This window comes from Geothermobacter hydrogeniphilus (assembly GCF_002898515.1).
Classification (GTDB): Bacteria; Desulfobacterota; Desulfuromonadia; order Desulfuromonadales; family Geothermobacteraceae; genus Geothermobacter_A.
The window spans coordinates 1-56787 of record NZ_PPFX01000002.1 but is presented as its reverse complement, the minus strand read 5'-3'; the positions used below and the strand labels follow the sequence as shown (position 1 = coordinate 56787).

Below are 56787 nucleotides of genomic sequence, written 5' to 3'. Positions count from 1 at the left end.
CCGCTGCGCCAGGAGCTGATAGATCGGCGCTGTACAACAGCCGATGAAGTGGCACACTGGGTTGTCGAGGTGACGAAAAGATGTGGACCTGTTGGACTGTCTGGACAGAGTGGACAGGTGAATTCAGCCGAGTCCAGCATGTCCACCCGGTCCACGCTGTCCGCTCACATCTACCCCGAACTTTCCGCCAACGCGGCTCTGGTGCTGTTGGCGGTGGCCTGTGCCCTGCTCGACCGACAGGTGGTGCGGCTGGCGGAAGATTTTGAAAAAGAAGGCGGCTTTACCGAACGCCTTTATCGGGTGCGCAAAGGGAGACGGGGCTACTGAGCGATATACAAGCCGACAGAAGCTGACAGCAGGACAGGGTCAGGGTTGCAAGTTGGCACGTCTGTCATAAGCGCCTGTAACCGTCGAATCGTCATCCCCTTCCGGCAACAATAATTTCGTACCCCTGTTCAATATGCCGGCGAAATTCCGGTGAGATTCGATGCCAGTCGAGCACGTCAACCCTGAACGGCAGCGACGATTCCTCAAAAGCATCCAGCAACTGGTAGTAGAAAGATCATCCAGCGCTCGACATCGTCGATCAGGCGCGACTCGACGGCCAGACGAAAGAGTTGCCTGCGGGTAATGCCTTCGGCACTTTCACTGGAAATGTTGTTTTCCATCCAGCGCTTGAGAAATTTCCAGCAGAGTTCATAGGTGAATTTAAAATTTAGAATCACGCCGGCGATCATGGCGTTTTTCTGCACCGGCGTCAGGCTGTTCATGAATGTCAGGTTGCGGGTTTCGGCCAGAACGGCATCCAGGGAAGCTTCAGGCTGCTCAGGTCCAGGTCCATTGTCCTCTCCTGTCGGGAAATCGTCTCCTGTGTTGAAACATCCTAATATCCACTGTTTTTACTTTGAAGAGGAATCCCAAACCTGGTTGGGGACGTTAGAGGCGCAGACAAAAACAGAAGAATCCCTGTGGGGCTTGTGGTTGAGCCTCAGCAAGCGGCCCTCAGGCCGCCCACACAAAATGGAACAGAACCGTTAATATTAATGTAAGATATGTGATAGGCGTTTGTCGGGACGTTGTATCAGCAAGTCCCCTCCCGGGTGCCTGGTTATGCGCCGGGGCAGGGCGCCCTGGCGGTCGGGTTTTTTCAACCGGACCGGAAAAATCGGGCAGCTTTAGCCGCGTGGGGACACTCAATCTGCCAACCGGAACACCGCGTATTCTATGAGCTTACTCTTTTTCTACCTGTCACTGGCCCTGTTCGTGTCTTTTCTGTGCTCGGTGCTCGAGGCGGTTCTGCTTACCATAACACCATCCTATATTGCATCAATGGATGACAACTCCCGGGTGAAGAAACTCCTCGAGGAGTTGAAAAACGATATCGACACCTCCATATCGTCCATCCTGATTCTGAACACGATTGCCCATACCATGGGGGCTGCGGGGGTCGGTGCCGAAGCGGTGCGGATTTTCGGTGTGCAGTGGCAAAGCCTGATCGCGATCATCCTGACTTTACTGATCCTGTATTTCTCGGAAATCATCCCCAAAACCATAGGTGTGACCTATTGGCGGCAGCTGGCCAAGCCTACGGCTTATATCATCAAGTTTCTAACCCGCATTTTGTTGCCGCTGTTGTGGGTTTCTCATCTCATCACCCAGCACATCCAAAAACCCGCCGACAATGCCCCGACCCGGGAAGAAATTGCCGCCATGGCGGAAATGAGCGAAGAACACGGGATTCTCGCCGAAGAGGAAAGTCAGCTGATTGAAAACCTGTTGCAGCTGAAACAGGTCAAGGTCGAGGACATTCTCACGCCCCGCAGCGTGGTTTTTGCCCTGGATGGCGCTGAAACCATCAAGAACGCGTTGACGTACGATGACCTTTACATTTTTTCGCGCATACCCGTTTTTGAACAGACGCCTGACAATATTACCGGACTGGTATTTGCCAGAACGATTCTCAAGGCCGCGTCTCAGAACAGGAAGATAAACCAGCCCCTGAAAGAGATCATGACACCCATTCACCGGGTTCCGAAAGATATGCCGGTGTACCAACTCATGGATCAGTTTATCAGGCGCAAGGAACACCTCTTTCTGGTGCATGATTCCTATCTTCAGTATTCCGGCATAGTGACCCTGGAAGATGCGCTGGAAACGTTGCTGGGACGGGAAATTGTCGATGAAGCCGACAAGGTGGCAGACATGCAGCAGTATGCGCTGGAAAAAGCCGCAATCTGGAAGCAGCAGCTGAAGAAACGGCAGGCGGAAACCGGTGGGCAGAGACCGGCTGACCGGGATGATGGGCAGCCTCTCCGCTCGGACGAAATCCGAAAAAAACTATAGGGTCAGACATGGACATGCAAGATGGCAAGTCTGTCATGCTGCTGTAATTTCCACCCCTTCCGGATAAAGTCGGGGGAAATAATAGTGGGCGACCTTGGCGGGGAAAGAGAGCCTTACCGGACCTTTTTCAGAGTCGGCGATAAGAAGTTTTTCTTCCAGGAGCTTTTTGAGAACGCGGCGTGCTGTTTCCCGTCCAGGAACGGGTGAATCCAGGCGAGTCGATGGCTCTGGTAAAGATGACGCAGGCTCGCGCCGGCGAAGGGTTAATACAGAAACAGGGGACCACGCATTCGCATGGTCCCCTGTTTTTCTTATGGTACCGAAGGCCGGAATCGAACCGGCACGGGCAAAGCCCATCGGTTTTTGAGACCGACGTGTCTACCAATTCCACCACTTCGGCAAAAGCGTCGAAATTATAATCACCCGAACCCGAGTGGTCAAGTCGAATCGAAAGGGAAGCCGAGCTGTTTGCGCAGGGTCGCTGCGATGGGGCCGCGAGGGAGGTTGTGCCCGGCGATGCTGCGGACCGGAATCAGGCCGAACAGGCTGTTGCTGAGCATGACCTCGGCGGCGCTGTCGAGCCGTTTCCGGTGCAGCGGCTGCTCCCTGACCGGCAGGCCGATCTTCTTTGCCGCTTTGAGGATCTCGGCGCGGGCGGTGCCGGGCAGCACCAGGTCTCCGGCCGGAGGGGTGAGCAGGACCCCGTCGACGAGCAGAAACAGGTTGCTGATCGCCCCTTCCAGCAGCATCCCGTCCGGTTCGAGGAACAGGGCTTCGAAGGCACCGGCGGCGCGTGCCTGGCGGGAGGCGTAAAGGCAGTCCGCGTAATTGCCGCGCTTCATCTGCGGCAGGTGGGAAACGGCGTTGACCCGGCGATTGGCGGCGTAGATGCAGTCCACGCCGTTACGGTAGCTCTCTGTCGCCGGGGGTTGATAGGGACAGGCGGTGACCAGTTGCCGTGGTCTGCCGTCCGCCCCGACGCGACTGACGGTCAGCCGGACCCGCGCCGTTGTTTTGCCACTGCGGCGGCAGACCTCATCCAGTCCCCGCTGTGCCAGTTGCCGGTCAAAGGGAATTCCACTCAGCCGACAGGCGGTCTCGATCCGTTCCAGGTGCTGCCCGACCCAGATCAGTTCCCCCTGTTCGGCACGCAGGGTTTCGAACAGGGAATCACCGTACAGAAAACCGCTGTCCTCGACGTCCACCTGCAGATTGCTGCCGGTCACCGGTTCGCCATCGCGGATGATGATCCTCACAGTCCCTCCAGGGTCTGGGCCATGGCGGCGCCCTTGGCCAGGCACTCCTGCCATTCGCGCTGCGGGTCCGAGTCGGCGACGATGCCGGCGCCGACCTGGTAGCTGAGGTGATCGCCGCAGCGCTGGAAGCCGCGGATCAGGATATTCAGGTCGAGATTGCCGTTGGCCGAGAGGTAGCCGACGCTGCCGGTGTAGCTGCCGCGTCCGGTCGGTTCGAGTTCGTCGATGATTTCCATGCAGCGCTTTTTCGGTACCCCGGTAATGGTGCCGCCGGGGAACATCGCCCGTACCAGCTCGAACGGCCCGCATTCCGGCCGCAGCTCACCGCGGACATTGGAAACGATGTGGGTGACATGGGAGTAGCGCTCCAGCACCATCAGTTCGTCGACCTCGACGCTGCCGACACGGCAGACCTTGCCGAGATCGTTGCGCTCGAGGTCGAGCAGCATGATATGTTCGGCGCGCTCCTTGGGGTGGGCCAGCAGTTCCTCGCCGAGGGAGTGGTCCTCGGGCGGGGTGTAGCCGCGCGGCCGGGTGCCGGCGATCGGCCGGGTTTCGGCGATCCCGTCACGCAGGCTGACCAGTCGTTCCGGCGAGGCGGAAATCAGCTCAACTCCGGGAGTACGCAGCAGGCAGGCGAAGGGGGCCGGGTTGACCTTTCGCAGGTGTTGATAAAGGGCCCAGGAAGGTCCCTGCAGGCGGGCGTCGAAACGGCAGGAGAGGTTGGCCTGGTAGATGTCGCCGGCGCGGATGTAATCCTTGGCGTGATCGACCATGGTCCTGAAGTCAGTTTCACTCAGGACCGGTCGCGAAGGCTGCCGCAGGCTGACCTCTGCCACAGGCAGTTTTTCCCGGCAGGCGTCGATGACCCGTTCGGCCCAGGCGGCGAGGTCAACGCTGTCGTCGAGGCCGGCCAGGGTCAGGAGGTGATCCCGGTGGTCGTAGACGGCGGTCAGGTCGACCCAGCAGAGCCAGAGCTCGGGAATCGGCAGGTCGCGTCTGGCCTGTCGGGGAAGATGCTCGATGCTGCCGGCCAGGTCATAGCCGAAGAGGCCGAAAAAACCGCCCGGAAACAACCCGCCGCCGGTGCAGCTGTCCCGCTTCAGGCGCTGCTGCAGCAGCTGCCAGCAATCCCCCGCCCGGAGCTGCTGGTTCCCGTCCTTTTGCCAGACCAGGCGCCCCCGCCGGTCCAACTGCCAGGTTTCGCGGATCCGCAGCGGCACGATGCTGTAGCGGCCGGTCCGGTCAGCGAGGTTGGCGCTTTCCAGAAAGCCGGGACCGTTCGCGGCGAGGCGCAGCTGGACCGCAAGAGGATCGAAACGGGACAGGGGAAGGGTCAGGCTGATGGCCGGCATGAACTCACCGATGCAAAAAGAAAAAGAGGTTAACCCTCGCGAGTTAACCTCTTGTTTTTCTTGGTGGAGCTAGGCGGGATCGAACCGCCGACCTCTTGAATGCCATTCAAGCGCTCTCCCAGCTGAGCTATAGCCCCTCAAAGCGAAGCTGTTTATAACAAAGCCGTTTTGGGGTGTCAACGCTTTTTTTCCGGTTGTGCTAAAAAAACGCGCCATCCCGGCTGCGTCTCATTTGCCGGGATGGCCGGTCGATCTTCCCGCCGGTTGCGGATGGTTCCAGAAGCGTTGGATCTGCTGAATCAGTCCCAGGTTCTCGGCGCGGTTGATCGCCTGGTAGAGGCTGCTGTAAGTGTTGTTGTCATCCTTCAGGGAACGGTAGGCGAGGGCGGCGTGGTAGGCGATATGTGCCGCCTGATCCTCGGCGCGAACCTTTTTGGCCAGGTCGGCGAGGAGGATCAGGGCCTGGCGCGGTCGGCCCTGCTGCAACAGGATGACGGCCTGAAGATCCCCGGCCTGAAATGTTTCCGGCGGCAGTTGCCGCTGCAGAGCGACCGCCTCGGGCAGCTGGTCGAGCTGCAGGGTCTGCAGCAGCGCCAGGCGATAGCGCAACTGGTTCTTCCGGTCGCCGTCGTTCTTCAGTGCCCGGTGGTAGACTTCGGCCGCTTCTGCCTGTCTGCCGAGCGCCTCAAGGACCTCGCCGTAGCGCAGGAAGGTTTCGTTGTCGTTCGGCAGGTTGATCGTAGCCAGGGCCAGTTTCTTCGCCGCCGCCTGGTAATCATGCCCCTTGATCAGCTGTTCGGCTTGCTGCCGCTGGCGGCGGCCGAGTTCACCGTCCGGCTGCGGGCCGATGACGACGCAACCGCCAAGGATGGTGACCAGCAGGAGGACGATCAGCCGGAACGCGGCTTTCTGGCGTCTTCTCCGCGACACCTTAGAGGCTGATTCCGGTCAGGCGCTGCAGGGCTTCACGGTACTTGTCCGCCGTTTTCTCGACGATTTCGTCCGGCAGCTGCGGCGGCGGGGCGGCCTTGCCCCAGTCGAGGGTTTCGAGATAGTCGCGCAGGAACTGCTTGTCGAAGCTCGGCTGCGGCCCGCCGGGCCGGTAGAGATCTTTGGGCCAGAACCGGGAAGAATCGGGGGTGAGGGCTTCGTCGATCCAGATCAGCTGACCGTCGATCAGGCCGAATTCGAACTTGGTGTCGGCGATGATCAGTCCCTTGGTATCGGCGAACTGTCGGGCGCGCTGATAGATGGCGATCGTCAGGTCGCGTACCTGCGCCGCCACTTCGGCGCCGCAGAGCTGTTCGGCGCGGGCGAAGTCGATATTCTCGTCGTGTGCTCCGAGGTCAGCCTTGGTCGATGGCGTGAAGATCGGTTCGGGGAGCTGGTCACTCTGCCTGAGACCGGCGGGCAGCTTGATGCCGCAGATCGCGCCATGGGCCTGGTAGTCTTTCCAGCCGGATCCGGAGACGTAGCCGCGCACAATGCATTCGATCGGCAACGGCGCGGCCTTTTTGACCAGCATGCTGCGTCCTTCGAGCTGCTCCCGATAGGCCCGGGCAGAGGCCGGAAACTCGTCGACTTCCGTGGCGACGATATGGTTCGGCACCAGATCCTTCATCTGCTCGAACCAGAATTTGGAGATCTGGGTCAGGACGATCCCCTTGTCGGGAATACCCTGGTCCATGATCACGTCAAAGGCGCTGATGCGGTCGGAGGTGACGATCAACAGGTGCTCGCCGAGGTCATAGATATCGCGCACCTTGCCGCGGCTGGCAAGTTTGAGAGTCGGACAGTCGCTCTGCAGCAGAATCTTGGGCATAGTTCTATCCTTGATGCTTTCGCGGGAAAGAAAAAGAGGAGTTGGCTAAGCAAAAAGCATCAGCAGCAAGCGCGGCAACGCAGCTGCTGGTGAGTTTTTGCGACGCCATCATCCTTCGTTCATCAGGCTGGCCAGCGCCGGGCTGATTTCGATCTGGGCTTTCTTTTTCAGTTCGTCAAGCTTGGCACGGTAGACTTCATCCTGCTTTTTCTTGGTCAGGCTGGTGCGCAGCTCTTCACGTTTAGCGTCATCGAGTTGTGCCATGTCGGCTGTTGAGTGCTTCTTCAGCACCGCCACGATGAACTTGCCGTTGATTTCAAAAGTCTGATCGGCAACCGGCTTCTCTTCGGTCAGGGTGAACGCCTGCTTGGCGAGGTCGGCGCTCTGGCCGATGCGGGGGACAAAGTCTCCGTAGCTGCGGGCAAAGTCACCGGTTTCTTCGACTTTGAGTTTGGCGCTCTTGGCGGCAGTATTGAGATCGGCGGCTGTTTTCAGGCCTGCCAGCATCTTGTCGGCGGCAGCTTGGGCCAGCTCGACGCTTTTGTCTTTGCGGAAAGCTTTTTCAACAGCCTTGCGCACTTCGGCCAATTCAGGAAGACGGCTTTCCTGCCGTTCCTTGAGGGTCATCAGGATCACGCCCTGTTTCAGGTTCAGCGGTCGGGCAAGAGCGCCCTGCTGGAGAGTAAAGGCCGCGCTGTTCAGTTCGGGCTGGTTGCCGAGTGTGCCGACCGGCTCATCGCGGGTAAAAAGACCGCTCTCACTGATTTCAAGACCAGCGCTCTTGGCCGCGGCGTCCAGGTCTCCCGCCTTGCGATTGATGTTGTAGGCATCCATGGCCTTCTCGTAGGCCAGTTGACGGGCGAGTTCCTTGCGCAGGCCCTGCTTGACCTCGTCGAGGACATCTTCCAGCGGTTTGACGCCCGCTTCGATATAGCCGGAGCCCTTGATGATATGGAAGCCGAAGGGGGAGGTGACAATGTCGCTCAGTTCTCCCGGTTTCAGGGCAAAGGCGGCATTTTCAAAGCTTTTCACCATGGTGCCGCGGGTGAAATAGCCCAGGTCGCCGCCCTTGGCGACGCTGGCCTTGTCATCCGAGTATTTGGCAGCCAATTTGGCGAAATCCTTGCCCGCTTTGGCTTCCGCCAGGATTTTTTCGGCCAGTTCACGTTTCTTTTTCCGTACTTTGTTGTCAGCATCCCGAGCGACCCGGATCAGCACATGGCTGGCGCGAACCTGTTCGGGGATTTCAAACTGATCGAGGTGGCGCCGGTAATATTTTTCAATGTCCTGTTGCTCAAGCTTGACCTGGTCGACATAGGATGCCGGATCAAACAAGATGTAGCGGATTGCGATCTTCTCCGGGATGCGGAACTGCTCCTGATTCTGCTGGAAGAATTCCTTGAGCGCCTCCTCCTTGATTTTGACCTTGTCTTCAAACAGGGCCGGAGCGAAGCGGACGAAGGCCAGATTGACCTTTTCATTCTGCTTGCGGAACTCGGCTTCGATTTCCTCGTCGCTGACGCTGACTTCACCGCGCAGGTAGTCGCCGACCTTTTTGACCAGCAGGTCGTTGCGTTGCATCTCTTCAAAAACATCGGGGGTCAGGCGCTGGTAGGAGAGGACGTCGACGTAGCGCTGTTTGCTGAAGACGCCGTTTTCCTGGAAGGCCGGGATCTTGGCGATAGCGTCGACCAGTTCCTTTTTGCTGACCTCCATGCCGAGCTTTTCCCCTTCCTGGGCCAGCAGGCGCTGGTCGACAAGCTGCTGGAAGGCCTGTCGTTTCAGGTTGAGCTGTTTTTCCAGGGCCGGGGTGAACTGGTCACGGTAGATGTTCTGATAGAGATTGTAGATATTCGAATAGGCACTCCGGTATTCCTCCATGCTGATTTTGCTGCCGTTGACGCTGGCAGCCAGGTCATTTGGCCGGTCGCCGTTGCCCTTGGGAGAAGTGAGCATGGCATAGCCGATGACAAAGCTGAGAATGATGACGGCGAAGGCGAGTTTGATGAACATCGACTTCTGCTTGGCGCGGACAATATCGAGCATGATGGGACGGTCTCCTTGTGGCGTCTTGCCGGGGTTTGAAAACAGGCTGGCATGTTAGTCAATAAGGGTGGTAAATGCAATATCTTTTTGTCTTTTACGGCTTGAAATGGCAGGACGTTTTTGGTAGTGTGAACAGTCATTTTTCGGCGCTGTCCCACGAGCGCATTCCATCATGTCCGCAGGGAGATTCGAATCTCATGTTCAATATGTTTAATGCCTTCTGGGGGATGTTCTCCAACGACCTGGCCATTGACCTCGGCACCGCCAATACCCTGGTCTATCTCAAGGGCAAGGGGATTGTTGTCAGCGAGCCTTCGGTGGTGGCCGTGCAGAAGGACCATGTCGGTCAGAGAAAGGTGCTGGCGGTCGGCATGGAGGCCAAGAAGATGCTCGGCCGCACCCCCGGCAGCATTGTCGCCATCCGTCCGATGAAGGATGGGGTGATCGCCGATTTCGACATCACCGAGGAGATGCTGCGTTATTTCATCCAGAAGGTTCACAACCGCAAGACGCTGGTGCGGCCGCGGATCGTGATCTGCGTTCCGTCCGGCATCACCCAGGTGGAAAAACGTGCGGTCAAGGAGTCGGCTGAGTCGGCCGGTGCCCGTGAAGTCTATCTTATCGAGGAGCCGATGGCGGCGGCGATCGGCGCCGGGCTGCCGATTACCGAGGCGTCGGGAAATATGATCGTCGATATCGGCGGCGGCACCACCGAGGTGGCGGTGATCTCCCTGTCCGGCATCGTCTACGCGAAGAGCGTCCGGGTCGGCGGCGACAAGCTCGACGAGGCGATCGTGCAGCATATGAAGCGCAAGTACAACCTGCTGATCGGTGAACGGACCGCCGAACAGATCAAGATCGAGATCGGCAGCGCCTATGCCGGAGATGATAATCCGTCCATGGAGGTCAAGGGCCGGGATCTGGTCAGCGGGATTCCGAAAACCCTCGAGATCTCTGCCGGTGAAGTCCGCGAGGCAATCTCCGAACCGGTCAACGCCATCGTCGAGGCGGTACGGATCGCCCTGGAACGGACCCCGCCGGAGTTGGCTGCGGATATTGTCGACAAGGGGATCGTGCTGGCCGGCGGCGGCGCCATGCTGCGCAATCTGGACAACCTGCTGCGTGAGGAAACGGGTCTTCCCGTGGTGCAGGCCGAGGATCCGCTTTCCAGTGTCGTTCTCGGTTCCGGCAAGGTGCTCGATGAGCTGGATCTGCTGCGCCGGGTGACCGTCACCTCCTGACCCTGCCGTTTACAACCGGGGCGGTGTTCTGCCGGACGCTGCCCCTTTCCAGCTTGACCGGGGCATTAAGCAGACATGCTTGAGCTGTTTCGAAAGTATCGGACCCTGCTGCTCGCCGGGTGCCTGCTGCTCGCTGCCCTGATGTTCTATTCCTACCAGTTGCGTCATCGCCCCCGGACCAGTCTCTTTCAACGCGGCCTGCTGCAGTTGACCGCTCCCTTTCAGCAGCTTCTGGATCAATCCATCGAAACCCTGGCCGATGCCTGGGGTCACTATCTCTGGCTGGTGTCCACGGCCCGTGAAAATGATCAGCTGCGGACTGCCAACAGGCAGTTGCGCGCCCGGCTCGATGCCCTTGAGGAAACCCGTCTGGCCAACCAGCGGTTGCGAAAACTGCTTGATTTCAAGCAGAGCGTCAACTTCAACATGCTGCCGGCCCAGGTGATCGCCGAGGATGCGTCGAGCTGGTTCCGCACCGTGGTGATTGACAAGGGTACCCGCGACGGTGTCCGGGAGGGACTGCCGGTGGTGGTCGCCGAAGGGGTGGTGGGGCGAACCATCCAGGTTGCCCCCTACCAGTCACGGGTCCTGCTGGTGACAGACGCCTCTTCGGCGTTGGCGGTGTTGATTCAGCCGACCCGCAGTCGTGCTGTCTGCCGGGGGCGGGGAGACCGGCTGATGCTTGACTATGCGCTTCGCAGTGAGAAGGTTGCCGCCGGTGACCAGGTCGTGACCTCCGGGATGGGGGGGATCTTTCCCAAGGGCTTGCGCGTCGGCCGGGTGATTGAAGCAGAGCGCGGCAATTACGGACTCTTTCAGATGGTGCAGGTTGAGCCGAGCGTCGATTTTTCGCGGCTTGAAGAAGTGCTGGTGCTGCTCAGGGAGAAACCATGAAACGGATTCTGGGGCTGCTGTTGCTGGGCGGTTTTTTTGCCCTGATCCAGACGGTTCTCTGGCCCCGGCTGTTCGGATGGCAGGCCCGGCCCGACCTGATTCTGGTGCTGGTGGTCTATGTCGGCCTGACCGAATCACTGCTGGGTGGCGGCCTGCTGGTCCTGCTGTTCGGCGCCGGTCTCGATGCTCTCGCCGGGACGAACCCCGGACTGCACATGGTGGTTCTGCTGCTGGTGTTTGACTTGGTGCGTTTTTTCGTCGGACGCTTCAATGCTGAAAACGCGACCCTGCTGTTGTTCATGGTTGCCTGCGGTACCCTGGTCGACGCTGTCCTGCTGCTGTTTTTCGCTTCCTTTGCCGATCCCGGGCTGCTCGGGTGGGAAGTTGTTCGTCAGCTTGCTCCGCAACTGCTGCTCAATCTCGTCTCCGCCTGGCTGTTGCTGCGCCTTGCTCCCTGGCTTCAGCGGCGCCTGGTGCCGATGGCCGAATTGCCCGGTCTGAACCGATTGGACAGGCATCATGGGACTTAACGGCGGTTGGGATAAAGGCCCGCAGCAGAGCCGGCGGCTGCTGGTGGTTTCGCTGGTGGCGCTGCTGGTTTTTCTGCTGCTGATCATGCGGCTCTGGTACCTGCAGGTCATCAGCGGTCAGCGCTACAGCGAACTGTCGGAAAAAAATCGTATCCGCTATGTGCCGCTGACCGCTCCGCGCGGACCGATCTATGATCGCAACGGGGAATTGCTGATCGATAACCGACCTTCCTTCAATATCTCCGTCATGCGCCAGGATGTCGACGATCCGGAGCAGTTGCTGGGCCGGTTGGCGGCGTTGCTGCAGGTTCCGGCGGCCGAGTTGCTGAAACGCTGGCAGGCCGGGCGCCGCCTCCCTCCTTACCGCCCGGTACGGCTGGCCGATGATGTCGGCCGGGAAAAGATGGAGACTGTCCAGGAGCATGCCCCCGAACTGCCCGGCGTGCTGGTTGAAGTCCATCCCCTGCGGGCTTATCCGAACGGTGATCTGGCGGCCCACCTGTTCGGTTATATCGGTGAAATTACCGAGGATAAACTGCAGGATCTGGCCGATGACGGTTATCGTTCAGGAGATTTTATCGGCAAGAGCGGACTGGAAAAGGAGCTGGAGCCCTACCTGCGCGGCGCCGATGGCGAACGGTTGCTTGAGGTGGATGTGCGGGGCAAGGAGATGCGCAGTCTGCGGACCCGCGAACCGGTGCCCGGTGACAAGGTCTATCTGACCATTGACCGGGAACTGCAGCGGGCGACGGAAAAGGCCTTCGGTGACCAGGCGGGGGCCGCTGTTGCGCTGGATGTCGCCAGCGGTGAAATCCTCGCCATGGCCAGTCGTCCATCGTTCGATCCCGAACAGTTTGCCCGCGGCATTTCTCCGCAAGAGTGGAAAGCATTGCTTAATAATCCCCGCCATCCCCTGCAGAACAAGGCCCTGCGCGGGCAGTATCCGCCCGGATCAACTTTCAAAATCGTCACCGCGCTGGCGGCCCTTGAAGCGGGGGTTGCCACGCCGCGAACGACAGTTGATGACGAGGGGGCGATCGAGCTCGGAAGGCGGGTGTTCCGCTGCTGGAAAAAAGGCGGACATGGTCGGACCAATCTTAAAAAGGCCCTGCGTGAATCCTGCGATGTCTGGTTCTACCGGGTGGCCCTTGACCTCGGCATCGACAAGTTGTCCGAGATGGCCTTTGCTCTCGGGCTCGGCCGGCCTACCGGGGTGCTGCTTGAAGGAGAGAAAAGCGGCCTGATCCCGACCCGTGACTGGAAACACCGCCGTTTCAATGAACGCTGGTACGATGGAGAGACGGTGATCGCCGCAATCGGGCAGGGCTATGACCTTGCCACTCCCCTGCAACTGGCGGTGATGACGGCCGCAGTGGCCAATGGTGGCAAGGTCATGCGCCCACAGATCCTCAAACGTATCGAAGATATGTCCGGCCAGGACGTCCTGGTCCAGGAGCCGGAACAGATCCGCGCCGTCGCCCTGTCACCGAAAAACCTGGCTGCTGTTCGTAAAGGGCTTGAGGCGGTGGTCAATGAACCTCACGGGACAGGTTGGCGCAGCAAACTGAGCGGGATCAGGGTCGCCGGCAAAACTGGAACCGCCCAGGTGGTGCGGCGGAAATCGACCGAGGAGGAAGAGCTGCAGACTGGTAAGGACAAGACCCCGTATCGTTTTCGCGATCATGCCCTGTTCGTCGCCTATGCGCCGGCGGACAACCCACAGATCGCGGTGGCGGTGGTGGTTGAACATGGCCGGCATGGTTCGACCAGCGCCGCGCCTATCGCGCGGGAGATGTTCCGCAGCTACTTCCATATCGAAGACCTGCCGCAGGTGGACGGGCCCGGCTATCTGGGTGATTGACGAATGTTTGACAGACGACTGCTGACCCATTTTGACTGGCCGTTGCTCGGCCTGGTCCTGCTGATCAGCCTGATCGGTATCGGCAACCTGTACAGTGCCACCAGTGCCTGGCAGGGCAGCCTTTCCACGATCTATCTCAAGCAACTGGCCTGGCTCGGCGGCGGGCTGCTGATTGCCGTTGCCGTCTGCCTGTTAGATTACCGTCGGTTGGAACATTTCAGTTTTTTATTCTACGGCGGCACGATTCTGCTGCTGCTCGCGGTATTGGTGATCGGCAAGACCAGCATGGGGGCGACCCGGTGGATCAATCTCGGTTTTTTCAATCTGCAGCCGAGCGAGGTGATGAAGCTGGTGATCATCATCGCCCTGGCGCGCTATTTCAGTGAAAACTCGCCCTTCGGCGGTTTCGGCTTGAAGGAACTTTGGCAGCCGTTCCTGTTGCTCGGTGTGCCGGCGCTGCTGATTATCAAGCAGCCCGATCTCGGGACCTCGATGATGGTGTTGTTCATCGGCGGCACCATGGCGCTGTTTGCCGGTATTCGTCGCCGGATCCTGATTCTGCTGGCGGTGGTTGCCGGCCTGGCCTGTCGTGGAGGCTGGTCTCTGCTGCATGACTACCAGCGGGAACGGATTCGGACTTTTCTCAATCCCGAACGTGATCCGCTCGGTTCCGGTTACCATATCATTCAATCGAAAATTGCCGTCGGCAGCGGTGGACTGTTCGGCAAGGGGTTCATGCACGGCACCCAGTCACAGCTTTCCTTCCTGCCGGAGAGGCATACCGATTTCGCTTTTTCGGTGTTCGCCGAGGAATGGGGGTTTACCGGCTGCCTGGTGCTGTTGACCCTCTACCTGCTGCTCATCCTCTGGGGACTGCATATCGCCCGCCGGGCCGCCGATCGTTACGGTACCTATCTCGCCCTCGGTGTCACCGCCATGTTTTTCTGGCACATTGTCGTCAATCTCGGCATGGTCATCGGCCTGCTGCCGGTAGTCGGGGTGCCGCTGCCGCTCTTCTCCTACGGCGGCACCAGTATGGTGACGACGATGGTGGGGGTGGGGTTGTTGCTCAACGTCAGCATGCGCCGCTTTGTCTTTTAGTGAGGGCGGCCGATACGCGCACATCTGCTGCGTTGCTCACGTCCTCGGTCGCTGCGACGTAGCTGCCGCTACGCCTCACTCCTTCGGCCGTGAGACGCCTTGCATTCGGGTACTTCTCGACCACCTCGTACCGTTTGTGCTGGTTTTTTTCAAGATGACTCCCTGATTGCCCAACCGAAAAATCCTCCCTCCCCAACCAACCTTTCTGATTTTTATTGGCCCGATAAACTACAGCCGGCACAACATCCCTGATAAAATGATTTTATCCGGCATAACCGATGGACCCTGCAGGGCCGATGGAGTGCTGATGAACAACAACCGACACCAGCAAACCGGCCGGACGGCAGAAGATCTGCTTGATGTTTTGCGCCGACTGAGAGAAGAGTTGCACCCGGGGCGACAACCGACCCCTGCGGTGACCCTCGACAGTTCCCTCGATCAGGCTCTCGGTTTCGACAGCCTCGGCCGCATGGAACTGGTCCAGCGTCTGGAGAGGCATTTCGGCATCGCCCTGGCGGAAACAACCTTCGCCGATGCCGAAACGGCCCGCGACCTGTTGCGTGCTGTTCTCACTGCTGACACCGCCCGGACTCTGGGCGCTCCCGAGCGGGTTCGGGGTCTTGTGGCCGGAGCAGCCGAAGCGGCGCCACATAGCGCCCGAACCCTCCCCGAGGTTCTGAGCTGGCACCTGGACCACCAGCCGGATCGCCCGCATATCCATTTTTACACCGATGAAGGAGACGCCGAGATCCTCAGCTACCGGCAGCTGCACGCAGGTGCCGCCCGGGTCGCAGCCGGTCTGCGAAAACACGGACTGATGCCGGGATCGCCAGTGTCGATCATGCTGCCGAGCGAGGCGAACTATTTTTTTGCCTTCTGGGGAACCCTGTTGGCCGGCGGCGTACCGGTGCCGATCTATCCGCCTGCCCGCAAGGCGCAGATGGAAGAACACCTGCGGCGACAAGTGGTCATCCTTGAGAACTGCCGGGCGACCCACCTGATCACCATGCCCGAGGCCCGCACTTTCGGTCGGCTGCTCAAAGCGAACCTCCCGGGCCTGCGGGCCTTGCTCACGGTCGACGAACTTTCCAGCGCAGCAACCAACGACTATGTCGCTCCGGCCGTGCAGGAGACGGACACCGCCTTTCTCCAGTACACTTCCGGCTCGACCGGAAATCCCAAAGGGGTCATCCTCACCCACGCCAACCTGCTGGCCAATATCCGCGCCATGGGCCGGGCGGTTGAGGTTGATGACACTGACGTGGTGGTCAGTTGGCTCCCCCTCTACCACGACATGGGCCTGATCGGCTGCTGGCTCTCCTGTCTCTACCACGCCGCCCAGCTGGTGCTCCTCTCACCCCTCGATTTTCTCAATCGTCCGGTGCGCTGGCTGCATGCCATCCACCGCCATCGCGGCACCCTCTCGCCGGCGCCCAACTTCGCCTATGAGATCTGTCTCACGCGGCTCTCCGATGACGAACTTGCCGGCCTGGATCTCTCCTCCTGGCGTTGTGCCTTCAACGGCGCGGAGGCGGTCAGTGCCAACAGCATCGAACGGTTCATCGAGCGCTTTGCCGCCTATGGCTTCCGGCGTGAAGCGCTGATGCCGGTCTACGGCATGGCGGAAAATTCAGTCGGCCTGGCCTTCCCTGAATACGGCCGGGGACCATTGATCGACTCCATCGACCGGGAGATTTTTATCCGCAGCGGAAAGGCCGTACCGTTGGAGGATAACGGCAGAGAGCGGCTGCGGATCGTGGCCTGCGGCCGACCATTGCCGGAGCATGAAATCCGGGTTGTGGATCGATCAGGACACGAGCTTCCCGAGCGCCAGGAAGGACATATCCAGTTCCGTGGACCTTCGGCCTGCAGCGGTTATTTCCACAATCCGGCCGCAACCGCTGAGCTGTTCGACGGCGACTGGCTCAACTCAGGAGATCTCGGTTATATCAGCCACGGTGATATCTACATCAGCGGCCGCAGCAAGGATATGATCATCATTGCCGGCCGCAATATCTATCCCACCGAGCTGGAAGAAGCGATCGCGGAACTGGAAGGGATCCGCAAGGGGAATGTCGCGGTTTTCGGCAGCACCGACCGGCACAGCGGCACCGAACGCCTGGTGGTCCTGGCGGAGACGCGCGCAACCGATCCACAAATTCTGGCGCAATTGCGCAACGCCGTCAACGAACTCTCGCTGCGGCTGGTCGGAACCCCTCCCCACGACCTGCTGCTCGCAGCGCCGCAAACGGTGCCGAAAACCTCGAGCGGCAAGATCCGCAGAACAGCCGCCCGCGAACTCTACGAGCAGGGACACCTCGGCCAGCGTCACAAACCCTGGCTGCAGTACCTGCGACTGACCATGATGGGCCTCCGCGGGCAACTGCGCCGCAGCCGCCGGTGGCTGGCCGGGTGCGGTTTCGCCGGGCGCAGCTGGGGACTCTACTACCTGTTGCTGCCACCGGTCTACCTGGCCGTCATGCTCCTGCCGCGCATCTCCTGGCGCTGGGCCTGGATGCGTCTGGCCCTCCGCCTGCTGTGCCGTGGCTGCGGCATCCCGCTCAGGGTCACGGGGTTGGGAAATCTGCCGAAGGGGCCCTGCGTGCTGGTTGCCAACCATTCCAGTTACCTGGATGGCTATGCCCTGATTGCCGCTCTGCCCATACGCTTCGGGTTCGTCGCCAAGCAGGAACTGGCAGAAAGTGCCCTGCTGCGCGTTCCGCTGCAGCGAATCGGGACTGAATTCGTCGACCGCATTGACAAACAGAAAGGGATTGAGCAGGCGCGACACCTGGGCCGACGGTCCCGCGAGGGATGTTCGCTGATGTTCTTTCCGGAAGGAACCTTCACCCGAATTCCGGGTCTGCGTGAGTTCCACATGGGCGCCTTCGTCGCCGCCGCCGAAGCCGGTCTGCCGGTGGTGCCGATCGTCATCCGCGGCACCCGGTCGATTCTGCGCGGTGACGACAAATTCCCCCATCAGGGCAGTATCAGCATCCGGATCGGGCGCCCCCTCGACAGCGCCAGACTTCTCGATGATGCCGACGAGCAGACCGTCTGGTCCCGCGCAATCAAACTCCGCGACCGCTGCCGAGATGACATCCTGCGACACTGCGGTGAACCGGACCTGGCGCGGAAGTGAAGAACCTGTCCTATCCTTGACCTGGGCAAACCTAAAGGGGACGCAAACCTAAAGGGGACAATATAGAATGTTCCTCCCTCCTCTTGAACCTTGAGCCTCCCGCCTCCCGCCCTTACTGCTATACTGGAGACAGGTCGAAACCAGGGGGAAAAGAGATGCACGAGGCACGCTTCTGGAAAAAAGGGGAGGGGCAGACGGTCCGATGCGGGTTGTGCCGTTTTGAATGCACGATTCCCGTCGGCCGGCAGGGTCGTTGCGGCGTGCGCGAGAACCGCGACGGGACGCTCTATACGACCGTCTACGGGCGCAGCATTTCCGAGCAGGTCGATCCGATCGAGAAGAAACCTCTCTACCATGTCGACCCGGGATCGCTGAGCTTTTCCATCGCCACGGTCGGCTGCAACTTCCGCTGCCTGCATTGTCAGAATCATCAGATATCCCAGTGGCCGCTTTCCGGGCGACCGCCGGCGGGGGAGGTCCTGTCCCCGGCGGATATTGTCCGCCGCGCCCGGCAGGCGGATTGTGACAGCATCGCCTATACCTACACCGAGCCGACCATCTACTTCGAGTATGCCTATGATACGGCAGTGCTGGCACGGCGGGCCGGGTTGCGCAATCTTTTCATCAGCAACGGCTATATCATGCCCGAGCCGCTGGCGGCGCTGGCACCCTACCTTGATGCCGCCAATATCGACCTCAAGGCGTTTCGCGACGATGTCTATCGCAAGCTGACCGGGGCCTCTCTCGACGGTGTTCTGGACACCCTGAAGGATTACCGCCGGCAGGGTATCTGGATCGAGGTGACGACCCTGGTCATCCCGGGGCGCAACGATGATGATGACCAGTTGCGCGGGATCGCCCGTTTCATCGCCGGTGAACTTGGTTGCGAGGTTCCCTGGCATGTCACCGCGTTCTATCCGACCTACAAATTGCTGGATGCCCCGCCGACCCCGGCCGACACCCTGCGCCGCGCCCGCGATTTCGGTCGGGAGGCCGGGTTGCTGCATGTCTACACCGGCAATGTCCATGATCCCGAGGGGGGACATACCCTCTGCTCCGGGTGCGGGGAGAGGCTCATCGAGCGGCGCGGCTTCCAGGTGGTTGCCATGCGCCTCGAGGGCGGTTGCTGCCGACAGTGCGGCACGCGCCTGGCCGGACTTTTCACCTGAATCACGGAACTGCCAGGGAGGAGAAAGGAACACGCTCATGCGCCTGTTGCTGTTATTGGCGCTGTCACTCTGGCCGGGTCCGGTTTTCGCCGCCTGGGATCTCTCCCGAGCCGATATCGATACCGGCGAGATCCTCTCCGGCGGGCCGCCCAAAGACGGCATTCCGGCTTTGTTTGAACCGCGATTCGCCGCTGCCGGCAAAGCCGCCTTCATGCGTTCTGATGAACTGGTGCTGGGGGTCGACATCAACGGGATCGCCAAGGCCTACCCGACCCGCATCCTATCCTGGCATGAACTGGTCAACGATCGCTTCGGCGGCCTGCCGGTGCTGGTTTCCTGGTGACCGCTGGCCTATTCGGGAGTCGTGTACTCCCGCCGAATCGGTGATGAAGAACTGACCTTCGGGGTCTCCGGCCTGCTCTATCGCAGCAATGTGCTGATGTACGATCATCAAAGTGAATCGCTCTGGTCACAGATTCTGCGCCACGCGGTGACCGGGCCGAGGCGTGGCGCGAAGCTGGATGTTCTTCCCTCGACCCTGACCCGTTGGGACAAGTGGCGTGCCGGGCATCCGCGTACCTTGGTCCTGACCACCGCGACCGGATATGACCGGGATTACAGCCGTGACCCCTATGAAGATTACTACCGTCGACGCAGCGGGCTGTTTGGTTTTCTGCGTGCCGGGCCCGGCGAAGAGGACAAGGAACTGGTGGTCGGCATCGAGAAGAAAGGTGTCAGTCGGGCTTACCCGTTGTCGGTTGTCAGGCAGCGGGGACAACTGGAGGACTCGGTTGGCGGAGAAAAATTGTCGTTTCGTTATGACAAGAGCGATGACCGCCTGCGGATAACGGACAGCGAGGGGCGAACGGTTCCCCATGTCACGACCTACTGGTTTGTCTGGAAGGCGTTTCATCCGCAGACGGAACGGTTTGAATGAAGGATGCCGGAAGGGAATATGTCATCCCCCCGCTTCCAGCCGGGGAAGCGGGGGGGATGGGGGGTTAGTGCTCGACTTCGTCGAGCATGAAATTGAGCAGCGGAACGACGATCTTGACGTCCTGTTTGGTCATGTTCGAATCAGGTTTGCGCAACATCTTGATGCCGTAAGCGCGGGTTGCGTTGCGGTCGAAAAGCCCGCCGGTAATGGGAGCGATACCTGTCTGCAGCGCGATGGCGACCCGTTCAAGGGAGTGGCACTTGACGCATTTGACCTCCATGAGCTTGTACGCCTTCTGCATGTCCGGCGGGAAGCCGGAGGGATCGAAACGGGTGTCATTGCCGCTGCCGATAACAACCAGTTTGGCTTCCGCTCCAGCAGCGAACAGCAGCAGGGTGAGCAGAATCAGTATTCGTTTTTTCATTGTGCCTCTCTCTTCATGAGGAAGGAGCCGGTTGTAATCAGAATACGAAGGTGACCCGGCCGGTTGTTTCCCGGATGGTCTCGTCGGGGGTGGTCTCGTGCAGGTACTCAACGGCAAAGCGCACATTCTGCAGCAGAGCGTAGGAGATTCCCGGGATATAGCGGCGGGTGATTCCCTCTTCATCAATATCCTGGAATTCAAAACGCATCGACGGCATCAGGCCGGAGCCGATCAGGTATTCGACCTGGGCGAGAGCGAAGCGTGAATCCACGCTTACGCCGGTGCCGGAGGGATCGTCGTCACGGCCGTAAATGCCGCTGACGCGAACCCGCAGTCGCTTGTAGAGGGTTTCCGATTCCAGCCCGGCACGGTAGAAATCATTGACCCCGTCGGCGTTGGAACCGAAATAGCCGAAACTGCCGATAGTCAGGGTCAGGTAGTCCCAGACGCTGTCATGATCAAGGTCGACCTCGGGCTCCTTACCGAGGAAGTCGGTGCCGCCGATACGTACCGAGATGTGCCCGTAATAGTCTTTGCCGTTGTTGGCGCTTTTCGGGTCCGGTCCGTTGGTGACCCCGGCGGCGACAAAAAGACGGGATCCCAGAACGCCATTGAGTTCGACGGCTCCCTGCTCGCCGGCGATTTCAAAATCGTTGTTTCCGACTTTCATGCCGTTGTAGCCGAACTTGCTGAGAGACGGGCGGTCATTCGCTTTCCAGATGCTCAGTTTCGGCTTAAATTCTCCCAGTTTGACATTGAAGGGAAGGTTGTAGGGCTGCTGCAGCTGCAGGTAGATCTCACCCGTGGTTTTGTCGGGTTCAAAATTGTATTCCGCCCAGAAGCCGACCTGGTTGCGGAAATTCCCGGCCGCGAAGATCTCCAGCTCGGTTTCGGCGTCGAGGTCAAAATTCGGTTGCGCGTCGCTGTTGTAGGTCACATCGTGTTGCGCCAGCAGCGAAACCGGAAGCTGCTCGGGCAGGCCGCTGTTATACATGGCTTCAGCTTTCTGACGTTCCGCGGGAGACAGGGTCGTTTTCACCTGGGGCTGGGAGTGGACCTTGCCGGGCCAGATGAAACCATTTTTTTCAAACGCGTCGCCGAACTCATTGCGTTCGGGAAAGACGGTGTGGCACGTCTTGCATTCGGTTTTATACTGGCGGGCAAAAGCGGGAATTGCCCGGGCGGGAGTGGCGCTCAGGCAGGGGATGATCAGCCCGGCCGTCAGCAGGATGAGAATGATCTGAGCTTTCATGTTCGACCTCCTAAGATAAATAAAGCTCCGGTTTGCGGCCACGCGGGTTGGTCGGTGAACCGGGCAGAATAAACGAGCACAGCGTGAAATGCAGTTATTGCGCCAAAATTGTTCAGGTTGTCGGTACGATTGTTGCTCGGTTTCAACTGCATTCTGGGCCCGGCGGATCCCCCCGTCCACAGGTTGGGGGGGATCCGCTGCAGAAAAAGAATTGCTTGTTTTCACGGTAAATACGTAAAATGACACAATTTGCCTGTTATCCGTGATTTAGCGTTGAACGTGGCTCCGGGAGGAGATTGAGAAATGCTGAAAAATATCAAGCTGCAATACAAGCTGGTTTTTCTTTTTCTGGTGATGGCAATGCTTGTCGCCGTCACCGGCAGTTTCGGTTTGTGGAGCCAGTCCCAGATCCGTGCGCTGCTGGCGCAGACCAAGAGTCGCGCGGCGCAGACCAAGATAACCGTACTGATGAAGGTGGCGTTGCAGGGCAGTCGGCTCAACCTGCTTGAAGCGGCCATGACTCGGGGCAACGCCGATGACTTTGAGAACCACAAGGTCGACTACGATTTGCAGCGGGGGACTTTCGACAGCTACTGCACGATTCTGCTCAAGGGGCAACCCCGTCTCCACATCCCTCCCGCTCAACCCGGAAGCGCGCTGCATAAGCGGGTTGAGAATGTCCGCCGGAACTTCGAGGCCTTCGACCTGGTGGCGCAGAAACTGCTGAAACGCAAGGCGGCTCTGTTGAACGGCGCGACTGCTGACGGCACACTCGACCGGCTGGTCCGGACAGAGCTTCCGCATGAAGTCGATGCGGTGAGTGTCGCGGTTGATGATCTGCTGGTTGAAGTCGGCAAACTGACCGCGCTGGGAGCCACGGAAGCCGCCGCTATTCAGCACCGTTCTTCGGTGCTTTTTCTCAGCGTGATCGGCGCTTCGATCCTGCTGGCTGTCGCCCTTGGTTTGTTTGCCACCCGGTTCATCGTCAGTCGTATCAAAATACTTGTAAAAGCTCTCAGACAGGGGGCCGAAGGAGACCTGACCGCAACGGTTACAATCCTCTCGGAGGATGAGTTGGGACGGCTCGGTGCTGATTTCAACCTGATGCTGGAAAAGCTGTCGGCCATGCTGGGCAAGGTCAAAATACTGACCGGGAAATTGGGTCAGATGGAAAATCGCATGCTCGATGTTTCCAGGGAGGTCGTCGACGGCGCGGAGGTTCAACAGCGGGGCGTCGAAGAGACTTCAGCGGCCGTTATCCGTATTAACGATTCGCAGCAGGAGATTACGGCCGCTGTTGAGGTGCTGAATCGTTCCGTTGCCGAGACCGCGCTGTCAATTCTCAACATGGCCAGGAACATTCAAGGTGTTGCGGGCAGTACCGAATCCCTGGCCGGATCCGTGGAGCAAGTCAGTTCCTCCATCAGCGAAATGGTCGCGACCATCAAGCATATTGAAGAGAACGCCAGAACTCTCAATCATGCCGCGGTCACAACGGCGTCCTCGATCGCCGAGATGGATACCTCCATTCAGGAAATCGAGGGGAATGCCCGGCAGACGGCGAGGATTGCGGAAGCCGTACACCAGGATGCCGAGACCGGACAGCGGGCGGTTCAGGCAACCATTGAAGGGATCAAGGAAATTCGACGCTCGGGACAATTGACGGCCGATTCGATCCATTCCCTGGACCAGAGTGTCAAGGATATCGGCATGTTCCTTTCGGTTATCAACGATGTGACCGAGGAAGCCCGGTTGTTGTCACTCAATGCGTCCATTATTGCCGCCCAGTCCGGAGAACATGGACGCGGATTTGCTGTCGTTGCGGATGAAATCCGTTCCCTGGCGGAGCGTACCGGCCAGTCGACCGATGAGATCGAGCAGGTTATCGGGCGGGTGGAGGAAGAAATGCGGTCCGTTATCCAGGCTGTCACCAGCGCTGAGAAGAAGATTGAAGAGGGTGAGTCTCTTTCGTTGCAGGCCGGGACCGCCCTGAACAAAATTGTCGATGGTGTCGAGCGGTCCACGGTGCAGGTCAGCGAGATTGCCCGGGCCACCCGGGAACAGGCCAAAGGGAGTCAGCTCATTCGCGATACCATGGAGAAGGTTTCGGACATGGTCGGCCAGATCGCCATGTCGACTCATCAACAGGCCACTGCCAGCGAGGAGATCATGGCCGAGGTTGAAAAGATGGCGGAACTGACGGACAGGGTCCGCAACGCCACCCGTAAACAGAGCGACGAAAGCGAGCAGATCTCGCATCTGACAGAGGGTGTCAGCAGTAAAATCCTGGAAATCCGTCAGTCCTGCGACCAGCAGGCTGCCGGGAGCAGCCGGATCGTGGAGGCGATTGCCGCCATCCAGGAGTCGACCGGGAAAAATCTTGGTTCGGCCAATGCCATGGACACCATTCTGGGTGAACTTTCCGCGGAGATTCAGGCCCTGGAAAAGGAAGTCGTTGCCTTTAAGGTTCTGGAGTGATCTTCCCGGTTGTCGAGAGTTGTCCCCCTCCGGCAGTGACAAATTGCGTCATGGGGGCGGTCAGAAATGGTACGCCAGGAACAGTCCGCCGGCGCCACCGGCCGAGCCGAATTCACTGCGGATTTCCGGCAGGGGTGAAAATGGCTGTCGTCGCGGTTTGTTGCCGACCGAAAAAGACCAGAAAAGCTGCAGACTGAGGTTGTCGCCCAGGGAAATATCGATCAGAGGCCGCAGCAGGAAAGAATCATCGTCCAGGTTCCAGATCAGCAGCCCCTGCAGGTTGAGAAGCGGATGCAGCTCATAAGAGGGCGCGAGCAGCAGGTAGTGGCGACCGAGAAGGTAGGTCAGGTTTTCCTCAACCGGTGCCGTCAGCATGCGCTCCGGGTAGTCACGCGGGTCGCCGGTTCCGGGGCCGTTGTAGAGATATTCGGCGACCAGGACCAGGTCGTTGGCAAAACGGTACCAGAGTTCCAGGGCCCCGATTGAAAAATGGTCATCCGGATCGCCGCCGGGTTGACCGACATCCCTTCCCCGGTAGAGGGCGGCTTCCGCCTTGATCCCCAATCCGCCGAGACTGCCTGCCGCACCGATGCCGAGCATCGGTCGGTCACGCAGCGAACCGCCGATGACGAGCAGGTCGATTCCGGCTGCATTGTAGGTGGTTGTCAGCAGATAGCTGTTCAGTCGCGCTGTCTGACCGAAAACGACCGTTCCCGCCAGTTCGCCGCCGAGTCCGAAATAGTGGGCCGCCTGCAGCGCGTCAACACCTGGGCGCACCTCGGCATCGATGGCGTCGGGGGCAAAGGGGGCGATGATGTCGAGGGGCGAAAAGATCAGGATGCGGCCGAATCCGAGGGCCTGCCGTCCGAGGCTGAACCTGTTATCGTCATCCTGCCAGGTGATCTGCAGGCGGTCGACCTGCAGTTGATCGGCGAAGCGTCCGTCGCGATTCCAGTCTCTTTCGAGGTCGAGTCGGCGGTTGATAGTTTCGCCCGGCAACGGCGTCAACCCCGGCGGGTCGCTGTAGAGCAACAGGTTTTCTCCGGCGATGTCGAACTGCCAGTTGCCGGCAAGCGGTCCTTCCGTTTCCAGTCGCAGACGGTTGGCGGAAAGCCACCCCGCCGGCAGGTTGCTCTGCGGGGGCGCCTGGCGATAGAGATCGATACTTTTCAGAAAACCGCCGACAGAGCAGTCGGCCACCGCCGGAGTTGCACTCAGGATAAACAGCAGCAGCAAGGCCGGCAGACGAGTCACGGTTCCCGGCGCCGGTCGTCGGCAAGACGGCCGTCGTGCAGGCTGATGACCCGCCTGGCCATGTCGACCACCTGCGGGTCGTGAGAGGAAAAGACGAAGGTGGTCCGCTGCTCCCGGTTGAGGCGGTGCATCAGTTCGAGTAGCTCCCGGCTGGCCCTGGAGTCAAGATTGGCTGTCGGCTCGTCGGCCAGCACAACCGCCGGTTCCGCGGCGATGGCGCGGGCGATGGCGACCCGCTGCTGCTGCCCGCCGGAAAGGTCATTGGGACGCCGGTTCTCCAGCCCTTCGAGGCCGAGGAGGGCGAAAAGTTCGCGTACCCGCTGATGTCTCTGTTGTTGCGGCACGCCGCGCAGCATCAGGGTGAATTCGGCGTTTTCCAGCGCCGTCAGTACCGGGATCAGGTTGTAGGACTGGAAGATGAAGCCGATGTGCCGCAGTCGGAAATCGGCCAGTTTGCGGGTCGGCGTGGTGGCGACATTGCGACCGTCGAGCACCACCTGCCCGGAACTCGGCTGGTCGAGGCAGCCGATCAGGTTGAGCAGGGTGGTTTTGCCGCTGCCGGAGGGACCGGCCAGCACGGTGAATTCTCCCGCCTCGATGGTGGCGGTGAAATCGACCACCGCCGGAACCTCCAGGTTGCCGGTGCGGTAGGTTTTGCAGACCTTGTCGAGTTGGATCAGGGACATGGGGATAAAGATATAGTTCAAAGCTGGAAGCTGCAAGCTTAAAGGCCATGATGCCGCCAAGACGCCAAGAAACGTTTTTTTAACGGAGAGTCGCTGAGAGGGAGAGAACGCTGAGAAAATCAAAAGCAGGTTTTGATTTTAAACCCATAAAATTCTCTCTCTGGCTCTGCCCCTCTCCGTCTCTCCGTTAAATGAGTTTTTGACTTTCCTGGTGTTTTGCGGCCCTGACTTTCCCATCAGATTTTCCGCATCGCCTCGGCCGGCTGGATGCGGCCGGCCTTGCGGGCCGGGTAGAGGGCGGCGAGCAGGGAGAGGATGACGACGTAGCAGGCGATCTGCGTCATGTAGCCGAAATCCCAGGCGGCGCGCAGGACCGGGTCGAAAATCACTCCGCCGAATTCGAGCGATTCGGAGACAAAAGATCGCAGGTCGATGCCGACCCGGCTCAGGTAAAGGGTCGCCAGGCTGCCGAGCGCCGAGCCCAGCAGCATCGCGCTCAGCCCGATTATCAGAGACTCGGTCAGCACCAGCAGGCGCAGACGGCCGGCCGTGGCGCCGACGGCGAGGATGATGCCGAATTCACGATAACGTTCCATCACCGACATCAACTGGGTGTTGACCACGCCGATGGTGACGATCAGCAGGATGATGGCGAAGATGAACTTCTGGCTGGCATAGTCGAGCTTGATGGCGTTGGCCAGGTTCGGCATCGCCCGGTCCCAGGGGATGACCACGAGCTGCCGACGGTTGTGAATCAGCTTTTCCAGTGCCGGACCGACGTCCCGGTCACGCCGCGGCTGATCGAGAATGATCGCCAGTTCATGGATCTCCCCGCCAATTCCAGCCATCGCGGCCGCTTTTTTCAGGCCGACCATGATCAGCCTGCCGTCGACATCCTTCAGGCCGGTGGTGATGACTCCCCGTACCCGGAACAGTTCACTGGCCAGGTCGCCGGATCGGTTCTGCACCGTGACGACGAACTTTCGGCCCGGCTTGAGTTTGAGTTCCTTCAGCAGCCGGAACCCCACCAGGGCGTCTCGTCCGGAGAGGGAGCGGATCATCCGCGTGTCATCAAGTCCTTTGAGAAAGGGGTTGATCGGTCGTTCGGCCCGCGGGTCGATGCCGGTCAGCAGGATGCCCCGGCTCTCGCGGCTCGACTGCGCCATGCCCGGCAGGTAGACGCGTGGCAGCACCGCTTCGACTCCCGGCAGAGCAGCGGCCTGTTCCGCCAGGTCTCCCCGTCGCCAGGAAAGCCGCTCGTCGCGGCTGTCGACATAGCCCTTGCGATAAATTGTCAGGTGACCGCTGCCGGCCCGGACACCACCGGCGATCATGCTTTGGTAGACCCCGTACGAAAGGTTGTGAAAAGCCTGCACCAGGGTCACACTGAGGGCGATAGCCGCCAGGGTGATCAGCGTCCGTCGCCGGTTGCGCCAGATATTTCGCCAGGCTAGGATCAGCATGTTCACCCTATATTATCCAGAATGCCGCCAGACACCAAGAGCGCCAAGAAAACCTCTTCTTAACGGAGAGATGCGGAGAAAGGCATAAGACATTTTTTGGGTTTTAAAATTCAAAAGATTTTCTCTCCTTCTCTGCACCTCTCCGGCTCTCCGTTGAAAGGGTTTTGCCCTTCTTGGCGCTCCTGGCGTCTTGGCGGCAAAAAAGCTTTCATCATTCCTCCCGGATCGCCGCCACCGGCTGCAGTTTCGCCGCCCGGCGGGCGGGCAGGTAGCCGGCGACCATACAGACCACCAGCAGCAACCCGCAGGGCATCCAGACGTTGACCGGGTCGAAGGCGGCATGCAGGCGCGGCAGAATCGTGCCGCCGGCGTAGGTGACCGGGGTGATCTGTCCCGACAGGTCGATGCCGAAGCGCTGCATGAGCCAGGTCATCAGCAGTCCAATGGCTCCGCCGAGGAGCAGGGCGAGCAGTCCGAGCTGCAGGGTTTCGAGCAGCACCATGGCGCGGACTGTCCGCGGCCGCATGCCGATCGCCATCAGGATGCCGAATTCGCGGGTCCGTTCCATCACCGCCATGAAGAAGGTGTTGAGGATGCCGAGACCGGTGGCGGCATAGAGGATCAGCACGACGATCATGCGGCTGACATCGAAGGAGGCGACCGCTTCACGCATTTCCGGCAGCAGGTCTCCCCAGTCGAAAACGTCCAGTCCGGGCGGCAGTTCGGCGGCAAGCCGGTCGGCAATTCCGGCGGCGGCCATCGGGTCGTTGACTCGCATGGCAATTTCATGCACCTGCCCGGGAAGCACCAGCAACTGCTGCAGCCAGGGGAGGCCGACCAGCACCAGGCCGTTGTCGTGCCCGCTGTCTCCGGTGCTGAAAATGCCGGTGACCCGCAGCAGGTCATTGCCGATTGAACCGTCCGCGGCGCCGGTGACGAAGACCAGCTGATCACCGGGACCGACACCGAGACGACGCGCGAGACCGGAGCCGATCAGGGCGCCGTTGCCGGCAGCCGACGGCAGCGGTCGTCCGGCGACCAGGTGAGCCATCAGGGTGGTGACCTTCTCTTCCCGTTCAGGATCGATCCCGAGCAGTTCCGCCGGTCGGCTGATGTCGCGTCCCGACAGCAGACCGTAAGCCCGCAGCCGGGGGGAGGCGGCTACGACCTCGGGTCGATTTTCCAGCATGACGGGCAGCTTCTCATCCCTGATGGTCGCATACAGGTCGTGGTTGTCCTGATAGCCGCTTTTGGAAACGACCAGGTGTCCATGATACTGTTCGGTCGCCGACGCCAGCATGTCTTCCAGCATGCCGGAGAAGACGCCCAGGGCGAGAATCAGCAGCGATGAGCTGACCACCATCGCCGACAGGGTCAGCAGGGTACGGCGGCGGTTGCGCCAGAGGTTGCGGTAGGCGATGGCGATCAGCATGTCAGTGCCGTTTCAGGTTGCGCAGGGAGAAGAAAGCGGGTGTAAGATCCATGTTGAAATCGAGTTCACGGTATTCGAGAATGGTCTTTTCACCCGGTTTCTCCAGGGGGTGAACGCTCATTCTGAGCGGGATGAAACGGCCGTCGATCTTTTTCACCCGGTCAAAGCTTATTCTTCGGACCTCGATCATGTCCTCATCGAAATAGCTGATCTGCTGCGGTACCCGGCGTTGTTTTTCGATGTGGTAGATGATTTTTCCCCAGATCACCGCCGCGTCGGGTTTGGGTGTGCCTTCCACGGTCCAGCTTATTTCATCTTCGCTCAACAGGGTGAAATCGTAATCTTCATCGACGTGCGCCGCCTTGACGAGATCGTTGTTGGTGATGTGGCTGCCCATCCAGGCTCCCCCCATCATCGAGGGCGGGATCTTGATGGTCCGGTCAACTTTGGGCAGGTAGTTCCAGACCTCCCGGCCGACCTTCAGGGTGGCTACGCCGCGTTCTCTGGCCGGTTCGCGGATGCGGACCAGAAAATGGTTCCGTCCCAGTGACCAGGCATCCATTTCAGTGCTACGCTGCCAGTGGACGGTGCTGACCCGCATGGTCATCCGGGCGGTCGAGGAGGCGCCCATGTACTGATCTTCGACGCCGCGAACCAGTTGCCGCAGGTCAAGGCCGAAACCGTAAGCGGGGGCGCAGAACAACAGCAGGAGGATTACAAAATATCTCATGGAAGCTATTATAGCAGCAGATCAGTGAAACCATTGCTGCGGTAATCCGCGGAATTCCATGCAGGGTCCTTGACCTGCCGTAGTCACTGCATTAGATTGCCCCACTTGGAGGCAATCTCTTGACGAGGATGGACGATGAATAAAATGACCCTGCCCGACAAACGTCGGGTCAAGCATCTGACGCTGTTGCGTCAACCGCGCGAGATCAGCGGCAAGGAATTCAATGCTCTCAGCTTCGACGAACGGCTGGCCATGGTCCAGTCTCTGCGCGGCCGGCAGCAATATGATCTGCTGATCGAGGCCGCCGACATGCAACAGCTGGTGCAGCGGATGCCGATGCAGGAACTTTACCTGCTGATCCGGGAGCTGGGGGCCGAGGATGTCCTGGAACTGCTGGCACTGGCGACCCCGGAACAGATCAACGGTTTCATCGATCTCGATTGCTGGCAGGGGGATCTGCTCGATCCGCGGCAGGCTCTGCACTGGTTGACCCTGGTGGCCGAGGCCGAAGAAGATCAGCAGCTCAGGGTGCTGACCGGGATCGAGTTCGAGCTGCTGACGCTGATGTTCAAGAAGTGGATGCGGGTGACCCGGGGGCCCGAGGATTTTGACGACGAGGATGAGCGTGACGAGGCGATTCTGCTCAACGGTGGTTTCGTCATTGAATACAGCGACAGCGAGGTGGCCAAGCTGCTGGAGCGGCTGCTCGGCGTCCTCTTCCGGCGCGACCCGGTCTTCCACCGTCGACTGGTTGAGTCGATCCGGCAGGAGCTGGATGCCGCCCTCGAAGAGGAGGTCTTTCGCTGGCGGAATGGTCGGCTGCTGGATCAGGGGTTTCCCGAGCCTTTTGCCGCCCGCGGCATTTACGCCTGGCTCGACCCGGAGACTTTCAGCCCGGCGGACGCGCGCAAGACGATTCCCTTCGGTTTCGAAGAGGATCGTGCCGCTCCCGGTTTTGTGCTGGCGGAAACACTGCCGAAAAACCTGCTGGCTGAAGTTCTCGCCGGCGGTCTGAGTGATGAAACCGCCTGGGAACTGACCTGCCTGCTGAACAAGTTGCTGGTCGCCGACGGCATCGATGCCGGGGACGTCCTGCAGGTCGATCAGGCACTGCGCCGGCTCTACGCGACTCTCAACCTGGCGCTGGAGAAACTCTGCGGACAGGATGTGGCGCGGGCCGCGGAGCTGTTCGAGTCCTCCTACCTTGAAATCCTTTTTCGGTTCGGTTTCAGCCTGTTGCTGCAGCTGCAGGGCCGGGCCCGGACCCTGCTGAAAAGTTCCCTGGCTCCCTACTTCGACGCCCCCTGCCGCGCGCTGCTTGAAAACCTGGCGAAACCGCGTCCGGAGTGCTGGGAAGGGATCCTGGAAGTCAACCGCGGCGGCAGCCGTCCCTTCGAGTGCCTGACGGAGCTGCAATTGGCCGGAGACTGGCTGCGGCGTCTCGAAGTCCAGCGGCGGCTGTTTGAAGAAGTTTTTCCATTCACTCTGCCGGAGGCTGAAAATTTCGATCTCACCGGTTGTCAGCCCGATGAGCTCGTCCAGGTCAGCCTGAGCACCTTCTTTCTCACCGCTCTCGGCAACCAGTTGCTCGGTGGCGAATTTGTTCCCGAGCCGATTCCGGCGGTGGAACTGGTCACCCTGCATGGTCTCGCCGGCCGTGACGGCCGGGTCGACCCCGACCTGCGGAAAAAGACCATCGCCGAACTGGAGCGGCAGCTGCCCGGCGGCGGCAGTTTCGCCGACTGGTGCCTGGCGGTCTGGGACGAGGAATTCTGCAACCTGGATGCCGACAGTCTCGATCCGCGCTTCGTCGGCGGCCTGATCGTGCTGCTTGACCCGTCCTGAGGCGGCAGGCAGGTTTTAAGGCTCCAGGTCAGATAAAAAGTCAAGGCTGTACCCCTTCCAAATCGGGGGTGCAGCCTTTTTTTACCCAGTGCCAGAGGCCGAGAGCCGAGCGCCTGCCCTGCCAGGGTTGAAAAAGTCATGTTCTTCAGGTTGAGCAAAAATGTCCAGCTGCAAGGCGTCCGTACCCCCGCGGAATAAGGCGTACCGGAAGGTACGTCGTTGACGCGGGGGAAGGATAACACAGCAGATGGGCGTTTTTCATCAGCCTGCTAATGAATCCCTGAATCAGTGAGCCCCTTGTCGGCGGATAGCCCAAGTCATTGCTCTGCCTGAGCTTCCCAAAAATCACCAGCGAACCTGTGGGTACGCTTCAGATTTTTGAAAATCTCATTCAGACCAAGCACTTGTACTCTCCATCCAACAGAAACTCACTGATTCAGGGTATCATCTTCTCCGGGAGGTAGAGCACTATCTCGGGGAAGAGGGCCAGCAGTATCACCATGCCGATCATGATCAGGAAGAAGGGCAGGGTTGCCTTGAGGATGGCGGCAACCGGCTCCGCGGCGATGCCCTGGATGACGAACAGGCTGAAACCGACCGGCGGCGTGATCTGCGACAACTCCACCATGATGACCAGGAAAATCCCGAACCAGAGCGGCGAAAACCCGGCCTGGACCACGATCGGTAAGACGATCGGCAGGGTCATGACGACGATCGAGATGCCGTCAAGGATCATTCCCAGAACCAGGTACATCAATCCCAGAACCAGCAGCAGGGTGTAGGGAGAGAGCTGCATGGCGGCGATCGCCTGGCTGATGCCGCGGGCGATACCGACGAAGCCGACCACCTGCGACAGGAAGGCCGCCCCGGCGATGATCAGGCAGATCATCCCGGTGGTGCGCACCGCCTGCAGCAGTGATTGGCGAAAATTGTCCCAGGTGAGGTTGCGGTAGGCCAGCGCCAGCAGCAGCGAGCCGAGGACACCGATGACCGCCGCCTCGGTCGGGGTGGTGAAGCCGAAATAGATGCCGCCGAGGACGACGAAGACCAGCAGCAGGACCGGCGCCAGGTCGCCGAGGGAGGCCAGCCGGTCGCGGCTGTTGAAGCGTTCCTTGTGGCCCGGCACCACCTGCGGGTTGAGCAGGGCCCGGCCGGCGATGTAGAGTGAGTAGAATCCCGCCAGCACCAGTCCCGGAATCACCCCGCCGATGAACAGCTTGCCGATCGAGGTATCCGACAGCACCCCGTAAATAATCATGATCAGGCTCGGTGGGATGAGGAAGCCGAGAGTCCCGGCACCGGCCAGCGAACCGATCGCCAGGGAACGGTCGTAGCCGCGCTTCGAGAGTTCGTCGAGGGTAATTTTGCCGACCGTGGCGGTGGTGGCGGCGCTCGATCCGGAGACCGCCGCGAACAACGAGCAGGCGACGACGTTGATGTGCAGCAGCCGGCCGGGGATCCAGCCGAGCCAGGGCAGCAGACCGTTCAGCAGTCGGGTGGAGACGGCGGTGCGGAACAGGATCTCCCCCATCAGGATGAAGAGCGGCAGGGCGGTCAGCGACCAGGAATTGAGGCTGTTCCAGACCGAGTTGGCCATCAGCCCGCCGATTTTATCGAAGATCGAGATGGTCGGCGGCAGGTTGACCTGGTGGAGCAGCATCCCGGCAATGCCCACCGTGAACAGGGAAAAGCCGATCCACAATCCGGCCAGCAGACAGAGCAGCAGCACCCCGAACAGGACCAGGGTCAATATCAGCGGGTCGGTAAAAATGGCAGCCTCCTCAGCATTTCGGCCAGCAGTTGCAGGCAGAGCAGGGCCAGCCCCGCCAGCAGGGACAGCTGCGGGATCCAGAGCGGCGTTTCGGCGATCGAGTCGGCGGTCATGCCGAGGCTCCAGGTATCGTAGACCATGGCGTAGGCGTGGTGGAAAAGGTAGAGGCAGAGCAGCAGGGCGAGCAGAGCGGTCAGGGATTCGAACCCGCGGCGCGGGTTTTCCGGCAGACGTCCGGTGAGGATGGTGATGCGGATGTGGCCGCCCGACGCCAGGGTGTGGGCAAGGCCGAACAGCACCGTGGCCACCATCAGGTAACCGCTGTACTCATCGGCGATCAGGGTTGAACGACCGGCCAGAGTGCGCAGAGCCACCTCGGTCGTGACCAGGCCGACGATCAGCAGCATGCAGAGGGCGGATAGACAGGCGCCGATTCTGCTGCACCCGTCTATCCACCGCAGAAGCCTGTCAATCACCTGGCGAAGCGGTCGAGAACCGCCTGGGCGGAGGGTTTCAGCCCCTTGCGGAAGTCGGCGATGATCTTCGCCGCCGCGGCGTCCAGGGCCTTGTTGAGGGCCGCATCGGCCTTGCTGACGGCGATCTTGTGCTGCTGAATGACCTTGAGAGCCTCAACCGTACGCGATTCTGAATTGGCCCACTGGTTGTTTTCGGTCTCCGCGGCGGCTTTCAGCATCGCCTGCTGCTGGTCCTTGTCCAGGGCCTTCCAGTAGTCGAGGTTGATGGTGACCATGTTGAGCGGGAAGGCGTAATTGATGTCCTTGAAGTGGTCGAGAACCTCCCAGAACTTGCCGTTCTTGGCCGATTCGGCCGAGGTCAGCACCGAGTCGATCATGCCGGTGCGCAGCGACGAATAGACTTCCCCCCAGGGGAGGGAGACCGGCGAGCCGCCGAGAGAACGGAGGAAGTTGGCGCCGTTCTTGTCGTAGGTGCGGGTCTTGAGGTTTTTCAGGTCGGCCACGCTGTTGACGGCGCCCTTGGTGACCAGCCCGCTCGGCGGCCAGGGGGCGGCGTAGAGAAATTTCTGGTTCCATTTGGCGGCGGCCTTTTCGTAGAGCGGCCTGCTGGCGTCGTAAAGCTCGCGCGCCTGCTTGAAGTCGCCGACCAGGCGCGGCAGGGAGCTGATACCGAAGACCTTCTCGCTGCCGGCGACCACCCCCATCAGGATGTCGGACATCGGCACCTGGCCATCCTTGACCACCTTGAGCAGTTCGGCGCCCTTGAAGCCGAGACTGCCGCCCGGATGAACGGTGATGTCAACGCTGCCGTTGGAGTACTTCTTTACCTGCTCGGCAAAGGCCATCGCTCCCTGGGTATGGAAGCTGGTGGCGCCGTAGGTGGCGTTGAGGTCGAGCTTGACCGGGCCGCCGGCAAAGGCCGGGGAGGCCGGCAACAGGCACAACAGGACGAGCATGAACCTTTTCATCACTTCACTCCTTTGGTTGGGCCGCCGGCCCCCGGGAAGGGGCGGGCGGACGTCAATGAATGCCGGCACGCCGGCGCAGTGGTCATGCCTGAATCAGCGAGCCCAATACCGGCGAACAGCACAATGCACTCTTCATCCGGCAGGAACCCACTGATTCAGGTAACAGGTAAGCTGTTTTTAACCAGCGCCCTATGTCATCTTTCCCCATCCTCCCCCGCCGGGCGTTTCCACCCGCAGCCGGTCGCCGGTTTTGAGCCGGGCGCTGAATTTACCCGGCATCCCGCGGAATCCGTCGGCATGAATCACCCGGTTGCGACCGGTCTGCCCGTCTTCTCCTCCCTGAAGACCGTAAGGAGGATGGATGCGTCGTTCACTGAGCATGGTCACCTCGGCGTCGGCGAGCAGTTCGATTTCCCGCACCAGGCCGTCGCCGCCGTTGAAGCGTCCGCGGCCGCCACTGCCGCGCCGGATCGAATATTCGGTGACGCGAAACGGATAGGCGTATTCGAGCGCCTCGACCGGGGTGTTGAGGGTATTGGTCATGTGGGCGTGCATGGCCGATTCGCCGCTGGCCGCGGGGCCGGCGCCATGGCCTCCGGCGAGGGTTTCGTAGTAGGCGAAGGGCATGCCGCTGCGGGGATCAAGGCCGCCGATGGTGGTGTTGTTCATGGTCCCCTGGCTGGCTGCCGGAATCTTTTCCGGCAGCGCCTGAGCGAGGGCGCCGAGCACCACGTCGACAATCCGCTGCGATGTTTCGACGTTGCCGCCGGCAACCGCCGCCGGGAAACGGGCGTCGACCACCGTCCCCGGACGGGTGATGACCGACAGCGGGCGACCGCAGCCGGCGTTGGTCGGCACGTCAGCCTGGATCAGGCAGCGGAAGACGTAAAGCACCGCCGACAGGGTGATGGCATGGACGGCGTTGACGCTGCCGGCGACCTGGGGATCGCTTGCTGAAAAGTCGATGCGGGCGTCATCCCCGGAAATATTCAGGAGGCAGTCGATAGTGACCGGCGTTTCGCTGATGCCGTCACTGTCGAGCTGGTCGCTGAAGGTGTAACTGCCGTCGGGGATAGCGGCAATGGCGGCCCGCATGAACCGTTCGGAATAGTCATTGAGATTTTCGGCGTAACGTTCCACCGTGGCCAGATCGTACTTGGCGACCAGTTCCTCAAGCCGTTTTTGACCGATACGGTTGGCCATGATCTGGGCGGCGAAATCTCCTTCCCGTTCCACCGGGGTGCGGATGTTGGTGAGCAGCAGATCGAGCAGCTTGCGGTCGATCTCGCCGGCCTCCACCAGTTTGGTCGGCGAAATGATCATCCCTTCCTGGAACAGGGAGGTGGAGAGCGGCATTGAACCGGAGGTCATGCCGCCGACATCGGCGTGATGGGCGCGGTTGGCGATGTAGAAGGCCGTTTCTCCGGCAATGAAGACCGGCGCCACCAGGGTGATGTCTGGCAGATGGGTGCCGCCGCAGAACGGGTTGTTGAGCATCACCATGTCGCCCGGGGTCATCTCGACGGCCTCGATCGCCGCCTTGACCGAGAGCGGCATCGAACCGAGGTGAACCGGGATGTGGGCGGCCTGGGCGATCATGTCCCCTTTGCGGTCGAACAGGGCGCAGGAATAGTCGCGCCGCTCCTTGATGTTGGGGGAGAACGCGGTCCGGCCGAGGGTCACTCCCATTTCCTCGGCGATGGCGGCGAAGCGGTTTTTGAAGACCTGCAGCAATATGGGGTTGATACGCATTGTGTTGTCCTTTGGATATAAAAGGCGGCTAAGGGCCAAGGGCTAAAGGCTGAGGGGAAAAGCTTGAATGCGGAGGCAGTTCGGATCTCACCTTTGGCCCTTGGTCTTTCGCCTTTAGTCGCTCTTCTGATCTTCAATCTCCAGCAGCAGATTCCCGAATTTATCCACTGTCGCCACCGCGAAGGGTGGCACGACGATGGTCGAGGAATATTCAATGATGATGCAGGGACCGGTGATGCGGTTGCCGGCTCGCAGCTTTTCGCGGTCAATGATGTTGGTTGCTGCCTCGACCCTGTCGAAGACCACCTGGCGGGTGTCGAGGCTCGCCTCCGGTCTCGGCTGCGCGTCGCCAGCATCGATCTCCGGCAGACTTTGCTGTCGTGGTCGGCCGAGGGAACGCAGCCGGACATTGACCACTTCGACCTGCTTGTCGGGATTGGCGTAGCCGTAGGTTTTCTCATGCAGGCGGTGGAAGGCGGCGACGAAGTCTTCGCTGAAGGGAACCATCAGCTCGAAAGACTGTCCCCGGTAGCGCATGTCGAGGTAGCGCTGATGGACGGTCCGCCCGGCAGCAACCCCTTCCGCGGCCAGTTCCTCCTCGCCGCGCCGTTCGAGCGGCTGAAACAGTTGTTCGGCTTCGTTCGGATTGAGTCCGTCGGCGGGACGCATAATCGTCTGTGAGTAATCCTTGATGACGTCCGCCATCAGCATGCCGCAGGCCGAGAGGATGCCGGGATTGCGCGGGATAAGGACTCGCGGGATCTGCAGCAGGCGGGCGAGGAAGGCGGCGTGCATGCCGCCGGCGCCGCCGAAGGAGAAGAGGGTGAATTCGCGCGGATCAAAGCCCCGTTCCACGGAAATCACCTTGATTGCGCGCTCCATGGTGGTGTTGGCGATGTCCAGGATGCCTTCGGCCAGTTCGCGGGTGCCGATTCCGAGCTGTTTCGCCAGGTGCCGGAACGGTTCCTGAAGGCGCTCGGTCTGCAGCTGCATGCCGCCGCCGAGAAAGTGATCGGCGACCATGCGTCCGAGGTAGAGGTTGGCATCGGTGACAGTGATGCCTGTCCCCCTGCCGTAGCAGATGGGACCGGGATCGGCCCCGGCGCTCTCCGGGCCGACCTGCAGCGAGCCGCCGGTGTCGATTGTCGCCAGAGAACCTCCGCCGGCGCCGACGGTATGGATGTCGATCATCGGCACCTTGACCGGGTAGTCGGCGATCTGCGCCTCGGTGGTCAGCGGCAGTTGGCCGTCGATCAGGCAGACATCGGTGGAGGTGCCGCCCATGTCGAAGGTGATCAGTTTTTCGAAGCCGGACTGGCGGCCGATCTCCAGCGCCCCGACGGCTCCCCCCGCGGGCCCGGAGAGGATGGTGCGCACCGATTCCAGCATGGCGGTCGCGGCCGAGATGCTGCCGCCGTTGCTCTGCATGATGCGAAAACGGCTGCTGCCGATCTGTTCACTCAGGAAGGTCAGGTAACGGCGCATTTTCGGCGAGACGTAGGCGTTGATGACGGTGGTCGAGGCCCGTTCGTACTCGCGGAATTCGGACAGGGTCTGATGAGAAAGGGAGACCGGAATGCCGAGCGGCTCCAGGGCCTTTTGCACCTGCAGCTCATGGTGGGGATTGGCGAAGGAGAAGAGCAGGCAGACGGCAATCGATTCAACCTGGGCGCCACGCAGCTTTTCGCCCAGGGCGGCGAGGTCTTCATCCGACAGCGGTTCCAGCTCCTGCCCGGTGTTGTCGATGCGCCCGGGAAGACCGAAACGCAGTCCGCCCGGAACCAGCGGCGGGTTGCGGCGGCAGGCCAGATCATACAGTCGGGGCCGGTTCTGACGACCGATCTCGATGACATCCTCGAACCCCCGGTTGCTGACCAGGGCGGTGAGCGCTCCCTTTTTCTCCAGGATGGCGTTGGTCGCCACGGTTGAACCATGAACCAGGTCAACGGCTTTTTCTCCGGCGATGTGCCGCAGTCCCGCCAAAACCGCCTCGGCCGGGTTGCGCGGCGTCGAAAGGAGTTTGTATTCTCCCCACTGATCGCCTTTGCGCCAGATGAAATCGGTAAAGGTGCCGCCGGTATCGACGCCTATGGTGAGCATTCGTCTCCCTCCGTTGTGTCCGTCCTGTTCAGGATTTCGCGTATGTAGTCGAGCCCTTCGTCGTCCTGAAAGCGGTTGTAGCTGATGATGCGCGGGATGGTTCGGAACAGGTCTCTGTTTTCTTCCAGGATCAGTTTCTGGGTCAGCAGGATGCGGCTTTGTTGCAGGCGCCGGGGCTGCTGCCTGGCTTCTTCCAGGGTCAGGACGCTAAAGCCGGGAAAGTCCCTGCCGATGTGGGGGTAGAATTCATCGACGCGATGGCGGATCTGCGGGGAGATGACCACCATGGTGATCTGTGTGTCCCGCGGCAGCAGCGGGAAGTTGAGCAGTTGTTCCAGCGGCGGGGTGATCCGCAACGGAACCAGCGGAACGCCCTGCTGTTCGCAGCTTTCGCGCAGGCGATTTTCGCAAAAAAAGGTCGTGATCACCAGGTCGGCCTGCAGCGCGCCGCATTGCAGCAGGCGCTCCACTTCTTCCAGGTGTCTGGGTTGGACCGGAAGTCCGAGAGCCAGTTCCAGTTCCCGGCGACCGAGCAGCAATTCGTAAAAATCGAGTTCCGTGTAGACCACGCGCGGAATCCGATGGCCGATCTCTTCCAGGGCGCTGACCGCCATGGCAATCATTTCCAGGGCGCTGAATCCGCTCAGTTCCAGGTCACGCAGCAGGGAGAACATCTGGTCTTTGGCGCGACGATAGGTCGCGGCCTGTTCCTCTCCGGGTTGACGCAGAACCCTGCTGCCGGCCTTGCGCCGGCGTTCGATGACGCCTTCGGCGGCCAGCAGGGCGAAGGCTTTGCGGGCGGTGTTGATGTTGACGCCGTAGGTGCGGGCGGCCTCCTCGCCGAGAGGAAACCGGTCGCCCGGGTTTTCCAGCACCCGGTCGAGCAGGCGCAGCTGCAGGTAGTGCTGTTTCGGCAGGATTTTGTTGAGGGATGATTCCGTCATAATTTTCATGGTGCCCCGGTTATTTTGTTCGGGCAAGAAAAAACAAACAATATTTTATCTAATTGTGCCGGAGTGATGATTGCTCCCTGTATTCGGGCGGGGAGCGGGCATAATAACCATAGTCAAGCGTTGTTAACTGATTGGCAATGCCGGGTGGTGCTGAACTTGCCGGGCCAGATGATATGCTGATTCAGGCAGAAAGGAGGTAAAGATGAAAAAACTGCTTATTTTGCTGATGGTATCGGTTCCGTTGACCTGCTGGGCTGTTGACAAACCTGACGATCCGCAGCGCGCGAAGCTGGTGGTGCAGGGCGATGCGTTGCTGCAGGTTGCTGCCGACCAGGTTCGGTTCAGTGTCGGGGTTATCAGTGAAGATCGTGACGCCGGCTCGGCGCTGGAGAAAAACAGCCGTGCCATGCGGCAGGTTGAAAAGGCTTTGATCCGTGTCGGACTCAACAAAAGGGGAGTACAGCACCGGGCAGTTCCGGTTGCAGCCGCGCTGGTCATCCCGACCGCGCACCGCGCCGCGAGATTGGCGTCCCGAGATCGTCGGTTACAGCGTGCAGAACAGTCTCAATATCAAAACCGTCAGGTTGCCGCTGATCGGTGCCCTGATCGAAGCGGCCCGCCAGGCCGGCGCCGATGAGATCGGCCAGTTGCGTTTCGGTCTCTCCGACCCGCGCAAATATCGGCAGCAGGCAATCGCCGAGGCGGTGGCCCATGGTCGGGAGGATGCCGAGAACGCCGCGGCGGCGGGGATGCGACTTGGCGCGATCAGGCAACTGACGATCAGCTCGCAGGACGGTCCACCGGTCCGTCCCTTGCCCGGTGCCGTCATGGTCAGAAGCATGTCAGCCGAGGCGGCACCTCCGATTATTGCCCCGGATGATCTGCAGGTACGGGCTGCGGTCACACTGACTTTCGCACTGCTTCCCAAGGTGGGGACGGTTCGCTCGGGTCAATAATCTTTTAGAAATTTTAGAGAAATATCATTGAAAATTAAACACGATTGGAGTTTAATTGTTTCATTGATTACCGTAGTTTCAGATCCAGTGCTGTATAACCCTGAATCAGTGAGTCCCTTGTCGGCGGATAGCCCAAGTCATTGCTCTGCCTGAGCTTCCCAAAAATCACCAGCGAACCTATGGGTGCGCTTCAGATTTTTGGAAACCTCATTCAGGCCAAGCACTTGCACTCTCTATCCAACAGGAACTCACTGATTCAGGATGACGCCTGAATCAACCGGTTCAGGCAAAGGGGGCGGCTGTGAAGAAACTTGTCATGGGAGTGGTGCTGTTGCTGGTGGCGGCCGGATTTTCGGTTGCCGGTGCGGAAACCTTCGGGGTGAAGAAGAAACGTCCAAAGTTGAGCGAGTTCGGCCGAGTGGTAATCGACAATGGTTCGACTGCCAAGGGACAGGCCGCGGTGGCCTTTCCACACTGGCTGCACCGGTCGAAATTCACCTGTCGTCTCTGTCATGTCGATCTCGGCTTCGCCATGCAGGCCGGCGTCACCGGGATCACCGAGGCCGACAACCGGGCGGGTCTTTACTGCGGCGCCTGCCATGACGGCAAACTGGCCTTCGCGGCCGTTGAAACCGGAACCGACGGGGTTAAGCAGGAAAATTGCGAACGCTGTCATTCGGTCGGTAAGAATGTTAAATTCAAAAACGATTTCAACAGTTTCCGACGTACCATGCCGCGTGAACGCTTCGGTAACGGCATCGACTGGCTCAAGGCCGAAGAAGAGGGTTTGCTGAAGCTGGTCGATTATCACGAGGGCTATTCGGTTAACCACGCCAAAATCAAGGACCCGGAAGATATCGACCTGTCGGTCAAGGAAGACAAGATGCCGGATATCATCTTCTCACACCGCAAACATGCCGTCTGGAACGGTTGCGAGACCTGCCATCCGGAGATTTTCCCGATCCGCAAGGGGGCCAAACCCTACAGCATGCAGGATATTTTTGACGGCCGATTCTGCGGCGTCTGCCATGACAAGGTTGCTTTCCCCAACATCGACTGTCAGCGCTGTCACAGTCGGCCGGTCTTTTGATGATGCGCGGCAAGAGGCTGTTGCTGGCGCTGCTGGCGGGACTGCTGCTGGCCGGTCTGGTTGAGGGAAGCATCTTCAAACTTCCGGTTCCCCCGCCCCAGCATCGTTACGGGGATCTGCTGATCGACCGGGTTTCAACCAGATCCGGGCAGAAGCCGGTCTTCTTCTCTCACTGGACCCACCGGACCCGGTATACCTGCCGTGTCTGTCATTTCGAACTCGGTTTCGATTTCAAGGTCAACCGCACCGAGATCACCGAGCAGGCCAACCGCGAGGGGATGTACTGCGGTGCCTGCCACGACGGGGTAGTCGCCTTCGGACCCACCGACGAAAATTGCGCCCGTTGCCACACCGGCAAGGCGGAAATCGACAAGCAGTCTTTTCTCAAGCTGCAGCGGACGTTGCCGCCGACCGGTTTCGGTAACGGCATCAACTGGACCCGGGCGCTGCAGAAGGGATTGATCGCGCCGAAGTACAGCATCTATCGTCCGGAGGAAAAACCGCTGGATTTCAGCAAACGCCTGGAGTTGACTGCCAACTGGTCGATGGTCACTCCGGCGATTTTTGACCATGCCACCCATGTCCCATGGCTGGACTGCGCCAATTGTCATCCGGATATTTTCAACATCAAGAAAAAGACCACCAGGCATTTCGAGATGCGCTATATCCTGGAGGGTAAATTCTGCGGAGTCTGTCACCTGGATGTAGCTTTTCCGCTGGATGAATGCGAACTCTGTCATCCGGGTATCAAACAACGATGATGAGATCGGGGAGTGATCTGTTGAGAGTTGTTCGGAGAACGATGTTATGGGTTTCGGGATGGGGCGTGATGCTCGTCCTGCTGCTGCCGGCGAAGGTGACGGCGGTTGAGATGTCGCCCGAGATTGAGACCGCCCTGGCGCTCTGCGCCCGTTGCGCGGCCCTGCCGGATGAAGAGGTGCCGGCGGCGGCCAAGACCGTCCACTTACTGGTGGAGAAACTCGAAGCCGCGCGGAATCCAGCCGACAAGGTCTGGTTGTTCCGGCTCAAACGCTGCGGTTCTTTTCTCGCCTATCGCGCTGAGGCTGCCGCGGACGGAGAGAAAAAGCCGGCTCAGTGAGCCGGGCGGACGGAATCAGTCGGCAGCTTCCTGAGTCGTCAACGCACTGAATTTCGGGCCGGTCACCAGCAGGTTGTTCGGCAGGCCGGCCTGAATCGTCTCCATGGTGCTGCCGAACAGGGCCTTGATCGGTCCATGACCGTAGGCGCCGAGCACCACCAGCGCGTCGTGTGGAACCTGGTTGAGATGATCGCCGATCCGCCCGGACGAAAAAACGTGCCAGTTCTCCCGCTGAATTTTATTTGCCAGCCCCTGCCGTTCCAGATGTGCTGAAAGCTCCTTCTGGTCTCCCAGGCTGAAAATTCTCAGTTCCACGTTGCAGCGTTGCTGAATCTCCAGTGCCAGCCGCAGCGCCCCGGCGGCGGCGTCGGAACCGCCGTAGAGAACCGCCAGGCGTGTCCAGGGTTTGTAGACCGGGGAGGGGATGAGGATCGGAAAGGGAGCGGTCTGCAGGATGTGCCTGACCTTCGAGCCGATGAAGCCGAGACTGATGCGGCTGGTCTGGTCACTCATCGATCGCGGACAGGTCATCATGCCGTATCCGGGCGACAGGTCGGGCAGGCCGGTGGCGGTATATTTCTCCGCCTGGAAAAAACGGGTTGTCAGCGTCGGACCCAGCTGCAGCATCGCTTCGGCATTCTCTTGTGCTGTTTCCGGCTGGTGCAGGTAGGAACGGTCGAGGTCGACCTGCACCACCTCGTTATCGAAATAGAAGAGAAATTTTTTGTCTTTCGGCAGGTAGATGTCGAGCGGACGCTGCATGCGGCGGCAGGTGTAGGCCGATTGCAGCAGGGTTTCGCGGCCGAACGGAGTGTTGCGGAAAACGTGCAGCAGGGGGCGGTTCATCGGGATTACTCCAGTGCTTTCTGGGTTTTGGTGGCCATTGTTTCGGTGTTCCTGATGCCGGTGTCCAGGCTTTTTCCCAATTGACTGACGACCAGGTAGACACCGCCGATGAAGAGCAGGAAGGCCAGCAGCCGGAAAAAGGTTTTGCGCTTGAAGATCGCCAACAACAGCAGACCCGTCGCGGCGGCGTAGATCACGTAGGGATTGTTTTGCCAGAACAGGGTGAATTGTTCGGTCAGTGCGGATGAATTCATCGGGTGCGCCTGCAGAGGTCGGGACAGGATGTGTCTGCCCCGCGGATAAAAGAATTTAATTATTTTTGAATGGTAACAGAATCAGCCGGTAAAGGCGAGCAGGTAGCCGACGATGGCTGCCAGGCTGGCGATGCCGAGCAGGATGATGGAGATGTAGATGAAATCCCCCTGGCGTTTCAGGCGGGTGGCATTGAAGATCAGCCCGGCGATGCTGAAGCCGAAGCCGGCGATGAAGAGATTGAGAGCATAATGGAGCAGGTCGCGTTTCCAGTAAAGTCGGCGCTGGATGTCATTGACCCGATCGAAATACCCCTGGGTTTCCGGCTTGGCGGCAGCCAGCACCAGCAGGCCGGCGAGCAGGCAGAGCCAGCCGAGCAGCCCGGCGGCGCGCAGGACGTGGAGATTGGAGTCTCGCCCGGAGTTGCGGCGTTCCGGGGTGCCGCGGTGGTTGCGGGGCATGCGGGCCTCCTTGGAATCATCGCTTCAAGTTTAGCAGGTCTCCGGCCTTTGGGGGGGCGGAACTGAAATTTCAGATTTTCAAGCCATAGAGGTATTGACCGCAACATCCCTCGGGAAAACGGGCCACGTCCGGCAGGTGTCCCCAACGTTCGAAATGGAATTTCTCCAGCAGCCCGCGGCTCGGCCGGTTGACGTCCATCAGGATGGCGATCAGGGTGTGGAAATTCTGCTGTCGGGCAGTGAGGATCGCCTGCTTGAGCAATTTTCCGGCCAGCCCCCGGCCGCGTGCCTGCCGGTCGAGGTAGTAGCTGACTTCGGCAACGCCGGCCAGAGCCCTGCGTCCCGGGCGGTAGGGGCTGAGGCTGCACCAGCCGAGTACGGTTCCGTTCTCTTCAGCGAGCAGGATCGGGTAGCGGTCGGCGCTGTGCTGTTCGAGCCAGTCCCGTCGACTGTCCAGGGTCGCCGGTTCGGTATCGGCAGTACAGAAGGATTCTTCGACCGCCTGGTTGTAAATCGCGAGGATGGTCGGCCAGTCATGTTGTTCGGCATTGCGGAAGTTCATCGGCAGCTCGTTTGTTCGGATTATGGTTGCCAGCAAATCCTTGACCAAAATGCGGCAAAAAGCAACCGGTGGTTTGTTCCGCCAGGGTCACCTCCCGGACACTTTCGCCGGTCACGAAACTTGACACCGAAGCCCGACTCAATTACAAGAAAGTCTCTTCAATATTCAATATCACCAAACGAAAGGTGCATGGAATGAAAGTTACGACCCGTTTCGCGTTCTTTATCGTTTTCCTCGCCCTGGCCCTGACCGGCTGCAACAAGCAGGAAGAGGCCGTTTCGACGAAGACAGCTGAGAAGCCTGCGCCACAGGCGGCGGAAAAACAGGTCAAGGCCGGTTTTGTCTATGTCGGCCCGGTGGGTGACGGCGGCTGGACCTATGCCCATGACCAGGGCCGTCAGGCGATGGAGAAGCTTCCATTCGTCAAACCTTCGATCTTCCTCGAATCGGTCCATGAAGGGGCCGAGGCCACGCGCGCCATTACCGGTCTGGTGAACAAGGGCTGCAACCTGGTCTTCACCACCAGTTTCGGTTTTATGGATGCCACCCTGGAGGTGGCGAAGAAGCATCCTGATACGGTTTTCATGCACTGTTCGGGTTACAAGACCGCTGACAATGTCGGCACCTATTTCGGCCGCATGTATCAGCCGCGCTATCTCTCCGGCATCATTGCCGGCAAGATGACCAAATCAAACATTATCGGTTATGTTGGTGCCTTCCCGATTCCCGAGGTAATCCGCGGCATCAACGCCTTCGCCCTTGGCGTGCGCAGTGTCAATCCCAAGGCCGTGGTTAAAGTGGTCTGGACCCAGACCTGGTTTGATCCCGGTGTCGAGCGGGATGCCGCCGACAGCCTGCTCGATGTCGGCGCCGACGTGCTGACCATGCACCAGGACGCTCCGGCCACCCTGCAGGCCGCCGAGGCTCGCGGCGCCTATGTCATCGGCTACAACTCCGACATGCGCAAGTTCGCCCCGAACTCTTTCCTGACCGCTCCGGTCTGGAACTGGGGAGCGCTTTACACCAAGGTTGCCGCTGAGGTGAAGGACGGCACCTGGAAATCGCGGCAGATCTGGTGGGGGATGGACAAGGACCTGGTGCGCCTGGCGCCGCTGAGTGACAAGGTTCCGGCCGACGTCAAGGCCCTGGTCAAGGAGAAGACCGCCGCGATCGTTGCCGGTACCCTGAAACCATTTGCCGGGCCGATCAGCGGCCAGGACGGCAAGGAGGTGGTGGCGGCGGGGGCCGTCATCGCCGACGCTGATCTGCTGGGGATGAATTATTTCGTCGCCGGGGTTCAGGGAGCGATCCCGAAATAACCTGCCGGGCATTTTTGCCGCCAAGTGTGCCAAGAAGGTCAAAAAACTTATTAACGCAGAGGCGGAGAGGGGCTGAGATGGAGAGAAAACCTTTTGGGGTTAAAACCAAAAAAAGCCTTGTGTTTTCTCTGCGTTCTCTCCCTCTCTGCGACTCTCCGTTGAAAAAGATTTGCTTGGCGATCCTGGCGTCTTGGCGGCCCGGGGGGTTCCCCTGTCATTCATTACGGTAAACATGCCCGACCTGCTGCAGATCGAACATATCCGCAAAACCTTCCCCGGGGTGGTGGCGCTCGACAGCGTCTCCTTTTCGGTCGCGCCGGGGGAAATCCATACCCTGCTGGGAGAGAACGGCGCCGGCAAGAGTACCCTGATGAACATTCTCACCGGGCTTTATCGGCCCGATCGCGGGCGGATACTGTATGCTGGTCGCGAGGTGCGCTTTGCCCGTCCGCGCGCTTCGCTGGCCTGCGGTATCGGCATGGTTCACCAGCATTTCATGCTGGTTCCGGCCCACAGCGTGTTCGAGAATATCCTCCTGGCTCTTGACGGGGTGCCGGGGTTTTTCTCCCGGCGCCGGCTCCGGGATCGTATCCAGCAGGTGATCGATGAATTTGACCTCGACCTCGATCTTGACAGCCCTGTCTGGAAGCTTTCCATCGGTGCCCAGCAGTGGATTGAACTGATCAAACTACTGATGCGTGACTGCCGGCTGCTGATCCTCGACGAGCCGACGGCGGTGCTGACGCCGCAGGAGAGCGAGCGGCTGTTCGCGGTGCTGACCCGGCTCCGGGAGCAGGGAAAAAGCGTGATCTTCATCTCCCACAAGATGCGCGAGGTGATGGAGATCTCCGACCGGGTGACGGTCTTGAAGAAGGGTCGCAGCCTGACTACCCTGGCTCGGGGTGATTTTGACCAGGCCCGGCTGGCGGGGCTGATGATCGGCGACGACCAGGTGCCGCAATGGCGGAAACAAAGCCGGGTCGGGGACGACGTGGTACTCGATATCCGCGACCTCTCGGTCCGCAACGACCGTGGTCTGGCCGATCTTGACAGCTGCAGCCTTGAGCTGAAGAAGGGCGAAATCCTCGGGATCGCCGGGGTGGCCGGCAACGGCCAGAAAGCGCTGGCTGAAGTCCTGACCGGATTGAAGAAAGCGGCCTCCGGGAGGATTTTCGCCGCCGGAGAGGACATCACCCACAGCAGCGCCCGCAGTTCGTACATCGCCGGCATCGCCCACATCCCCGAAGACCGCAAGAGCATCGGCATCGCGCCCGACCTGAGCGTCGACGACAACCTGATTCTGAAGAGCTTCAAGCAGCCCGGATTCAGGCGCTGGATTTTTCAGGACCGGGCGGCGATCCGCCGCAACGCCCGCGAGAAGATCGCGCAGTTCGCCATCAAGGCCGGTCCGGACGGGGCTCCGGTGCGCTATCTGTCCGGCGGCAATATCCAGAAGGTGATCATCGCCCGCGAACTTTCCGAGGATCCGGCGGTGCTGGTCGCTCTCTACCCGACCCGCGGACTTGATATCGGCAGTGCCGAGTATGTTCACAAGGTCATGGCGGACGGCGCGGCGCGAGGGATGAGTACCCTGCTGATTTCCGAGGATCTGGACGAACTGCTGAAAATCTGCGATCGCATTGCCGTCATGTTCCGCGGCCGGGTGGTCGGCTGTGTCGATCCGCGGCAGACGACGCGCGAGGCGATCGGGCTGATGATGAGCGGCGAGGAGGTGGCATGAGCCTGCCGCGTTTTCGCACCGAACGGCGTGAACTGAACGCGCCGCTGCTGCGTTTTCTGGCCCCGTTGCTTTCGGTGCTGGTGGCCCTGTTTGTCGCCGGTTTCCTGCTGCTGGCCGCCGGGGTCGATCCGGCCGCCGCCTACCTGGAAATTTTCCGCGAATCGGTAGGTTCGATTTACGGGCTTTCCGAAACCCTGGTCAAGGCGACGCCGCTGATTTTCGCCGGCCTGGGGGTGTCGCTCGCGTTCCGCATGCAGATCTGGAATATCGGTGCCGAAGGACAGATCTATATCGGCGCCATGGCCGCCAGTGGGGTGGCGCTTTTTTCCGGGATCGAAAACCATCTGCTGATGCTGACCTGCATGCTGGTCGCGGCCTTTATCTGCGGCGGTCTCTGGGCCGGGGTGGCGGGGCTGCTTCGGGTCCGCTGGCAGGTCAACGAGGTGATCGTCACCCTGCTGATGAATTACATCGCCATTCTCTGGACCGATTACCTGCTGTTCGGCGCCTGGAAGGACCCCAAGGGGTTCAATTTCCCCCTCAGCGCCCAGTTTTCCGACGCGGCCCGTCTCGGTGACTACTTCAATACCCGGCTGCACAGCGGTTTCTTCCTGGCCCTGTTCTGCGCCCTGCTGCTCTACCTGCTGATGGAACGCACCGTCTGGGGATTCGAGATCAAGGCCATCGGCAGCAATCCGCAGGCGGCGCAATATGCCGGGATGAAAACCGGGCCCGCCATCGTCCTGGTCCTCTTCCTGAGCGGCGCGCTGGCCGCCCTCGCCGGATTCAGTGAAGTCGCCGGGCTGCAGCACCGGTTGATTCACGGCATCTCTCCCGGTTACGGTTACACCGCCATCATCATCGCCTGGCTGGCGCGACGCAGCGCCCTGGGGGTGGTGGTCGTCTCCTTCCTGATGGGGATCCTGCTGGTCGGCGGCGACAGTCTGCAGCTCACCTGGCAGCTGCCGATCGCCTTCATCTATGCCTTCCAGGGGTTGATCCTGTTCTTTCTGCTGGCCGCTGATTTTTTCCTGCAGTACCGCATCCGCCGGGTCGCCGGAGGTGACGCATGATCGATATCCTGCTCGACGCCACGGTACGTGCCGGCACACCGATCCTGTTCGCCACCCTCGGCGCCCTGATCAGTGAGCGGGCCGGGATCATCAATCTCGGTATCGAGGGGCTGATGCTGATCGGCGCCCTGGCCGGTTTCAGTGCCGCCCACGGCTGCGGCAGCCTGTCGGTCGGCCTGCTGGCCGCCTTTGTCGCCGCCATGGCGGCGGGCGCCATTCACGCTCTGATCTGTGTCCAGTTGCGCGGCAACCAGATTGTCAGCGGACTGGCACTGACCATGTTCGGTATCGGTATCACCGCCCTGTTCGGGCGCGGCATGGTCGGCCTGACCATCGACGGTTTCAGTCGTATCGCCATCCCCGGCTTATCCCGGCTGCCGCTGGTCGGCAAGGCTTTCTTTGACCAGGACGCGCTGATCTACCTCAGTTTTCTGCTGGTGGCCGTCATCTGGTTGTTCTTCTACCGCACCCGCTGGGGACTGAACCTGCGCACTGCAGGTGAAAATCCGGCCGCTGCCGATACCTGCGGGGTTCCGGTGGAGCGCTACCGGTTTCTGGCCGTGTCCGTCGGCAGCGGCATTGTCGGCCTCGGCGGCGCCTACCTGAGCATGGCCTACACGCCGATGTGGATTGAAAACATGTCGGCCGGCCGCGGCTGGATCGCCGTCGCGCTGGTGATTTTCGCCTGCTGGTCGAGTCCGCGGGCGATGCTCGGTGCCTATCTGTTCGGCGGTATCACCGCTCTGCAGTTGCGCATGCAGGCGATGGGCACCGAGATCAGTGCTCATATTCTGCAAATGCTGCCCTACATCGGCACGATCCTGGTGCTGGTGGTCTCGACCCTGCGGCTGCAGAAGGGCGCCGGTCAGCAGCCGGAGAGCCTGGGCCTTCCCTATGACCGGGAGGATCGCAAGTGAGACCGGCGTTTTTCTAAGGAATGAGGTTATTCATGTCGGCAAACCTGATTTTTCTGCTCATGGCGCTGGCTGCCGGAATTTCCATTCCCACCCAGGCGGGTATCAATGCCCAGCTCAACCTCTTCACCCGCTCGCCGGTACTGGCCGCGACTGTCTCCTTCGCTGTCGGCACCCTCACGCTGGTTGTTTACGCCCTGCTTGCCCGTACCCCGTTGCCGAGTCCGGAATCTCTGTCGGGTCATCCCTGGTGGGTCTGGACCGGCGGCATCCTCGGCGCTTTTTTTGTCGCATCAACGGTGGTCCTCGCCCCGCGGCTCGGTGCGAGTACCATGGTGGTGCTGGTCCTGGCCGGACAGATGATCGCCTCGCTGCTGCTCGATCATTACGGCTGGCTCGGCTATCCGGTCCACACCGTCAGTGTCGGTCGTATTGCCGGGGTGGTGCTGGTCTGTCTCGGGGTGGTGCTGGTGAGATGGTTTTGAGACGTGAGACGAAGGGGGCTGCCGGTCGGCAGCCCCCCCCTCGGCTGTTGACGGGACTCTGCTTTCAGCCCTTCTCCCTGCCTTCTTCGAGAACATCCATCTCGGCGCGGACGTAGGCGCGGCCCTGTTCACGGACCTGGTCGATGTAGTTCTTGGCTTCCGGGCCGGCTTTGCGTCGTTTCGGGCCTTCCTGAACATCCTGAAGCAGGTACAGTTTCAGTTGATGTTTTTTGCTCCAGATGATCGGCGCGATCAGGGCTGTCGCCAGGGCCAGCAGGCCAATCGCGAAACGTACCGGGACGGGAATGGGCAGCTTGACCCAGACCACCAGGTTGAGCAGGGTGATGGCGATCCAGAAGATCACTTTTCCCTGCCTGACCGCTTTGCGGCTCTGCTCTCGCTGCTCGCGAATCAGTTTTGAAGTCAGAGCCTTGCCGTCGGTGAGAGCGGTTCTGACCATCTGGTGAACCGGGGTGTGCAGATCGGTCATAACGGTAATCCTCCTGTGTTTTTCGGCCCGGATATTAGCACAGGATGATTCTGGATTCGAGGGTCTTGCCGGCGGAATCGTCCATCCCGCCTTGTTGCTTCCGGTCGGCCCGGTACGGCCGCGGTCGGGGTTTTTCCCTTGAAGAATATTCCACAGCTTGACGTGGATTATTCTTCAGCGACAGGGGCGTCAGCATGGCGGAAGTGCTGATTGCGGCATTTCCCGGTTGGTGTTCAATTTGCACTCCCAAGGAATTGTTTGCCTGAAACCCTGTTGAGTCACCCATCGGGAGCTGTTGATGAAACGTTCAGTCGCCGGAATTCTCTTCACCTTGATACTGCTGCCCGCCTTTGCCGCGGCTTTCGAAATCAGCTCGATCGCTCCGAGTCGCGGTGAGCCGGGGACCGAAATTACCGTGACCGGCGGCCCCTTTTCCCGCCTGACCCAGGTTCGGCTGGGAGAGAAAACTGTTCCCGTTCATGATGTGAATTCACGTGTATTGCGTTTTTTTCTGCCCGATGTGCAACCGGGAGAGTACGTGCTGTCGCTGGAACATGACGGCGAAGAAATCTCTCTGACGCAATTCATCGAAATTCTTGAACCGACACCGCTGATCGGCAACATCTCGCCCCGGAATATCGATGCCTGCGGAACTGCTGAAGAACAATCCGTCCAGATCGATGGACGATTTTTTCTGGACGGGGCAAGTCTGCTTTTCGATGGTGTTTCGGTCCCCATGGAGTGGGTTGATTCGGGACAGATCCGTTTTTTTATTCCTTCGACGATGAGATCGGGGGTTCACGGTATTCAGGTGCGGAATCCCAGCGGAAAGACCTCGTTGCCGCATTCCCTGTGGGTCAATGATATCCCCTCAATTGACAGCATTGAGCAGGGGGAGGATTATGTGAATCACTTCGAAATTATCATTCATGGACGCAACTTCTATTTTAACTCGATTCTCAGCGTAACCCAGCCGAACAGTCGGGCGCCTGAATCTGATCATCGTTCCAGGATCATCTATACCGATACCAGGGGATTCGGCAGCAATCCCGGAAGTGTCCAGCAAACGTCTGATCGGCTGGTTTTTCGTGACTGTCGAATCCTGATCTATGAACGCTATCCGTCCAGCAGCCAGGCGCGGGATCTGTTTTTTCAAGTGATCAATCCCGATGGGAAAAAATCGGAGCCGTTCGGCATCTCTCTTCCCTGACCCGGGGGATGCCGATGTCGGAGGGGGCGGGGGCTGATCTCCAGTTCAGAGAACCAGCTTGCGGGCAAGATTACGGGCCCGGTGTCTTGTTTTGTCGGATAAAGACGGATTTTTTCTGTTGACCAGGCCGACCCAAAGGATGCCGACCGGCCTGGCGCCGATCATGCGGGAGAGTTTTTTCAGCGCGGCGGGAGCCCCTGAAAAATATCGTCCGAGCCAGGCGGGGGCGGCAGATGATGAAATCAGAAGTGCTTTTTTCGTGGGGTCGGGCTTTCTGATCTTCGGGGCCGGCGTGTCCCAGGGCCAATAGGCGAAACTGATGCAACGTTCCATGAAGGCGCGGGTCAGGGCATTGATATTGCCGAAATTTACCGGCGCTCCGAGGACAAGGCAGTCGGCGGTTTCAATGGCGGCAAGGATGGCGCCCATATCGTCATCAAACGGGCATTTTCCGCGTTCACTCCCCTGTTCCTGCAGACAGGCACGGCAGTTTGTGCAAAACTCAATGTGCTGTTCCCGAAGATAGATCGTTTCCGTCTTCAGCCCCGACTCTTCAATTGTCGTCATGATTTCGCCGACGACGGTATCGATGGTTCCGCCTTGACGATAGCTGCCGATAATAGCGAGGGCTTTTTTGTCTTCAGCCATGTCCCCGTCCCGTTTCAAGTCTGTTCCGCAAGAATCGTTTCATAGATCGCTTTAGCTTTTTTCAGAAAATCATGCACATGTCCGGGGGCCACGGTTTTATGACTGTGGTACAGGTTCATCCAGCCATTTTTACAGACAATATGCCATCCCCGTGAATGTTGTTTTGAAAGAAGCTGGATGGTGTTTTCGTTGAACAATCTCTTAACAGCTTGTTCATTGTTGGAGTACAGGAGGTAGTGGTCCGAAAAATCGCTGTTGTCGCTGACGTCGATTTTCCTGTATTCAGGATTTAATGAGCTGTAATTCGATGCAATATTTATTGCATATTTATGTATTCGTGAAATTTTATCGATTGGAGTTAATGAAAAATAACAATGAATGTCGTTTGATAAAAGAAATGCCAACGCAGTTATAATGTTGGTTCTTCCTTTGCTGTAGGTTGACATGTAGTCAAACAGGATGAATTCGATTTCGTCGAAATATCCTTTTATAATGTTTCGTATTTGTAAAAATCTTTCATGTTTCCCCTGTGGCGCAAGGAGAAAAAAATCCGGGATGTCATCAAGCTTTTTAACGTTGTTTTTGTCATTTGTAATGTAACCAAAAGCCTGCGCCTCTTTTCGAACAGCTTTTTCTCGTTTCAAGTTCTTTGTGCCTAAAATAACGCCTATTGTTGCGATGATTAAAAAGGGTGCCAGGATAATGACCCATTGATGGCTTGCGATAAAGTCCATTCTGAATTCTTTTTTTGGTCAGGGGCGTATGGGCCGGGCAGGAGCTCACAGGGGTGTTTTTCGGGGTGAGGGCTCCTGACGATTTCAGAAAAAAGCAATAGTATCAGGAATGAAGCTGAGGGCAAGCTGCGTCATTGATGGCTATCCCCCCCCGGAGAGTCATCCAGACCTTTCGGGGGGGGGGGGGGGAGGCAGGGATCAGAAATCGGGGAGTGCCGGTGGTAATTGATCGAAAATGGTGGTGAAACTCCAGGCAAGGGAGGGGAGGGGGTTGCCGTACAGGTCCGTGACTCCCGTCAACTCAACCCGGTAGCCGGTATAGGCCATCAGGTAGTCATCGGGAGTGAACGCCAGCTGCCTGGTGTCCGGATCGTAGGTAAGCGTTCCGCTTAATGGCCCGGATGGGCCGATCAGCCGTAGTGAATCGGTCGAAACAGAGACCGGGTCAAGCTTTTCGTCAAAACCGAGGGAGATGACGACATCGATGGAGGTTTTGCTGTCGACCGGAGGCACCTGGTCGAGGATTTCAGGCGCGGTCATATCCCAGACTGGAGCGGGATTGTTCAAGCGATCGAGGTAGCGGTTCAGCAGGTCCGCGTTCAAGGAACTGCTGTCGATGTCGGCCAGGATGGCCGCTTCGGTCGCCTCCCTGGTCGCCGGGTCTCCGGCCGCGGCAAGGCTCTCGGCGATCATGGTTTGCCGGGCCTTGATCTGGTCGTCGATCATCAGTTCCACTGCCGTTCGCTGGTCGTCCGTCAGCGCAGTGCCGACATTCTGTTCGATCAGATTCTCCAGGGTTCCCATCAGCCCGGCGACGATTCCGGCGGCATGATGGGCCGCCACTGCGTTGCTGTCGCCGGACTGGATGTAGTCGTCGAACAGGGAGATTCCCGCACCGAGGCCGAGTTGCGAACGGATCCGGGTTTCGGCATCCGGCAGTGAAAGGGCGGGGGTCTTGTCCCGCTCGTTCTTGACCAGGGTTGTCAGGGGGGAAATGAAGGTCCATTGACCCGCCGGCGCGACCAGGCGATAGCCGGCGGCAATCGCTTCCTGCGGCTGATCTTCATCGATCGTCTGCCCGGCGATGATTTCGGCGACGACCGGGTAGCGGTCGCCATCACCCGGGGCGACCTGCAGGCTGAAATGGCCTCCCGCGGAGGTGATGTCCCAGGGTTCCCCCGCGTCGAGTAATCGATTGCCGTTGCGGTCGAGAAACACCCGCGCGCCAGTGAGGTAGCCGTCAGCGACTCGCCCGCTGAGGGTGGTCGGCGCCGGTTCCGATGTGCCGCCGCCTCCGCCGCCGCAGGCGGACAGCAGCGACAACAGGGAAATCATTATCAACAGCTGAATGATCTTGATTGTTCTCATGTCGGTTTCTCCTGTTTCAGGTCTGCGGTCTGGGTACGACCAGCGAGACCGCGTCATTCTCGGAATTCACGTAAATCCAGTAGCCGATCCCGGGGACAAGGACGGCATCCGGGTCGTCGCCGGGGTACAGGATCATCCGGTTGCCCCAGTCCTCGCCGACAAAGGAATACACCCCGTCGATCACCTGCCCGGCGGCCACCGCGTCACTCCATGTGAGGGGGGCGGAACCGTCCACCTGAACCTGGATATCGGCGAGAGCGACATTTCCTCCGTAGGGGTTGGCGATCAGGTTCCAGCCTTTCTGCAGCGGGATTTCACAGCTCGGGGCGGGATTCTCAGTGGCCGGATCCGGGGCCGGGAGCTGGCTGACGGCGGCACGCTTGATGACATATCCCGTGCCGGCGATCAGCCCGCTGTCGCCGGAGACCAGCTGGTAGTGGCCGGTCTTTTTGCCGTCGGCGAACCACTGGTAGGCCGGTGATGCGCCGAACGCCTGGTCGGCGGTCAGGGCCGGGACGGCGGGGTCCGTGGGGATGCCGACGATATTCCTGCCGTTCAGCAGTTCGATGCGGGGCGCGTCAAGTTCGCCCTCGGCCGGGAACCGGAACAGAACCGTCCCCTGGGCGTCCCGGGCTTCGAAATGGAAGAACTGGGAGGCCATCGGGCCGAGATGGGTGGTGAAGCCGTAGGTTGCCCCGGCGGCAAGGATGCCGCTCTGCAGGGTCATCGGATAGGCATAGCCGTTGAGTATCAGCATAACCGCGGCGGGGGCGTTGCCCGAAGTGTCCTGCAGAACGATGCGGAAGAGATAGTCGAGGTCGCTTTTCGGTACCCCGCCGACCAGGTTGGAGGAGTCGTCCCCGCCGTCGAGGCGGTCGACGCCGGGCAGTCCACTCTCGCTGGCCGGCAGGCGCAGACCGTCGGCAACCGGCTGGAACAGCGCTTCGATGCGGTGCGAACTGTCGACGGCGACGAACTGGTATTGCTCGACCGGGCCGACGGATGTGCCGTCGACAAGAACATCTTCAAGGAAGAAGCCGGCTGCCGCGCTGATGATGTAGCTTTGCGACTGGCCATACGGCAGCAGGCTGTCGCCGGATGGGGTGATGGTTCCACCGCTGCCGGCGACGGCACTGATCCGCCAGGCGCTGGTCGCGGCATCGAGGGGCGCGCTGTCCCGGCTGTCGATGACACCGTCGTTGTCATCGTCCGGGTCGGCGTTGTTGCCGATCCCGTCGAGGTCGGTATCGAGCCATTCAGAAGCGTCCAGGGGGAAGGCGTCCTGGCTGTCGATGACACCGTCGTTGTCATCGTCCGGGTCGGCGTTGTTGCCGATCCCGTCGAGGTCGGTATCGAGCCATTCAGAAGCGTCCAGGGGGAAGGCGTCCTGGCTGTCGATGACGCCGTCGCCATCGCTGTCCGGGGGGACATAGGCCGCGACCTCGATGGTCACCGTTTCAGAATCGCTCAGGCTGCCGTCGCTGACCGAGAAGGTCGGACTGTAGCTGCCGACCGCGGAGTCGGCGGGCGTCCAGCTGAAGCTGCCTGTGGCGGCGTTGAAGCTTGCCCCCGGCGGCAGGTTGACAACGCTGTAGACGAGCGTGTCGCCGTCGGGGTCACTGGCGCTGAGAACGAAGCTCAGGGTGGACCTCGCGGTCACGGTTCTGCTGCCGATGGTTGCCAGCACCGGCGGCCGGTTGACCTGCGGCAGGATGGCGGAGCTGACGGCGATATTGGAATAGTCGCTTTCGTTGCCGGCCGCGTCGTAGGCGGTGACGGCAAGATAGTGTACCTGCTCGTTCACCAGGCCGCTGAGGGTGGCGGTCAGGTTGTTGCCGACATCGATCGGCGATGGCCCCTCATTGGCCCCGGTGCCGTTGAACGGCGGATCGGGGGAGGTTGTGGAATAGTAGATCTTGTAGCCCGTGACCCGGCTGTCGGAACTGGCATCCCAGGTCATGGTAATTGTTTTGGCGTTCACCGCGGTCGTGATGGCCAGGGTGAGCCCGACCATGAACAACAGTACTCTTGAAACGTTGATCCCCATCATTGACTCCCTTTTTCCATGTGCTTGTCGTTACCGGTCTGCGGTAAAGGCAAAAAAAGCGCTCGCCTCGTTACCGAAGGTGAGCGCTGTGGGGATAGGGGGAAAACCGGGGATGGTTTCGCGAACACTCTCTTCGGCAACCCGGCTGTCCTGTGGTCAGGACCCGTGGCTTTGCGTCGCCAGATCTCTCTGGTTTTGCCCTTATCGGAGA

50 protein-coding genes, 2 tRNA genes, 1 pseudogene and 1 riboswitch (1 of these 54 only partly in view) are annotated in these 56787 nt (G+C 60.0%); of the genes and pseudogenes, 23 read left to right on the top strand and 30 right to left on the bottom strand.

Translation table 11 applies throughout. From position 1 onward, the window contains the following. Positions 1–327, top strand: the 3' portion of a protein-coding gene (locus C2E25_RS01295) for a four helix bundle suffix domain-containing protein (RefSeq protein WP_233189294.1). It extends 321 nt beyond the left edge of the window; the window shows 327 of its 648 coding nt (coding positions 322–648); the start codon falls outside the window, past its left edge; it ends in the stop codon at positions 325–327. 203 nt (positions 328–530) lie between these two features. On the opposite strand, the gene C2E25_RS01290 is transcribed toward C2E25_RS01295, so the two are convergent. Continuing rightward, a complete protein-coding gene (locus C2E25_RS01290) occupies positions 531–770 on the bottom strand; it encodes a nucleotidyltransferase substrate binding protein (RefSeq protein WP_103114011.1) in 240 nt (79 codons plus the stop codon). A 454-nt stretch (positions 771–1224) separates the two neighbouring features. On the opposite strand from C2E25_RS01290, the gene C2E25_RS01285 reads away from it, so the two are divergent. Next, positions 1225–2343: a CNNM domain-containing protein gene (locus tag C2E25_RS01285; protein ID WP_103114010.1), complete on the top strand. Its 1119-nt coding sequence runs from the start codon at positions 1225–1227 to the stop codon at positions 2341–2343. A 314-nt stretch (positions 2344–2657) separates the two neighbouring features. On the opposite strand, the gene C2E25_RS01275 is transcribed toward C2E25_RS01285, so the two are convergent. From C2E25_RS01275 to C2E25_RS01245, 7 genes are all read right to left on the bottom strand, one after another. Continuing rightward, positions 2658–2743, bottom strand: a tRNA-Leu gene (locus C2E25_RS01275). Positions 2744–2780: 37 nt separating this feature from the next. Further along, positions 2781–3599, bottom strand: coding sequence for an aminotransferase class IV (locus C2E25_RS01270; protein ID WP_158247082.1), 819 nt, complete (start codon positions 3597–3599; stop codon positions 2781–2783). Then, positions 3596–4954, bottom strand: coding sequence for an anthranilate synthase component I family protein (locus C2E25_RS01265; protein WP_103114007.1), 1359 nt, complete (start codon positions 4952–4954; stop codon positions 3596–3598). Before C2E25_RS01265 ends, C2E25_RS01270 begins: the two co-directional genes overlap by 4 nt. Before the next feature lie 61 nt (positions 4955–5015). Next, a tRNA-Ala gene (locus tag C2E25_RS01260) sits at positions 5016–5091 on the bottom strand. A 91-nt stretch (positions 5092–5182) separates the two neighbouring features. Next, positions 5183–5884: a hypothetical protein gene (locus tag C2E25_RS01255; RefSeq protein WP_103114006.1), complete on the bottom strand. Its 702-nt coding sequence runs from the start codon at positions 5882–5884 to the stop codon at positions 5183–5185. A 1-nt stretch (position 5885) separates the two neighbouring features. Then, positions 5886–6776 (bottom strand): phosphoribosylaminoimidazolesuccinocarboxamide synthase, encoded by an 891-nt coding sequence (locus tag C2E25_RS01250; protein WP_103114005.1) that lies wholly within the window; start codon positions 6774–6776, stop codon positions 5886–5888. A gap of 108 nt (positions 6777–6884) precedes the next feature. Then, a complete protein-coding gene (locus C2E25_RS01245) occupies positions 6885–8822 on the bottom strand; it encodes a SurA N-terminal domain-containing protein (protein ID WP_103114004.1) in 1938 nt (645 codons plus the stop codon). Between the two features lie 197 nt (positions 8823–9019). Between C2E25_RS01245 and C2E25_RS01240 the strand changes: the two genes are divergently transcribed. The 8 genes from C2E25_RS01240 (at position 9020) to C2E25_RS01200 (ending at position 19697) form a co-directional block, all read left to right on the top strand. Next, positions 9020–10063, top strand: coding sequence for a rod shape-determining protein (locus C2E25_RS01240; protein WP_103114003.1), 1044 nt, complete (start codon positions 9020–9022; stop codon positions 10061–10063). A gap of 75 nt (positions 10064–10138) precedes the next feature. Continuing rightward, the gene (mreC, locus tag C2E25_RS01235) at positions 10139–10957 is read left to right on the top strand and encodes a rod shape-determining protein MreC (protein WP_103114002.1); all 819 of its coding nucleotides are present in this window, start codon (positions 10139–10141) and stop codon (positions 10955–10957) included. Further along, the gene (locus C2E25_RS01230) at positions 10954–11487 is read left to right on the top strand and encodes a hypothetical protein (protein WP_103114001.1); all 534 of its coding nucleotides are present in this window, start codon (positions 10954–10956) and stop codon (positions 11485–11487) included. Before mreC ends, C2E25_RS01230 begins: the two co-directional genes overlap by 4 nt. Then, positions 11477–13348, top strand: a complete 1872-nt coding sequence (gene mrdA / locus C2E25_RS01225) for a penicillin-binding protein 2 (protein ID WP_103114000.1) — start codon at positions 11477–11479, stop codon at positions 13346–13348. The genes C2E25_RS01230 and mrdA overlap by 11 nt, the downstream gene beginning before the upstream one ends. Before the next feature lie 3 nt (positions 13349–13351). After that, entirely contained in the window at positions 13352–14449 is a 1098-nt protein-coding gene (gene rodA, locus C2E25_RS01220) for a rod shape-determining protein RodA (protein ID WP_103113999.1), read from the top strand. A 307-nt stretch (positions 14450–14756) separates the two neighbouring features. Then, positions 14757–17591: an AMP-binding protein gene (locus C2E25_RS01215; protein WP_103113998.1), complete on the top strand. Its 2835-nt coding sequence runs from the start codon at positions 14757–14759 to the stop codon at positions 17589–17591. 155 nt (positions 17592–17746) lie between these two features. Continuing rightward, positions 17747–18760, top strand: coding sequence for an AmmeMemoRadiSam system radical SAM enzyme (gene amrS / locus C2E25_RS01210; protein WP_103113997.1), 1014 nt, complete (start codon positions 17747–17749; stop codon positions 18758–18760). 37 nt (positions 18761–18797) lie between these two features. After that, positions 18798–19697, top strand: a complete 900-nt coding sequence (locus tag C2E25_RS01200) for a DUF3179 domain-containing protein (protein ID WP_269845090.1) — start codon at positions 18798–18800, stop codon at positions 19695–19697. 64 nt (positions 19698–19761) lie between these two features. Here C2E25_RS01200 and C2E25_RS01195 read toward each other — a convergent pair whose 3' ends face one another. Further along, positions 19762–20121, bottom strand: a complete 360-nt coding sequence (locus C2E25_RS01195; RefSeq protein ID WP_103113994.1) for a cytochrome C — start codon at positions 20119–20121, stop codon at positions 19762–19764. Positions 20122–20158: 37 nt separating this feature from the next. Beyond that, on the bottom strand, positions 20159–21373 hold the full coding sequence (locus tag C2E25_RS01190) for a cytochrome C (protein WP_103113993.1): 1215 nt from the start codon (positions 21371–21373) through the stop codon (positions 20159–20161). Between the two features lie 303 nt (positions 21374–21676). On the opposite strand from C2E25_RS01190, the gene C2E25_RS01185 reads away from it, so the two are divergent. Further along, positions 21677–23851, top strand: a complete 2175-nt coding sequence (locus C2E25_RS01185) for a HAMP domain-containing methyl-accepting chemotaxis protein (RefSeq protein ID WP_103113992.1) — start codon at positions 21677–21679, stop codon at positions 23849–23851. A gap of 60 nt (positions 23852–23911) precedes the next feature. Here C2E25_RS01185 and C2E25_RS01180 read toward each other — a convergent pair whose 3' ends face one another. From C2E25_RS01180 to C2E25_RS01160, 5 genes are all read right to left on the bottom strand, one after another. After that, complete coding sequence (locus tag C2E25_RS01180; RefSeq protein ID WP_103113991.1) at positions 23912–25105, bottom strand: hypothetical protein; 1194 nt, start codon at positions 25103–25105, stop codon at positions 23912–23914. Then, complete coding sequence (locus tag C2E25_RS01175; RefSeq protein WP_103114110.1) at positions 25102–25791, bottom strand: ABC transporter ATP-binding protein; 690 nt, start codon at positions 25789–25791, stop codon at positions 25102–25104. Before C2E25_RS01175 ends, C2E25_RS01180 begins: the two co-directional genes overlap by 4 nt. Positions 25792–26027: 236 nt before the next feature. Further along, a complete protein-coding gene (locus tag C2E25_RS01170; protein WP_233189293.1) occupies positions 26028–27254 on the bottom strand; it encodes an ABC transporter permease in 1227 nt (408 codons plus the stop codon). A 211-nt stretch (positions 27255–27465) separates the two neighbouring features. Beyond that, the gene (locus C2E25_RS01165) at positions 27466–28686 is read right to left on the bottom strand and encodes an ABC transporter permease (protein ID WP_103113989.1); all 1221 of its coding nucleotides are present in this window, start codon (positions 28684–28686) and stop codon (positions 27466–27468) included. Position 28687: 1 nt separating this feature from the next. After that, positions 28688–29416, bottom strand: a complete 729-nt coding sequence (locus C2E25_RS01160) for an outer membrane lipoprotein-sorting protein (protein ID WP_103113988.1) — start codon at positions 29414–29416, stop codon at positions 28688–28690. A 135-nt stretch (positions 29417–29551) separates the two neighbouring features. Here C2E25_RS01160 and C2E25_RS01155 point away from each other — a divergent pair, with 135 nt between their 5' ends. Next, on the top strand, positions 29552–31261 hold the full coding sequence (locus tag C2E25_RS01155) for a DUF6178 family protein (protein WP_103113987.1): 1710 nt from the start codon (positions 29552–29554) through the stop codon (positions 31259–31261). A gap of 436 nt (positions 31262–31697) precedes the next feature. Here the strand turns inward: C2E25_RS01155 and C2E25_RS01150 are convergent, their stop codons facing one another. The 6 genes from C2E25_RS01150 to C2E25_RS01125 form a co-directional block, all read right to left on the bottom strand. Then, positions 31698–33032, bottom strand: coding sequence for a TRAP transporter large permease (locus C2E25_RS01150; protein WP_103113986.1), 1335 nt, complete (start codon positions 33030–33032; stop codon positions 31698–31700). Next, positions 33014–33508, bottom strand: a complete 495-nt coding sequence (locus C2E25_RS01145) for a TRAP transporter small permease subunit (RefSeq protein WP_146032875.1) — start codon at positions 33506–33508, stop codon at positions 33014–33016. The genes C2E25_RS01150 and C2E25_RS01145 overlap by 19 nt, the downstream gene beginning before the upstream one ends. Then, on the bottom strand, positions 33505–34476 hold the full coding sequence (locus tag C2E25_RS01140; protein WP_103113984.1) for a TRAP transporter substrate-binding protein: 972 nt from the start codon (positions 34474–34476) through the stop codon (positions 33505–33507). Before C2E25_RS01140 ends, C2E25_RS01145 begins: the two co-directional genes overlap by 4 nt. Positions 34477–34665: 189 nt before the next feature. After that, positions 34666–36228 carry a hydantoinase B/oxoprolinase family protein gene (locus tag C2E25_RS01135; protein ID WP_103113983.1) on the bottom strand — a complete coding sequence of 521 codons (1563 nt, stop codon included), beginning with the start codon at positions 36226–36228 and terminating at the stop codon, positions 34666–34668. A 114-nt stretch (positions 36229–36342) separates the two neighbouring features. Further along, positions 36343–38328 (bottom strand): hydantoinase/oxoprolinase family protein, encoded by a 1986-nt coding sequence (locus tag C2E25_RS01130; protein WP_103113982.1) that lies wholly within the window; start codon positions 38326–38328, stop codon positions 36343–36345. Continuing rightward, positions 38316–39281: a GntR family transcriptional regulator gene (locus C2E25_RS01125; RefSeq protein WP_103113981.1), complete on the bottom strand. Its 966-nt coding sequence runs from the start codon at positions 39279–39281 to the stop codon at positions 38316–38318. Before C2E25_RS01125 ends, C2E25_RS01130 begins: the two co-directional genes overlap by 13 nt. 202 nt (positions 39282–39483) lie before the next feature. Between C2E25_RS01125 and C2E25_RS18065 the strand changes: the two are divergent. The 5 genes and pseudogenes from C2E25_RS18065 to C2E25_RS01100 all read left to right on the top strand — a co-directional run. Continuing rightward, positions 39484–39696, top strand: a pseudogene (locus tag C2E25_RS18065) (hypothetical protein); the annotation flags it as partial. 19 nt (positions 39697–39715) lie between these two features. Then, positions 39716–40237 carry an SIMPL domain-containing protein gene (locus C2E25_RS01115; protein ID WP_103113979.1) on the top strand — a complete coding sequence of 174 codons (522 nt, stop codon included), beginning with the start codon at positions 39716–39718 and terminating at the stop codon, positions 40235–40237. A 301-nt stretch (positions 40238–40538) separates the two neighbouring features. Then, complete coding sequence (locus C2E25_RS01110; RefSeq protein WP_103113978.1) at positions 40539–41327, top strand: c(7)-type cytochrome triheme domain-containing protein; 789 nt, start codon at positions 40539–40541, stop codon at positions 41325–41327. Beyond that, on the top strand, positions 41327–42088 hold the full coding sequence (locus tag C2E25_RS01105; protein WP_103113977.1) for a c(7)-type cytochrome triheme domain-containing protein: 762 nt from the start codon (positions 41327–41329) through the stop codon (positions 42086–42088). Before C2E25_RS01110 ends, C2E25_RS01105 begins: the two co-directional genes overlap by 1 nt. A 68-nt stretch (positions 42089–42156) precedes the next feature. Further along, positions 42157–42426 carry a hypothetical protein gene (locus tag C2E25_RS01100; RefSeq protein WP_103113976.1) on the top strand — a complete coding sequence of 90 codons (270 nt, stop codon included), beginning with the start codon at positions 42157–42159 and terminating at the stop codon, positions 42424–42426. Positions 42427–42441: 15 nt separating this feature from the next. On the opposite strand, the gene C2E25_RS01095 is transcribed toward C2E25_RS01100, so the two are convergent. The 4 genes from C2E25_RS01095 to C2E25_RS01080 form a co-directional block, all read right to left on the bottom strand. After that, a complete protein-coding gene (locus C2E25_RS01095; RefSeq protein WP_103113975.1) occupies positions 42442–43272 on the bottom strand; it encodes a universal stress protein UspA in 831 nt (276 codons plus the stop codon). Positions 43273–43277: 5 nt separating this feature from the next. Further along, on the bottom strand, positions 43278–43526 hold the full coding sequence (locus C2E25_RS01090; protein WP_103113974.1) for a hypothetical protein: 249 nt from the start codon (positions 43524–43526) through the stop codon (positions 43278–43280). A gap of 81 nt (positions 43527–43607) precedes the next feature. Next, complete coding sequence (locus C2E25_RS01085) at positions 43608–43985, bottom strand: hypothetical protein (RefSeq protein WP_103113973.1); 378 nt, start codon at positions 43983–43985, stop codon at positions 43608–43610. A gap of 70 nt (positions 43986–44055) precedes the next feature. Continuing rightward, complete coding sequence (locus tag C2E25_RS01080; RefSeq protein WP_103113972.1) at positions 44056–44547, bottom strand: GNAT family N-acetyltransferase; 492 nt, start codon at positions 44545–44547, stop codon at positions 44056–44058. A 194-nt stretch (positions 44548–44741) separates the two neighbouring features. Here C2E25_RS01080 and C2E25_RS01075 point away from each other — a divergent pair, with 194 nt between their 5' ends. The 5 genes from C2E25_RS01075 to C2E25_RS01055 all read left to right on the top strand — a co-directional run bounded on the left by C2E25_RS01075 (position 44742) and on the right by C2E25_RS01055 (position 50079). Next, positions 44742–45866 (top strand): BMP family ABC transporter substrate-binding protein, encoded by a 1125-nt coding sequence (locus C2E25_RS01075; protein ID WP_103113971.1) that lies wholly within the window; start codon positions 44742–44744, stop codon positions 45864–45866. A 232-nt stretch (positions 45867–46098) separates the two neighbouring features. Beyond that, complete coding sequence (locus C2E25_RS01070; protein WP_103113970.1) at positions 46099–47607, top strand: ABC transporter ATP-binding protein; 1509 nt, start codon at positions 46099–46101, stop codon at positions 47605–47607. Continuing rightward, complete coding sequence (locus C2E25_RS01065; protein WP_103113969.1) at positions 47604–48680, top strand: ABC transporter permease; 1077 nt, start codon at positions 47604–47606, stop codon at positions 48678–48680. The genes C2E25_RS01070 and C2E25_RS01065 overlap by 4 nt, the downstream gene beginning before the upstream one ends. Next, positions 48677–49597: an ABC transporter permease gene (locus C2E25_RS01060; protein ID WP_103113968.1), complete on the top strand. Its 921-nt coding sequence runs from the start codon at positions 48677–48679 to the stop codon at positions 49595–49597. Before C2E25_RS01065 ends, C2E25_RS01060 begins: the two co-directional genes overlap by 4 nt. A 32-nt stretch (positions 49598–49629) precedes the next feature. Further along, a complete protein-coding gene (locus tag C2E25_RS01055; RefSeq protein WP_199177343.1) occupies positions 49630–50079 on the top strand; it encodes a DMT family transporter in 450 nt (149 codons plus the stop codon). A 64-nt stretch (positions 50080–50143) separates the two neighbouring features. On the opposite strand, the gene C2E25_RS01050 is transcribed toward C2E25_RS01055, so the two are convergent. Further along, complete coding sequence (locus C2E25_RS01050; RefSeq protein WP_103113966.1) at positions 50144–50569, bottom strand: hypothetical protein; 426 nt, start codon at positions 50567–50569, stop codon at positions 50144–50146. A gap of 298 nt (positions 50570–50867) precedes the next feature. Here C2E25_RS01050 and C2E25_RS01045 point away from each other — a divergent pair, with 298 nt between their 5' ends. Beyond that, positions 50868–51779: an IPT/TIG domain-containing protein gene (locus tag C2E25_RS01045; RefSeq protein WP_103113965.1), complete on the top strand. Its 912-nt coding sequence runs from the start codon at positions 50868–50870 to the stop codon at positions 51777–51779. Between the two features lie 45 nt (positions 51780–51824). Here the strand turns inward: C2E25_RS01045 and C2E25_RS01040 are convergent, their stop codons facing one another. From C2E25_RS01040 to C2E25_RS01025, 4 genes are all read right to left on the bottom strand, one after another. Next, positions 51825–52427 (bottom strand): flavodoxin family protein, encoded by a 603-nt coding sequence (locus tag C2E25_RS01040; protein ID WP_103114109.1) that lies wholly within the window; start codon positions 52425–52427, stop codon positions 51825–51827. Positions 52428–52441: 14 nt separating this feature from the next. Then, positions 52442–53161, bottom strand: a complete 720-nt coding sequence (locus C2E25_RS01035; protein ID WP_103113964.1) for a hypothetical protein — start codon at positions 53159–53161, stop codon at positions 52442–52444. Between the two features lie 198 nt (positions 53162–53359). Further along, positions 53360–54529: an Ig-like domain-containing protein gene (locus C2E25_RS01030; protein WP_158247079.1), complete on the bottom strand. Its 1170-nt coding sequence runs from the start codon at positions 54527–54529 to the stop codon at positions 53360–53362. Positions 54530–54545: 16 nt separating this feature from the next. Beyond that, complete coding sequence (locus C2E25_RS01025; protein WP_158247078.1) at positions 54546–56576, bottom strand: putative Ig domain-containing protein; 2031 nt, start codon at positions 56574–56576, stop codon at positions 54546–54548. A gap of 132 nt (positions 56577–56708) precedes the next feature. Beyond that, a riboswitch (cyclic di-GMP riboswitch) is annotated at positions 56709–56786 on the bottom strand. Position 56787 lies beyond the last annotated feature (1 nt).

What these genes read in the sequence shown, in the direction of transcription:
- C2E25_RS01130 (WP_103113982.1), bottom strand. Translation starts at nt 38,328, where the DNA reads ATGCTCACCATAGGCGTCGATACCGGCGGCACCTTTACCGATTTCATC.
- C2E25_RS01165 (WP_103113989.1), bottom strand. Translation starts at nt 28,686, where the DNA reads ATGCTGATCGCCATCGCCTACCGCAACCTCTGGCGCAACCGCCGCCGT.
- C2E25_RS01285 (WP_103114010.1), top strand. Translation starts at nt 1,225, where the DNA reads ATGAGCTTACTCTTTTTCTACCTGTCACTGGCCCTGTTCGTGTCTTTT.
- C2E25_RS01030 (WP_158247079.1), bottom strand. Translation starts at nt 54,529, where the DNA reads ATGAGAACAATCAAGATCATTCAGCTGTTGATAATGATTTCCCTGTTG.
- C2E25_RS01265 (WP_103114007.1), bottom strand. Translation starts at nt 4,954, where the DNA reads ATGCCGGCCATCAGCCTGACCCTTCCCCTGTCCCGTTTCGATCCTCTT.
- amrS (WP_103113997.1), top strand. Translation starts at nt 17,747, where the DNA reads ATGCACGAGGCACGCTTCTGGAAAAAAGGGGAGGGGCAGACGGTCCGA.
- C2E25_RS01195 (WP_103113994.1), bottom strand. Translation starts at nt 20,121, where the DNA reads ATGAAAAAACGAATACTGATTCTGCTCACCCTGCTGCTGTTCGCTGCT.
- C2E25_RS01175 (WP_103114110.1), bottom strand. Translation starts at nt 25,791, where the DNA reads ATGTCCCTGATCCAACTCGACAAGGTCTGCAAAACCTACCGCACCGGC.
- C2E25_RS01155 (WP_103113987.1), top strand. Translation starts at nt 29,552, where the DNA reads ATGAATAAAATGACCCTGCCCGACAAACGTCGGGTCAAGCATCTGACG.
- C2E25_RS01185 (WP_103113992.1), top strand. Translation starts at nt 21,677, where the DNA reads ATGCTGAAAAATATCAAGCTGCAATACAAGCTGGTTTTTCTTTTTCTG.
- C2E25_RS01065 (WP_103113969.1), top strand. Translation starts at nt 47,604, where the DNA reads ATGAGCCTGCCGCGTTTTCGCACCGAACGGCGTGAACTGAACGCGCCG.
- C2E25_RS01090 (WP_103113974.1), bottom strand. Translation starts at nt 43,526, where the DNA reads ATGAATTCATCCGCACTGACCGAACAATTCACCCTGTTCTGGCAAAAC.
- mrdA (WP_103114000.1), top strand. Translation starts at nt 11,477, where the DNA reads ATGGGACTTAACGGCGGTTGGGATAAAGGCCCGCAGCAGAGCCGGCGG.
- C2E25_RS01080 (WP_103113972.1), bottom strand. Translation starts at nt 44,547, where the DNA reads ATGAACTTCCGCAATGCCGAACAACATGACTGGCCGACCATCCTCGCG.
- C2E25_RS01240 (WP_103114003.1), top strand. Translation starts at nt 9,020, where the DNA reads ATGTTCAATATGTTTAATGCCTTCTGGGGGATGTTCTCCAACGACCTG.
- C2E25_RS01075 (WP_103113971.1), top strand. Translation starts at nt 44,742, where the DNA reads ATGAAAGTTACGACCCGTTTCGCGTTCTTTATCGTTTTCCTCGCCCTG.
- C2E25_RS01025 (WP_158247078.1), bottom strand. Translation starts at nt 56,576, where the DNA reads ATGGGGATCAACGTTTCAAGAGTACTGTTGTTCATGGTCGGGCTCACC.
- C2E25_RS01190 (WP_103113993.1), bottom strand. Translation starts at nt 21,373, where the DNA reads ATGAAAGCTCAGATCATTCTCATCCTGCTGACGGCCGGGCTGATCATC.
- rodA (WP_103113999.1), top strand. Translation starts at nt 13,352, where the DNA reads ATGTTTGACAGACGACTGCTGACCCATTTTGACTGGCCGTTGCTCGGC.
- C2E25_RS01100 (WP_103113976.1), top strand. Translation starts at nt 42,157, where the DNA reads ATGCTCGTCCTGCTGCTGCCGGCGAAGGTGACGGCGGTTGAGATGTCG.
- C2E25_RS01170 (WP_233189293.1), bottom strand. Translation starts at nt 27,254, where the DNA reads ATGCTGATCCTAGCCTGGCGAAATATCTGGCGCAACCGGCGACGGACG.
- C2E25_RS01250 (WP_103114005.1), bottom strand. Translation starts at nt 6,776, where the DNA reads ATGCCCAAGATTCTGCTGCAGAGCGACTGTCCGACTCTCAAACTTGCC.
- C2E25_RS01245 (WP_103114004.1), bottom strand. Translation starts at nt 8,822, where the DNA reads ATGCTCGATATTGTCCGCGCCAAGCAGAAGTCGATGTTCATCAAACTC.
- C2E25_RS01060 (WP_103113968.1), top strand. Translation starts at nt 48,677, where the DNA reads ATGATCGATATCCTGCTCGACGCCACGGTACGTGCCGGCACACCGATC.
- C2E25_RS01085 (WP_103113973.1), bottom strand. Translation starts at nt 43,985, where the DNA reads ATGCCCCGCAACCACCGCGGCACCCCGGAACGCCGCAACTCCGGGCGA.
- C2E25_RS01050 (WP_103113966.1), bottom strand. Translation starts at nt 50,569, where the DNA reads ATGACCGATCTGCACACCCCGGTTCACCAGATGGTCAGAACCGCTCTC.
- C2E25_RS01160 (WP_103113988.1), bottom strand. Translation starts at nt 29,416, where the DNA reads ATGAGATATTTTGTAATCCTCCTGCTGTTGTTCTGCGCCCCCGCTTAC.
- C2E25_RS01040 (WP_103114109.1), bottom strand. Translation starts at nt 52,427, where the DNA reads ATGGCTGAAGACAAAAAAGCCCTCGCTATTATCGGCAGCTATCGTCAA.
- C2E25_RS01290 (WP_103114011.1), bottom strand. Translation starts at nt 770, where the DNA reads ATGAACAGCCTGACGCCGGTGCAGAAAAACGCCATGATCGCCGGCGTG.
- C2E25_RS01070 (WP_103113970.1), top strand. Translation starts at nt 46,099, where the DNA reads ATGCCCGACCTGCTGCAGATCGAACATATCCGCAAAACCTTCCCCGGG.
- C2E25_RS01105 (WP_103113977.1), top strand. Translation starts at nt 41,327, where the DNA reads ATGATGCGCGGCAAGAGGCTGTTGCTGGCGCTGCTGGCGGGACTGCTG.
- C2E25_RS01095 (WP_103113975.1), bottom strand. Translation starts at nt 43,272, where the DNA reads ATGAACCGCCCCCTGCTGCACGTTTTCCGCAACACTCCGTTCGGCCGC.
- C2E25_RS01215 (WP_103113998.1), top strand. Translation starts at nt 14,757, where the DNA reads ATGAACAACAACCGACACCAGCAAACCGGCCGGACGGCAGAAGATCTG.
- C2E25_RS01035 (WP_103113964.1), bottom strand. Translation starts at nt 53,161, where the DNA reads ATGGACTTTATCGCAAGCCATCAATGGGTCATTATCCTGGCACCCTTT.
- C2E25_RS01140 (WP_103113984.1), bottom strand. Translation starts at nt 34,476, where the DNA reads ATGAAAAGGTTCATGCTCGTCCTGTTGTGCCTGTTGCCGGCCTCCCCG.
- C2E25_RS01230 (WP_103114001.1), top strand. Translation starts at nt 10,954, where the DNA reads ATGAAACGGATTCTGGGGCTGCTGTTGCTGGGCGGTTTTTTTGCCCTG.
- C2E25_RS01055 (WP_199177343.1), top strand. Translation starts at nt 49,630, where the DNA reads ATGTCGGCAAACCTGATTTTTCTGCTCATGGCGCTGGCTGCCGGAATT.
- C2E25_RS01125 (WP_103113981.1), bottom strand. Translation starts at nt 39,281, where the DNA reads ATGAAAATTATGACGGAATCATCCCTCAACAAAATCCTGCCGAAACAG.
- C2E25_RS01045 (WP_103113965.1), top strand. Translation starts at nt 50,868, where the DNA reads ATGAAACGTTCAGTCGCCGGAATTCTCTTCACCTTGATACTGCTGCCC.
- C2E25_RS01135 (WP_103113983.1), bottom strand. Translation starts at nt 36,228, where the DNA reads ATGCGTATCAACCCCATATTGCTGCAGGTCTTCAAAAACCGCTTCGCC.
- mreC (WP_103114002.1), top strand. Translation starts at nt 10,139, where the DNA reads ATGCTTGAGCTGTTTCGAAAGTATCGGACCCTGCTGCTCGCCGGGTGC.